Consider the following 52,355-nt stretch of genomic DNA (forward strand, 5'->3'; position numbering starts at 1 on the left):
TAGAAATTTAAAACTAGTTGACCAACCTGCGCCGCTGCTACAGGGTTAATCCAAAGAACTTCGGTTCTTGTTCGCCCGCCTTCTGCCTGTGCTGTGCGTGTCTCTCGCTTCCAGTGCTTCAGTCGTTCGTTATACATTGGATGGTCATATCCGCTTAACAACACAGAGCCGGTATGAGCATCTAAAACTTCTAGCAGCTCGAGGTGATCGTCTTCGTTCATCTCATGCCGATACATTCTATTGTTGCGAGTTGATAGAATGTACGGTGGATCTGCGTATATCAATACATCATCCCTGTTGTGTCGTTCTATTAATTTCACTGCTGGTTGTTGCTCGAGCTGAACACCTTTCAACCTGTCGGTGACCGCCAAGATTTTCTCCGGCATTTCATTCCATTGACGCACTGGCCGTGGCCCATTATGGTCGATTATATGGCGCCAACCTGTCCGATCTGATGTCTTAGCGCCTCGAGCCATCCAACATCTAATCAAGAAGCGCCTAGCACGCTCCAATTCATCTTCTACCGTCTCGTAAGATGTGTAATACTCTTCGCGGCTGTATGGTGTCCAGTGAATGAGTCGTGATAATTCCTCTGGCCGGTCACGTATGACTCTGAATAAGTTCACTACATCCCCATCCAGGTCGTTTATTGTTTCCAGTGGTGACGGTGGTTTGTTGAAAAATATCGCTCCGGATCCGAGGAACGGTTCCAAGTATGTTGCATGCCGTGGCATGTTATTTACGATCCAATCCGTCATACTCCACTTCGAACCTGGATAATGCAATATCCGTGGTATGCTCATGCTCTCCCCTCCCTGCCCATATAGTCATCTATTGCTTTAATTCCGTACATCATAGGTAATATCTGTACAGGATCGACCGCGTTTCCTAGTGCCTTCAACCGACCTTCCTTGCTATTGATTCCTTTCACTACACGAGGTGGTTCCCAATCATTTTGAGGATGTCCCATAAATGCAGGCTGTAGATACTCTTCCATCCATTTCGCTATGGAATCTAATGGGTTGGCTCCACATCCGTCCAACCAATCGGAAAATTCATAAGACATTCCACCCAATCTGGATTCAGTTGTCCACCTACCTGCTCCGGATGTTGATGCCCTACGGCACCTACCAACATTGTCCCGTGTGTACCATTCGCTTCGGATGGAGCTAGAGGCCTGATCGGTTTCCAGTCTTGGCTTGCAGTTGGTGTTGGCCGAAGCCTCGCCTCTCTCAATATCGCCCCTGGCAACGTGTCTCTTTTTATCTGACTTGGAGGTAGTGTTGCATTCTTGCTGTCTTGAGCTGTTGGTGTAGCCCAATATGAACACTCTGTCTCTTCGGTGCGAGGCGCCAATAGCCGCAGCCGGTATAATAAACGGTTGGACTTCGTATCCAATGTCTTCAAGGTCTTTACAGATACGACCGAATAACAATTCTTCTTGTTGTGTATATAGCGCTTCGTATATGTCTTCTTCCTCATCGTGGAGTATGGTTCTGCCTTCCACTTGAGGCTTCCCATCTGTGTTTGCCATACTGATGATTCCAGGCACATTTTCACCAATAAACCAAGTGGGCTTGATTTCTTGCAGAATTCGGACAACTTCCGGCCAGAGGTAACGCTCATCTTCTGTTCCGTCTCTCTTCCCTGCAAGGCTGAATGGCTGACATGGGAAGCCAGCGGAAACAATGTCAATTGTTCGATCATTTGTGATGATTCCATCCCGTTCTAGTACCTCCCTAGTTAGTTCACATACATCGTCATATATGGGCGTGTCTGGCCAATGTTTTCGCAGTACCTTTTGCGGGAATGGCTCCCTTTCGCAGAAAGCAACTGTGTTCATGCCAGCCCATTCCGCAGCCAAGTCAATCCCACCAATTCCACTGAATAGGCTCAGCTTCCTCATTCGCATAACCCGTACACACTCGAACATTGCGGAACGTCCTCCCATTCCAGTGCTTTTATAAGGTCGTATTGCTTGCCCCCATATGCGGTCTTCGACCATTCAACCAGGTCATATATGCCGTCACCTCGACCGTCCGCAGTTGGAAAGAACGTCGATGCTTGACGCTTGCTCGCTATTTTGACGAGCCGTTCCCACACAGCAATCCGTTCAACCACTTCTGGGAAGCGTCGAGCAATCTCAAAAAGTTCTGCTTTGTTGCAGTTTATGCAAGGCATGCACCCGACACGGGACATCCCAAGCTTGTACAGCGGATTAGGTTCTATATCGTGTTTGCTATGCATTGCGAATACATCGTCAGCCGTCCAGTGTAGGAGTGGTCTCCATACGTGAAAGCCTTCCGGTGTATCTTCGTGTTCTGGCATAGCCGCACGTGCCGGACTTTCCTGTGCTCGAATACCTTGCAAGCTGACAACCTTATGACCTGATTCCAAAAGTGGCAATGTGACCTGTTCAAGCATTGGAATGATCTTCAACTCTTGAGTACAAAACCGTGCTTTTGTAGAGGGAAACCGACCTTTCCAAATGCATAGATCCAGAAATGGGTTACCAGTAGGATGCAGCACCTCAAGCGCTTTTTGAATGATGTCTTCTGATACGCCTTCATCTCGCCATTTGGTCTGTACCGTGATCCGTTTATGTTCGATCTGATCCTTGAAGTCTGCTTTCACTCGTCTGATCTGCCCCAGCTTTTCTTCTAAATAGTCAACGTATTCGTATGTGAGCTGGTGTTCGTTGCCTGTATCTGCGAATACCGGCATCACTTCCATACCAAGCTCTTTAGTTACATAAATCCACATTGCTGCACTATCTTTACCGCCAGATATCGAGATGACGTTAACTGTGTTGTTCACTCTATTCCCTCCCTAACTCAATCATCAAAATAACCGTATCCGAATGGTTTTTCTTGCAGAGCCGAAGCGTTCACAATATCTCTCATGAGCGCGTCGAAAGTTTTGGCGTCTTTTTCTGACAGTGATGTTATGAGGCGCTTTTCCTTGGCTTTCAAGCCTCTGCCTGTTGCCACAGTCATCATTTCCAAGATCGGATTCACCCGCTCCAACTTCAATCGTTCTTCTGTCTCCGCTTTCTTCAATTCGGCCTGTCTTCGATTGTGTTCTTCCCAATCTTGTTCATCGAACCAAAAATAGTTCCCGTGCCTTGTGCGATAGATTAAGATCCATTTCTCTAACTCTTCTTCGTTATCTTGGATGCGTATGTGACAAATTCGATTGACACGCATCCCGTTTGTTTTCACGCCTCTGCCGCCTCTCCCGCGTGGCATAACGTGGTGTGTATCATCATCCGGTCTTCCGCAGCCACATTGACAAAGTCCGTCCGCTTCCTCGATTAGCTCTTTAACAACCTTTTCGGGGAACTCTGCCCGATCTGCTCGGGTGGGCGTGTGGTTGTGGTGGGCAAGTATGTCTTTCCTCCATGGCAGCGGCTCTTTCTTTTTCTTTTTCTTTTTCATGAATGCCATATGTCCCGCCCCCTATGAATCTTCCAGCACTTCATCTATTTCAATCTCGATGCGAGGATTGATCCCATCCACTTCAAAGCGGTGGGTTACATCCCCAATCTGCCTCCAGCCATCGTTGCCGATTACTCCCGCTTCCTTCAATCCATCAAATATAAACTTCTGCCCTGCCATGATGTTGTCTTTGTCCCTTCGCTGATCCTTACACCACCAAGTGATGATGTAATTGGCTCTATCGACGGAAGGAAGCTTTTTCGCTGTCCATGCTACGAGACTTGTGTTCACTTCTTTCATTTCCTTGTACTTTGACCAATGGGATTTTGCAGCATCTATGATTTCGTTCATCGAAGGCAACTCGCCCTCAATCTCTATTTTCATGCCTTTACCCTCTTTTCGAATGTGTATAGTTGGCATTGAAATATGATCATTCCCTTGCCCTTCGGAACTTTAGGTAAATTGCCCACCCTGTTATGTCGTTGTACACTGCTTTGGCCTCTGTCACATCCCACTTCGGGTATATTTTTTTCCAGTAGCGTTGGTTGTCTATTTCATCTCTGACAATCCGTTCTACTTGCCGTCTTGAATATTTGTGATCATTGGTTCTGTATTCTGGCTTCTCCAAATTCTGAGAGCAGCTCCAGCGCTTCTTGCCTTTTGGATCTTTCATGAGGTATCCCGACAAGTCTTCTAATCCGTTGTCATTTGGCTGCAGCCTTTTCGTGTTGGCATATCCAATCCAGTCACCCTTTTGCTGCCCTTTCTTCTTCGGTCTTCTCCACAGATTCTCCACCACATCCCGTTCCAACCCGCCATTCATGATGATATGATGATGGAACCTCTTCTTCTTTCCCCTCGTCTCTTCTCCACCCTCTGTGATGAGAACGTACTTTAACGGTGGCAATCCTTCTTTCTTCCTTCTGTGCGCCACTCTCCGTAAGTAGTTCGCCACTTCCTTCATAGCCTCTTCTAACGTCTCTGGTTCTATGGCATAGGTAAGGATTACGTGCAGATCCTCTTCCCCAAAGTTCGTTTTCACTATCAGTTTGCAATATCTCTTTGCGTTTTTATCATTAAGGTTCTTCTGCTTGGGAAGGCTCTCTTTCTTCTTCTTCGCCCTTCCTCTTTTTAAAGGAGTGAGGATGGTGTGATTATAAATGTCCACCTCCATATACTCCTCGCCACAATATATCTTCTTCTCTCGCATGACATTCTTCACGGCTATATTCCCCCAGCTGTGTTTTGCCCGTATATCTATTCCTGTGTATAGGGTTGTACTACCCCATCGTTGGAATGATAATACCCATTACAAGCTCGTAAACGCTACAAGCGCGTTGCTTTGTCGCCGCGAAGTTTGCTATACTTAATAGGAGTTTATTAATAGCATTCCGCTTTGACTTCGCCCCGTGGTCGCTTCTGCAAAAGCGTCCATCGGGGCGATTTAATTTCTATATTCATTTCTCATTCACTCTCTTAACTTCGTTCGGGCGTGCTATCACTACGCTGTTCCCTGTTTTGTCAAACAACTCCACTTGCATAAACATGCCCGTTTCGCTTTTTCTATAAATGATTGCTGAGATGTGGTTATATGTAATTCCTCGATGCTCTATAGGCTCACCATTGGTCATGGCTTCCTTCAGATCCTCGTTTGTCACTGTCCAGCTCCCTTCTATATTGGTATAATCAGCCTAGAAAGAGAGGTGAGCCGAATTGATTAATATTTCCAATATTATTGACGATGCAACTGATTTTGATAGAGGGGTGTTTATTGCTGCCCTCGATAATCATCTCTTGAACCTTCCCCGATTCGTTGAGGACGTTTCGAGAAGGGTTAAACAAAGAGAATTGGTTATGTCCCTCAAAAAAGGATTAAACGCTGATGTTCAAGAATATAGTCTTGAAGAGGTTGATTTATTTCATGATGTTCTTTGCTTCTATAAAAATAGCGCCGAAACTTATGTTGATTTAGAACAATCCGCTGAAGAAGCATTACAGTTATCACTAAGGAAATATACTAGGCGTCTTGAAGATTTTCTGTATGATCTCCGAAAATAGCTACATGCATCGTTTCATAGATTTCTTTTTTCATCACTTCTTGTTGCTGTAGTATCAACTCAACTTTTTCGTTGTACTCTTGCTCGCTCATCTCGCCCGATGAACGAGCTTTTCTATATTTCCAGAAGAGATCCACTCTCTTTTTATATTCATGCATTACTTCATCATGTTTTTTCCTAGCCTCTTGTTTGTTCACGGCGCTGCAGCCTCCTTTTCAGTTGTTCGTACTGCCAGCGGAACATATTACGGGCACTTGGCGATTGTGTGGTATCTGCCATCTGTAAAAGATTACAGCATACACGGAGCCATTGCTTTCTTGACATTCTCCCTCACCTCCTTGTTAGAATTTGAAGGATAACCACCTTTCTTTGTCGAATGTTGGGAATTGTCCAAATTACCATTGAAAGGAGGAATCTTTATTCTGAATCACGATATATTTGAAATAATTAATAGAATCGATAGATTAACTCAAGGTTACACGTCTAATTTGACAAGAGTTATAGACCAACTAAACAGAATCAATGAAGCTTATAGCCCTATCGCTTCGGCCTTGGCTACTGCTATGGAAGCAAATTATTTGGCATTATCTAAAGTCTCAGATGCTCTTCTTCCTGTAGCAAAGGAATGGGAAGCTGTTACCGACTTCATTCGTGAACAAGATTATAGTCATCTTTTTATAAGTGACTCATTATCTTCAAAACTAATGGAATTAATTGAATCAGTTGAAACAGAAGTTCCGGATATCAAAGAGGAGATTCAACATACAACCGGAATCACTGTAAGTTCGCCAGCTCAAGTTAAGAAACTAACTATCGCAGACATGGCTGCAATAATAGCCTTAATTATCTCTGTCATCACTTTCTATCAGGCTCAATACAATGCTGAACAAAGCAGCATTCAATCTGAAAGGCAACATCGAGAACTTATGGAACAGAGTGAAAAACATAATCAATCTCTGCTTGAACAAGCTGATAGACATCACAGAGAACGCATGAAGCAGGATGAGGAGCAGCATCAAGACTCGATCGCTAACCAAGATGAAAAAAGCAAGCTTATAAACTCCCTCATCACTGAGTTGCATTCTTCTTTAACTTCAGAAGATACAACTCATCACGTAAATCAATAAGACTATTAAGCACATCTTGTGTCCGTTTGTTAATGATGTCCCTATCGTTGTTGATTTTGTTCCCTCGTTTAATTTCTTCGTCATACAATTTGTTCAATTTCCGATATAGCTGGAATGATTCTTCTATTTCCTCAATCTGCTCGCTTCTTTGCTCAATCAGCTGTGCATACTGCTGGTTGAGCTTAGTTTTTTCGATACTGTCCCAAACATTAAAAGCTAGGGATAGTGTCAGACCAGCAATCACTACGTAAAACACTCGGCGCGATCGTTTCCCGAGAGCATCCATGTCCACACCTCATTTCCTGTAATTGGATTATTTTTTCCTGTTCTGATTATTGAGATTGAAAGATAATCCGCTCGTATCTTTTGATTTCACATAAAACATTGGCTTCCTTTTGAACTTCTGTCAGAGATTCATCTGCAACAATCTCAGAGATTCGCTTTCTCAAATGAGTAAGCGGATCTCTTTGTTCTTCTCGCTTTGGCAACTCACTACGAGCGAGCCAAATCCAATCTTGAAAAACGTCGAGACTCATTTCATCAATCTGCTTTGCACTTGGTAAGTACGTTTTAAGTTCCATGTTCATATCCCCTTTTCAATGCGGTGCGCGTTCATCGGGAAATCTAATTTCGAGCCGCACTTCCCGCAAAAGCAGTCATTTGCCTCAATTGGTTTAAAGTCGCATCCCATTGGGCACACTTTTGAAACTTCTGTTGTTACAGGGGTTTCTTTTTATTTTGATTGCTCTTGCTCTTCATAAGCTCTACGGAAGCATAAAGCCCGGCGTATAGCGGCCACCCTGCCGAATCAACCTTTTCGAGAATCTGTAAATACGGTGCCGGTTCAAATTTCCCGTCGTTGAATACTTCAATGCGATCCGACTTGCTTAATTTGATCATGCTGCCGTCTTCACGCTGGATGGATACTATTCCATCCTCAACTACAAGTTGCCCAGTGATTACTTCAACTTTTCTCATTCCGTTTGTCCTTTCTTATGGGCTTGTCCAACGCATCGGCTCCCATATCACACTTAACACTTCCTATTAGTGTCCAAAATCGTGATTTTAAGTCACATTAAATTCAAAAAAAGCTTGTCTACCTATAAGGCCGCCGCTTTATGCGGTTGCCTCTTTTTGACTCGCCTTTTGCCGTCGAATTATTTCAACAGCTTCCGGCACAACGATTTTTAGTAACCGTTGCATCTTTTCTGGCGTGAGAGTGATCTTCATGCCAACCACCTCATTTCATAGTTGCCATATAATATTCAATTGGAGGCAAGTCCTATTACAAAAAACACGACACCGACAATAACTTCTTGCGTCACTAATAGTGACGGTGCTATAATGTGTTTAGTTGAGTCGTTCTTAGTCTATCAAGTCTGCAAAAAGTTCCTCGGATGGCCGCCCAAGAACTTTTGCAAATTTCAACATCACCTTAGCTTTTGGATGACGTCTTGCGTTTTCAATTTGTCTAACGTAGTTTTCTGTAACACCAACAATTTCAGCCAATTCTCTTTGGGTTAAATCAAGATCTTTTCGGGCAGACTGAAAGTTTAAACGAACCAATGTTGTTCACCACTCCTTTCCGTGACTATTAGTGACTGATAATGTGACTTACCGTGACGTCACTATCATAGCACACTCTTTTGTGGTGTTCAACTTTTTATCAAAAAAATATGGAGTGTGTACTAAAATGTCAAATGAATGCAAAGATATGTTGACTGACAGGTTAAAAGAAATGCGAGCTAAATATGGATTTAGCCAAGATTATGTAGCGGAGCGTGTTGGTCTAAAAAGGACGAATATTGCAAATTATGAATCAGGGAGAAACGTCCCTCCTGTTGATAAACTTAGAGACCTTGCCGATACTTACCACACATCAATAGATTATCTTGTTGGGCGGACAAAAGCTCCAGAACCACAAATACACCGAGATGACATCATATCTGTAAAAGATATCAAGCATTTGAAATTGGAGTATAACGGAACAGAACTCACGGACGAAGATAAGCAGTTAATTGTTAGTATGATAGAAAACATGCTTGCATTCAAAAATACAAAGTAGGTGGACATTCATGAGAGTCGGGAAGTATAGACGCGTCTCCACTGACATGCAACGTGAAGAAGGAATATCATTGCATACTCAGGATGAACGTCTAAATAGTTTTGTTCATTCACAGGGATGGACCGTTGTCGCAGATTATTCCGATGAAGGGTTTTCTGCTAAGGACATGAATAGACCAGCTCTCCAGAAATTGATTAGCGATATGCAACAAAAAAATAGATGTGCTTCTTGTATATCGTTTAGACAGATTGGTACGATCCGTGTCGGATTTACACGCATTGCTAAAGATCATGGATCAAAATGATGTCAAGTTTAGGTCCTGCACTGAGGTATTTGATACCACTAATGCTACCGGCAGACTTTTTATCACTATCATCGCCACGCTAGCGCAATGGGAAAGAGAAACAATAGCAGAAAGGGTTTATGACAATCTGCTGGAGCGTTCCGAACTGGGATTACGGAATGGTGGTCCGGCCCCATATGGTTATGAATACAACGAAAATAAAGAGTTGGTGCAAGTACCCGATGAGGTTAAATGGGTCGAATTGATATTCAGTAAGTATAAGACGACTGGTTCACAAAATATTGCTAAGATACTCAATAAACGTGGAAGCAGGACAAGGAAGGGTGAGCTGTGGAGCGATTTTTCTGTACGTTATATCCTAAGAAACCCGATTTATGCTGGCTATGTTAGATGGAATAGAAGAAGTTTTGCAAAAAAGAAATTTACAGGGAAAGATATTATCAAAAAGTTCAAACAAGATAATTTCCATCCCATCATAACGAAAAGAGAATGGGATGAAATTCAGGAACTACTAAAACAACGAAGTCAAGTGGCATTTAGATCTGACAATTACTATCCTTTTAGTGGCATTGCTAAATGTTCTAAGTGTGGCCAGAGTTATACCGGAGCCTTTAAACATCGAAAAAAGGGTGGAGTTCTTCGTTTCTATAAATGTGCAGGTAGGTTTAAATTGGGGATATGTGATGCACCAGTTATCGCAGAAGAATCTATCGAAAAAGCATTACTCGAGTGCCTAGAACTCCCCGAATTTGATTTAGAGTATCAGGACGAAAAAAAATCGACAAAGAGCAACTTGAAAAAGAAATAACATTGATCGAAGGACGAATTAATAGACTTAAGGAACTTTACATTGATGGTGATATAGATAAAAAGAAGTACAAGGACTCTTTGGATAAAATGCATGAAGAAAAAGCCATTATTTTATCTGCCTTAGAAGCTGAGGAGGAAGAGGTTTCAAAGGAAGAATTAACACTATTCATAAAAACTTAAAACAACCTGGTACGATCTTTCGTACGAGACCAAAAAACTATGATACGCTCACTATTCGCATCTCTGACCATAGATATTTTGGAGCCTGCAAAAACTGGAAGATATCCAAAACCAGCAGTGGTTGAAATAACGAATTTCGAATTCAATTAATTGGTTACTTATGGTATGCATGGGTCTTCATGCATAGGGCAGCCCTTAATTGCATAAATAGCTCCCCGCTCGGTTCGGGAGAACTGCTCCATGCCTCGCTTCAGCATCGTGACCAACGTTGATTTCCCTCCGCTAACAGGCCCCATCAAGAGCAATATCCGCTTCCGCACATCAAGCCGCTTGGCAGCTGAGTGGAAATATTCTTCCACCAGTTTCTCAATGGCACGGTCGAGACCGAAAATCTCTTTATCGAAAAACTTATATCTCTTCTGCCCGTTAACCTCTTCCACACCATACGACGCAATCATTTCATACACGCGCGCATGTGCCGTCATCGCCGGAGCGGGGTCACGACGCAGCATCTCGACATATTGTTTGAATGTTCCGGTCCAGGCCAATTGTTCACTTTCGGCGCGATGTTCTGAAATCCGTTTGAATATGTCCATCCCTTTAAACCTCCATTGCTCCCGATTTGCAACTCAGCCATTATCGCCGCTTTGCGTCTGTCTCACTTTAGAGAAAAAATTAGTGTACTACATAACTATGCGGAACAAGCCTATGAATATCACGAAAATTTACTGCATATACTTCCGAACCTCAGGTAGATCTCGAGCGTGATATAATGGAGCAATGAGCAGTAGGAAATTAGGGGGAGGAGGAGTCATAATGATGTTTAGCTCCCCTTTTTTTCATCGGGAAAGGAGTATATCTTGGGTATGGGCAAATCAACAGCATCAACTACCCGAATCGGTAGAGCAAAAAAATCTGAGAATCTGCAGACCGAAGCGTCAAGTGCAGAGCTAATCATCAATCAACCATTGTCGTCTGGGCGGCTTGAGCAACAGGAGCAGCAAGCAGAGCTTTCGAGGGCAATCCGCAAGGAATCAGAGCTGTATGCCCCTATAAAGGCATACTTCGAAACGATTGGATATCAAGTTCGCGGCGAGGTTCGCCATTGCGATATGGTTGCCATCCGCCCAGGTGCACCAGAAGCAGAGCCCATTATTATAGAACTGAAATCTTCCTTTAATGTTACACTGCTGCTGCAGGCCTTAGATCGAATGAAATTGTCCTCGACAGTATACGTTGCTGTTGCCAAAAAAGCAACCCGAAGCAGCCACTCTATTCATGGACTTCGTCAGTTGTGCGAACGCCTTGGGATAGGCTTCCTTCTCGTCACCTTCTACAAACGCAAGGCGCCATTTGTAGAGGCTATATGCCATCCTCCTGGCTGGACAAGCACAGAGCAAGGGAGCTTATATAAGCCTAAACCAGTTAAAACGGTCAAGGCCAGAACATCCCGGCTCGTTCGTGAATTCCATGCGCGGAGCGGTGACTATAATGTTGGCGGTACGACGAAGCAGCCACTCGTCACGGCCTATCGCGAGAAGGCACTGCGCGTGGCGAATGTTTTGCAGGAGGGCCCTCTTCGAGCTGCTGTTGTGCGCAGCAGAGCGGGAGTTGGTGATGCGGCGAGCATACTGCAACGAAACTATTACGGTTGGTTCGAGCGCCAAAGCCGTGGTATTTACACACTTACACCTGAAGGGACAACGGCCGTCACGCAGTATGCGAACATTATCGCGAAGCTGCCCGGACTATCTCAGTAATAAGATAAATGGATGATTTCAGCACGTATGTAGTCCTTTCCTCCCTTTGTTCCACTATCCCCTTGGGTCAGTTGACTTGTGGTACGACGATTGCGGGACAACGATTCGCAGTACAACAATTCGAAGTACGGCGATTACAGAACAGCAATTCACAGTAAATCAATTCGAACAACAACGATTCGCAGAACAGTGATTACAGAACAACGATTCGTAATACATCAATTCGCAAAACATCAATTCGAACAACAACGATTCGCAGAACAGCAATTCACAGTAAATCAATTCGCAGAACAACGATTCGGAATCGCAGCAACGATCCACAGTAACTGAGCGAAGGGGAGAGTGTACCAAAGCAGCGGAAGAGAGAAAAGGGGCGAGGACAGGAGCAGAAATAGAAACAGAATCAAAAACAGTTGCAAATTCTGATGACAGTATCCTATTCCACTTACTTTCTGTATCAAATAGCCGCTATCCTGACTCCATAAAAAACAAGCACCTCAAAAGGGATGCTTGTTTTTATCTATTCCATTGCTTCCACCTGCACTTCTGTGCAACTGCGAAAGATTCAATTTTCAGTATACTGACTTATACACCAGAATAGCGGCCAAGGAATTCGGATGCAGCATCTGTCAGGCGCTCCATACCGGTACGAATTACGCTAGGCTCCGCAAATGAATAGTTGAGACGCATCGTATTGCGATTTGGCTCCCCAGCGTAGAAGGAAGTTCCCGGAACAAACGCAACACCCTTCTCTACTGCAACCTTCAACAATGCTTGCGCGTCCAAACCTTCTGGAAGCTCTACCCAGAAGAACATGCCACCTTGCGGAGTATTCCATTTCGCGTCTTTCCACATTTCTTGCTGCAGCTCGGACGCCATTGTTTCCATGCGTTCCTTATATACTCCAGACAGCTTGCGAATATGTCCATCCAGATCAAACACTTCAGGAAGAAGCATCTCGCCTAGGATCAGCTGATCCAGGACACTGGAGTGAAGATCCGCAGATTGCTTCGCTCTTGCCATCATGCGAATCACCTGCTTGTCAGCAACGATCCATCCTGTACGCAGACCTGGGGCAACCGTTTTACTGAATGTGCTCGTATATGCAACGATTCGCTCCTCCGGTTTGCCTTCTAAGGAAGCAATATTCGGTACGTTATTGTCTGTAAACTTCAAGTCGCCATACGGATCATCTTCCAATACGAGAACCTCGTGCTCAAGGCACAGATTCAACAGCGCTTGTCTGCGTTCCAAGCTCCATACCCGCCCTGTTGGGTTGCTGAACGTTGGTACGATATAGACAAACTTCGGATTGTGCTCTTTCAGCTTAGCAGCCAAATCTTCTGGCACCATGCCGTTGCTATCGCTTTCCACCGGAATGATGCGGGCATTATAGGAACCAAGCACCTGCAGGCATGCAAGATATGTTGGGTTCTCCACCAGAACAACATCACCTGGATCCAACAACGCTCTTGCGAATAAATCTATCGCTTGCTGAGAGCCTGATGTAACTAGAATCTCATCCACTTCTGCTTGAATGCCACGATTCGCCTTCATACGAGCTGCCAGTCTCTCGCGCAGCACAACGGCCCCTTCAGTCAATCCGTACTGCAAGGCTTGGGGACCTTGGCTAAATACACGCCCAGAAGCTTCACGAATCGCATCGATCGGGAACAATTCGTCTGCAGGCAATCCACCAGCAAATGAGATTATCGACTTGCCTTGTGTCAGTTTAAGTATATCGCGTACTACCGAACTCTCTACAGAGCGCACACGAGCAGAAAAATTATATTGCATAACGTATCATCCCTTCCTATTTCCAAAAATGATACACCCAACGCATTATTAATGCAACGGTCAGTATGATTTGCAGTCATCACAATCTTGTCACCTGTGTAAGCGTATCCGGCATCATAATTACATTATATAGTGATCGTTCTCATTGTGTAAGCACCCGTACAGGCTGTTTCACTACTTCAATTATATGTTTAAGCGAAAGCGAAATCTATGCCCCAATACATGTTAGTTAGCTATCGATTAAGGAACAGCAAACTTTCGTGCATTATCTCCTTCCATGCTTGTATTCTTGTATGCCTTTATGCTTGCTACTGTAACATTTAACTTGCCATCATACGTATGTGTATAACTCATTTCGAACAATAAGGAGTACCCTACCACTATAAATAAGATGATTAGGCACTCCTTATGCGATCAACACGAATATGTTTTTTTCTGGTATATCCACCCATTCTAAACAGTCGGCTCTCCACTGTGAAGCAAACCATTTATCGTTCGGAATGGAATCGAAATAATAATGCAGACACCCTCTCCAGGGGAAGCCTTCCATGTCATACTGCCATTTACCAGCAATACACGTGCACGGAGAAGCTTCAGCCCCCGCACCTTGGCACGCTCATTGAACACAGTTGCCGCTTCAAAGCCGACTCCATCATCTTCATACAAAATAACAATTTGCCCATCTACCTTGTACAATTGAAGCTCAATCGAGCGTGCATAAGCATGGTAAAAAGAATTATACAGCAGCTCCTGCACCATCCGGAATACATGGAGCTTCATAACGGGGTACAGTGCGTCTATCCCTGCTTCAGGATCAACCTGGAACTGCACCCGTTCCGCCCACTCTGAACATTCTCCTTCGATAAATTGCCGTACCGCATTGGCGAATCCCGCCGTGTGCATAAGCTGAGGATCGAGTGCCAAGCAGGTATGCCGCAGCTTCATATTTACATCGGTCAGCTGCTTTTCAATTTCGACTGCCTGCTGCCGTGCATCATCCGCTTCCGTGCTCATTCGGATCGCATCAAGCTGAATCCCAATATCATGCAAACGTCGCATAACGGTATGCTGCAGCATGTTAGACAGCTTCCCTTTATCCTTCTCTATGGAACCAAACATTTTCTCGATTACCCATGGTCCTGTTGTTAAGGACTGGAGGGTCACAGGCTGCCGCTCGGTTTCCTGCTTTAATTGTTCGATTTGCGTATTCAGCATATGAATCATCATTACTTTTTTCATGCCGATATTCATATAGCGGATCAATTGGCGAATCCACTCTTGCTCTTCCATGTTCAGCTCTGACCCATCTTCACGATGTGCGACTACCAAATAAGCAATATACACATCATGCCGCTCAACCTCGAACCAATAAGCCGATTCCGAAGAAAATTGACCCGAGCGAACCCGACGCTCCACTTCCGTTGCATCCAGTGCACCATCAATATAGAGTTCCACATCATTGTGAGGGTTCTTGATGACGAGCGCCGCTCCTCGAACGTTCAAATTTTGAATAATGGAATAAAGGATAGCCTTCCCCCATTCCTGCATCGTATCAAGTGCCGTTAATTGACCCGTAATCAATTGCAGAGACTCCTTCAGCCGCTCATCGCTAGGAAAAATCGCTGTCGTGAGCTTCCGATTGAAGTAAGGGAAGCTGTACAACACTACAGACAGTAAAATAACAATAAAACCAAAGCTGAACACATGCTGTACAATCGTATGCGATTCAACGAAAATGATCGCATTTAGTCCAACCACGAGCGCTCCAGGAACCATCGCAATAAGGACAAGCGCCACTACACGTTTGATTACGATCTCGAGGTCGGATAATTTATGGAACTGATTCAAGTACACAAAGCTTAACGGCATCAGCAGCGTGAACCACCCCGTCAGCAGCGGCGATACAAGCGGATCCTGCCGGAACAGCATTGGAACATAGGTCAATAAAAGAATTGGTGCAAACGCAATCCCCATCCATATCCATACATAACGAATGACCGCTGCAATATGAGGGGAACCTTGACGATTGCGATAATAGGTCGACGCAACCCAATAGAAGTTGTAAGCGACACCGCTCAAAAAGAGCCAATCTGCAACAAAATTATCGATTTGATATACATCATACACATAATCGGTCAACAAGAATGTTGATTTCAATACGAAATACATGCCGACGATTCCATAGAACAAATAAATGCCTCGACGCGAGTATGTAATCCCAGCCTTCTCATAGAAAAATTGTGCAATGAAGTGCAGTAGTACGATCGGCATTAAGGCAACAGCAGACCAAATAATGATTTGCCCAATCAGATCTCCACGGAAGGTAGCCCCCATACTCATATAAATGATGATCATAATGAGCAGCAAGCAGCACAGCATCCTCATGGATAAAGCAGAACGTTTCTTCCACCATATGTATCCTGCAAGCACAATAAAAATGAATTCACTTGCGAAAGGCAGCACACCGGAAAATGGATGGCGCGGTTCATTCGCCATATCGATTAACCTGCTATGCCCGAGATGATCGATAACGATATATTCAGCTTGTTCAACGGTGTGCCATCGACGTACGGTCGGATGCTCTTGCGGCGGCTTGCCGTTAATGCTTACAATGCGATCTCCAACCTCTAGTTGCTGACGCTTCGCAAATTGGCCATTGGAAAATTCAGCAATTTTCCATTCTCCCTGCTCAATCTCTACGCGAAGCCCTAGGTACGGATATCGAACCGTAATAAAAACAAACCAGCATTGTAATAGAAGCAATACAATTAATCCTATTTTTGTAAACGTTTTCAAGTATTTTGATATGATATCTATTTTTTCCATCCCTTTTCTTTACCCCTGACGGAAGTATCATTTATCGACATTTTTCATCATAAACCTTCCTTTATTCTATCGAACCCCTCCTGTAACTTCAATGCAGGATTTGTATGAATTTTGCATTTTCACCACCAAAAATGATAGAATTCATGCTAGAATGAGTATTGTTTTTATCTTACCATTCGACTTCTTTCGAGGTGATTCAATGCAACCAACAGCACAGACAGAACGCGACAGTGCACGTCGCTCCCGAACGAAGACGAGCGGAGCTAGCGCCAAATGGTTTCTCCTTTTCTGGGTCATTATGATCGGCATTGGAGTAACTGCTACCTACTTCTACAGCACCCATATGAAGAAATCGATGCTTCAGGAACTCCAAGTGCAAACCCAAGCCCAGCTACAGCAAGTCAAATTAGACTATGAAAAGCAGCTTGGCGAGTTAAATAAGAAGATGGACGCCATGCAAAGCAAAGTTCAATCGTTCAATGAACTACTTACGTTTACGAAAGATAATACTTCGAACAAAACAGACAACAGCAACAAGCTGTATACTCAATTGAACGAAGTGAAAAAGCAGCTGGCAGCGCTGCAGAAGAAGATGGATTTGTTGAAATAACAAGCGAGGCGGTTTTTATGAAGTTGCAAGTTAAAGTAGTCAACCGAATGTTCATGATGATTACCGCACCCTTTCTTGGCATGATGATATGGATGCTGATTTCTTCGCAAAGTGTGTCGCTTCAATTAGAGACTGCGCCGCTTGCTGAGCCGGCATCATTCAATGAAAAGCAGTCCCGAGTATCCTCACAATTAGATAAGGCTAAGGAGATAGCTGTCCACACCGTTGAATCCGTGCGTCATATTTCTACCTTGTATAAGCAAACGACGACCACGATGAATGACATCGTCCTAACGGCAAGCCAACAGGCTAAGCGTCCGGAGCGAATCTATGATCAACGGATTACAGCTCGGCTGGGCACTCCTCAGGAACGCATCGACAGTGAGAAGCTTCGTGCGGAGCTATATATCATTAATCAGCCAACCTATCGCGGATATGCAATGAAGGTCAAGTTGAAGGATCCTAAAGCGATGCGAATGACACTTGGCCATGATGAATATGGCGGCTCGGAGACAACCATGCAGGCCGTGAAGCGCTATAACGCGGTTGCTGGCATTAATGCTGGCGGTTATGCAGAAAGCAGAGGCAAGCGTTATCCGCTCGGAACCACCGTCATGAATGGCAAGTATATCTCTTCCTTTGAGCCGAGCTTCAAAAATTTGTCCTTCGTTGGGATGGATGTTAACTCTCGATTGATCGGGGGAAAATTTTATCAGAAGGAAGAATTGGACAAGCTCCAGCCAAAGTATGGGGCAACGTTCGTTCCTGCCTTGCTCAAAAATGGTGCAAGTCTCACGATCCCTGATAAGTGGAAGACATCTCCTGCACGGGCCCCGCGCACGGTTATCGGCAATTACAAGGATGATCAACTGCTCATTTTAGTTGTCGACGGATATAATGAAAGTGGAAGTTCAGGAGCAACCTTGGAAGAATTACAGCGGAAGCTGGCCAATCTTGGTATCAGGGATGCATACAACCTGGATGGCGGCGGATCATCGACACTTGTGTTCAATGGCCGGGTTGTGAATACGCCATCTGATGGTGAGATGCGCTCTCTTCCTACTCATTTCTTATTCTTTAAGTGACAACTTGCGCAACAACCTGCTTTTCATATTTTCATTTTGGTATGTTTTGGGTATAATAAAAGCATCCATTGGGGGTGTGCATATCATGTCCGTAACATTTTGGATTATTATGCTCGTATTCGCCATGTTCATTACGGCTATGCTGACTGCTGGCTACAATGAGGATAAGACGAGCGGCTTGTAAGAAGAAGAGGCTTTCCGAATCCGGAAGGCTTCTTTTTTATGCTTTATTCTTGGAATGCTTTATGTAAGATGAGACTTTATGTACGATTTCTAAATCTGGATACATCAGGTTCGATTGACACCCGTTACCTATCTTGATACAGTAGGAATAACGAGGCATTTCGCCCCCGATGGGGCGAGGTGCCTTCGTGCATATGTAAGGTTTTTTACATTTAATGGTCTGCAGAAGAAAGGAATGATGCAATGATCCAGGTTAAAGAGTTTGTGGATGTAAGTGCTGCAACAGCAGAAGAGAAGGCTAATGATTTTTTGGCCACGCTGCTGGAAGAGCAGGTGATTGAGATTAAATACTCGGCTGGGTATCGCTTGAATCGCGATATCTCCGAGCAAAGAAGCTGTATATTGGTTGTTTATCGGACAGCTAGCGTTCCTGCTGGGAAGCACGAACCATAGCTGCCCTCACAAATTGCGATAAGGGAGAGTATAAAAGATGATGCAGCAGTTTCAAGCAGTGACACGGAATATTGAAAAACGAAGCGAAGTCCGGCAGCTTCGCTCTGAAGGGAGAATTCCATGCGTTCTCCTTCAACAACAAGCCAGTGTGAACCTTCACATGGATGCCAAAGCGTTCGCCCTATGGGTTAGAGATGCGGCTCACAACCAGTTGGAGTTGAGTATTGATGGGGCAAATCCAATTACGGCACAGGTTCAAGAGATACAACGTCACCCTGTAACGAATGATATTCTGCATGTTGATCTGCTAGCATGCCAATCTACTGCACTTGCATAGAACAAGGCTCAGAACGGAAGCCATAATGTCAAGGATAGGGAATTCCCTATCCTTGGCTTTTTCATCATATGCTCTACTCCTGCGGACAAGCTTCCGACATGTGAACGCATGAGCATCTTTGTACAATAGAAATAACCCATAAAAAAGAAGCACCACCGAATGTGATGCTTCGCTTCCATGTTTCTCTCTATCTTGCCAAGTGGGTCATTTCGTGCATGCATTGCGTGCATATGTAACGATCCTTAAAATCCGCTACCCCGTCCATTGAACCGCAGAATACGCACTTCGGACGATAGCGCTCGAGAATAATATGATCTCCTTGAACTAAAATTTCAACAGGATCCCCCTCGTTCATCTGGTAACGCTTCCTAAGCGACTTAGGCAGTACAATGCGTCCCAATTGATCGACTTTACGGACAACACCGGCAGGTTTCATCAGTTCCACCTCTCTTGTATATACTCTTCTCTCTTGTTTACCCTCGAAACTACTGCCCCTACTACTTCGATGCTCCGATCCAAAATCCTGCTGAAATTTGTCAATTCAATTCGTTTTTATTCAATTCTTGTAATTAGGTGCTAATTACCTCAAATTCATGAAGTCTGCCTGACGCAGTGCTTCATACACGACAATTGCCGCCGCATTAGACAAGTTGAGCGATCGAACCTTGTCTGTCATTGGCATGCGCATGCATGTCTCTGGATTCGCATCAATTATTTCCTGAGGAAGTCCTTTCGTTTCTTTGCCGAACACGAAAAAGTCCCCATCCTGGAAGGAAAAGTCACTGTAGCAGTTATCTGCTTTTTTCGTCGCGTAGAAGAAACGTCCATCCTTATATTTCTCCTGCAGCTCCTGGAACGAATCATAGTAATGAATCGTAACTGCATACCAATAATCGAGCCCCGCACGCTTCAAGGTTGCATCATCCGTTCGGAACCCGAGTGGACGAACCAAGTGCAGATGGGTGCCCGTTGCAGCGCAAGTACGCGCAATATTTCCTGTGTTTGCTGGTATTTCTGGTTCAACTAATACGATGTTGAATGCCATCTGATGTTCACCTCACATTTCATTGTTTTATTATACACCAAGAAGGCAAGCCTATTGCTTTGCTTCCTCTTCCATCGCATCAGGATCGAAGTTATCTTTACACAATATTTACATCGATCGAATTGACACTGAATTTAGCATGAATTATTATAGTTCTACAATCGAATGGTTCGACTCTCGAACCATAATAAATGACAAGGGAGTTATTTTCATGAATCGAGATGCCAAAACCATTATTGAACGGTATATTGCTGCAGAATTTACTGTAATAAAGCATTTATTTAATGAGATTGGAGAGGCGATTCCAGATCATCTAACGATCGACCAATATCAGATCATGTGTGTACTCCATCAGCGAGGCCAATGCACCTCCACCGATCTGGCTGAAGTATTCAAGGTCGTAAAGAGCTCTATTACTGCCATTATTAATCGACTTGTCGATCGCGGATACGTTGAACGGACGCCTGCTGAGGAGGATCGGCGTGTAATCGTACTGTCCTTAACGGAGGAAGGACGAACTGTATTAGAGCATGCGGACAAAAAGGTGCAGGATATTGTCGCCTCTTATCTGATTCATTTCAGCGAAACGGAAGTTGAAGCCTTCATCGGAGCGTACGAGAAGCTCGCCCGCTTGATGAAAGAAGGGAAGAATCAAAAATGAGAATGATACTGAGAGCAAAATGGGCTGTATTGGCAGCCTGGATTGCGGTTGCTGTTATTCTTGCAATAGCAGCACCGTCGCTTAGTGAGCTCGTGAAGGAGCATGGTACGATTGGCGTACCTGACGGCTACTCCTCTGCAGAAGCGATCCGCATCATGGATGAAGTGTCCAATGCGAAAGGCAATGTGCATGAAACGAGTATGGCACTGGTCTTCCATAATCCAAATGGAATGACTGATAAGGACACCAAAGACATTCAGCAAGCTATTCAACAGCTCAATCAAAACAAAAACAGCCTTCATATCGTCTCCATGCTCGAACCATACGGACAGTCGGAATTAAAGGCTAAATTAATTTCCAAAGACAACAAAACTGTACTCACCTCCCTATTAGTCAGCACCGAGACAGCGAATCCCGTAGAGATTCGTGATCAAATCAATAAAGAACTCGCTTCTACTTCTGTTGAGCACTACATTACAGGTCAAAAGCTGATTGAAAATGACCAACTCGTCAGCTCACAAGAGGGCTTGAAGAAGTCGGAACTGATTACCGTTGTATTCATTCTAGCCATCCTATTTTTCGTCTTCCGCTCAATCGTCGCAGCCTTCATTCCGCTGCTAACAGTCGGTCTGAGCTATATCATTTCACAATCCATTGTCGCATTTCTTGTCGAAAGCACCCAATTCCCGTTATCGACGTTCACGCAAATCTTTATGGTGGCTGTCTTATTCGGAATTGGAACGGATTACTGCATCCTGCTCCTCAGTCGGTATAAGGAAGAGCTCGCTAAGCACGACGATCTATGGGATGCGATTGCCGCCACGTACCGTACTGCCGGCAAAACAGTCCTCTTCTCCGGAATCGCCGTACTTGTCGGTTTTTCCGTGATTGGATTTTCCGAATTCAATTTGTATCGTTCTGCCGTTGCAGTTGCCATTGGAATTGCGATCATGCTGCTCGCGTTAGTAACGGTCGTACCGTTCTTCATGGCCGTGCTCGGCAAGAAGCTGTTCTGGCCAGCGAAGAAATCGATTGAGCATAAAGAAAGCCGTTCGTGGGGTGCCATTGGCTCATTCTCACTGCGCCGACCGCTGGCAGCGATGCTCGTGGTTGCAGCCGTCACTGTTCCGTTCCTAATATCCTATAAAGGTGAAGTATCGTTTAACAGCTTGGAGGAAATCGGAGATAAATACGATTCCGTCAAAGCCTTTAATATTATTGCAGACAGCTTCGAGCCTGGCGAATCCATGCCGACCCAAGTCGTCATCAAGAGCTATTCCCCGCTTCAGGTGGGCGAATATATGGCCGTAGCCGAGAAAATGAGCCGAGAGCTAATTAAGGTAGATGGTGTATCGGGCGTTCGCAGCCTTAGCCGACCTGCAGGCGATGAAATCAAGGACTTCCAAATTACCGAACAGGTCAAGACACTTGACAGCGGCCTGTCCAAGGGAAATGACGGATTATCCAAAATTAAAGATGGATTGTCCGAAGCAAGCAACGAATTAAGCAAAAACGAGCCTAAGCTCAAAGAGGCAGCTAGCGGAGCAGCACAGCTTACCGTGGGAACACAAGAACTGAAATCCGGAATCAAGCAGTTGAATGACGGACTTGGTCGCATTGAATCCGGCATTCGCGATGGTTCTGCCGGTGCCGGCCAACTGCAGCAAGGTCTGAAGCAGGCCAAGGAGAGTGCGCAAAAGCTGGCCCAAGCGCATCAGAAGCTGCTCGATACCTATAAGCAGATTGGGCAAGGTCTTACTGAAATAACAAGCGGCGTTGGCCAAATGAATACACAGTTCAGCGAATTGACCAAGTCGCTGCAATCGTTAACGGGCCGATTCGCAAGCTTGGAGGAACGCTTCCCGGATTTGTTGAAAGACGCTGATTATATGACAATTCGCGGTACCGTAACCGCTGCTGGGCAAGGGGCAGCCCAATTATCCGGCGCTCTTGGACAGATGCAATCTACATTAGCGAAAGTAAACGGAGGCATGGCTCAGGCGAACCAAGGCTACGAGCAAGCCACTACCGGCCAGAAGGCGCTGGCATCAGGGTTCGATCAGCTCATTGCAGGCATCTCGCAGCTAGAGTCAGGTCTGAAGCAGGCAGCCAATGGCCAAGGCCAAATCATTAGCAAAGTACCTGGCATCATAACAGGACTTGATAAACTTCAAGCTGGCCAAAAACAGATCGGAGACGGCTTCTCGCAATTATCGGATCAGATTGGCAAGCTGACGACCGGCTTGAAGGATGGAGCCGATGGATTGACGCAAGTATCGGATGGGCTTAACTCTGCTCAGGGATATTTGCAAAATGTAAGTACAGCGCCCGATAAAGAGCTTGGCGGCTGGTTCGTCCCTGATGAGGTATTATCGAATGACGCCTTCCGCAAGGCGCTCGAGATGTACTTATCCGAGGATCACAGTGTAATGACCTTAGACGTCATCTTTGCTGATAATCCATATGGAACCCCGGCTATTGATCGAATCGACGCTGTGAAAGCAGCTGTAGATCGCAGCGTGAAGGGAACTTCCTTGGAAAAGGCGACGATCGCAGTTGGCGGTGTATCGAGCACGTTTGCCGACTTGAAGCAAATGTCTGGTGAAGATTATATGAGAACCGTAACGTACATGATCATCGGTATATTACTCATCCTGATTGTCCTGTTCCGATCCATCATTATGCCGCTGTATATCGTAGCATCCTTGCTGCTTACCTTCTTCACTTCGATGGGAATTACGGAAGTGATCTTTACGAAGATGCTGGATTACTCCGGGGTTACATGGGCAGCTCCATTCTTCGGCTTTGTTATGCTGATGGCACTTGGCGTCGATTACAGCATCTTCTTGATGGAACGCTTCAATGAGAATAAGCATCTGGATGTGAAGGATGCAATCCTATACGCGATGAAAAATATGGGGACGGTTATTATTTCTGCCGTAATCATCTTAGGAGGAACATTTGCTTCCTTCTATCCATCAGGCGTACTGTCCATGATGCAAATTGCAACCGTCGTATTATCCGGACTTACACTGTATACGTTCCTCATCCTGCCGTTCTTCGTACCCGTCATGGTCAAGACGTTCGGTTCTGCCAACTGGTGGCCGTTCTTCCATAAGCAGCAGGACGAGAAAGCGAAACAGCAAGTAAGTGCCTAAGCTGCTTTTCTACGTCACGTGAGTATTAATCCATTGAAACTCCATTGATCGCATGAAATACATCCGCAATGTTGAAGAGGAACCGAGCATCGGTTCCTCTATTTTTTACACCCAGTTTACGTTTGCTTAATATGCCGCTGACGAATATCCTTCATAATGTTGGTATATGACATTCGATCGGTAAACAATTTGGCGTACGATATCGAATGCAGGAATTCGTTCAACCGATTACTTACTAAATGAATTGTGGGAGGGACTATTTTGAAATCCAAAATTTTAGTTGTCGATGACGAACCTTCAATCTCTACCCTCATTGAATATAATTTGAAGCTGGCTGGCTATGACGTTCTGTGTGTCTATGATGGGGAAGCTGTATTTGATGTTCTATCCACTTTCCGTCCAGATTTGATTATCCTTGACCGCATGCTGCCGAAGAGCGATGGATTGGAAGTATGCCGCAAGCTGCGCGTGGCGAACAATATGGTGCCTGTTATTATGCTGACAGCGATGCAGGAAATAGGTGACAAAATTGATGGATTAGATAATGGCGCTGACGATTATATGACGAAGCCGTTCTCCCCGCAGGAGCTCATCTCCCGCATTCAGGCTGTCATGCGCCGCATCCGTTCCCTCCCTCTTGTAGATGAAGGACAGGTGTACCAAATCGGCAGTCTGCACGTCATGGCGGATCAGCGTGAAGTGAAGCTGGAAGGCCGGGATGTGGAGTTAACTCCGAAGGAGTTCGAACTGCTCGTCTTCCTATGCCGTCATCGCGGCAAGGTATTGAGCCGCCAACAGCTGCTACACGGCGTATGGGACTATCACTTCCTCGGCGATACACGCATCGTCGATGTGCATATTAGCCACCTGCGCGATAAGCTGGAGAAAAACGCACGCAGCCCTGAATATATCATGACGATTCGTAATGTAGGCTACAAGCTTACAGAACCGACAAAGCGTCACTTAGCCTAACTTATTCCTCATTTCCGATATAACCCCGCCTGTTTCCCCGAGCAGGCGGGGTTTTTATTTTTCCTTATAAATAACCGCAAAGGGCGTATAAGACCCCTTCATTACAAATTTCCCTCCAACCACTGCGTTAATTAACTTTGTTAATTTACTATTCGCATTTGCACTCGATCTAAGCTGTTCATTACAATTTAACGCTTTCAATCGCATTCAGTATCTTCAATTTCAATATTCCTGCATAGTCAATCCATTACGCTATTATGAATGAACGAATACAATTCCATGATCCTGGAGGTTACTATGGCTAATATTGTTAAAATCAGAGCAAGTGTATTTATTCCAATGTCTTGGACGGAGCCGAAGCAAGAGTCGGATACGGGAAATATCATTCAATACGAAGGCGACACCCGCGAATTTACACCTTATGCCGTAAATACAATGCGTTCCAGGGTTGAGCAAGAAGTTGTTGTTGATTTGTATAAAAAGGAAGTATTCTCCTATTCGAATACCGGCATAACAACAGAAAAAGTGACTCGGCCAGATGGTTCTGTGAATAAAAGAACCGGCAAAGCCAGTACAGAGGGGATTTTGTGTAGCCATATTCGTTGGGGCTCTAATGAAGTCATGTTTCAAATGCGTGCAAGTGCCAGTAATCCATTACTAGCACTTGCGCCTCCTGTTGATTATTTATTACGCATACGAGTTACAGAAAATGGTGCCGTTGAAGTTGAGGGCAGCCATGATGGATTCCCGTGTTTTGAATTTTATAAGCAAGTAGACTTTGGATCATTTGAACAAATCTATATTCATGATTTCAGAGAAACCGGAGATACCGCTCAAGCTCTGGCCGGGGAAATGGAGTACCATTTCAAAAAAGTGTTATAACTACAATTTGCGCTCTATATAGGCATACAAAAAAACGAGTTAGCAGGAGCAACTTCCCACTAACTCGTTGTTACTTATAAGAACAATGATTTCACTTTTCCCTTTAGCCGTTGCGTTGTTGGAAGTGCTTCATGAACTGCGCAAGCGCCTCACAACTCTCGTATGGCACCGCATTATAGATGGAAGCGCGAAGCCCGCCAACGCTGCGGTGTCCTTTCAGACCTACGAATCCTGCTTCGCCAGCTTGCTTAATGAATGCCTTCTCGAGCTCTTCGTCCGCCAAGCGGAAAGTCACGTTCATGAGGGAGCGGCTTCCGCGCTCCGCGCAGCCGCGATAGAAATCTCCGCTAGCATCAATCGTGCTGTACAAGAGCTCTGCCTTAGCAAGGTTATCGCGTTCAACCTGTTCAAGGCCGCCGCGCTCCTTCAGCCATTGCAGCACCAAATTGACCATGTAGATGGAGAAGGAAGGTGGTGTATTGTACAAGGAATTATTTTTATAATGCGTGCTGTATCGAAGCATGGATGGAATCGTCTTCGGGCTGCTCGCGATCAGGTCTTCTTTCGCAATGACAACGGTAACACCGGACGGCCCCAGATTCTTCTGAGCGCCTGCGTAGATCATACCGAACTTGGATACATCTACTGGACGGCACAGAATATCACTGGACATATCCGCAATAAGCGGTACAGACCCGCTGTCTGGATAGGCTGAATACTGCGTTCCGCCAATCGTTTCATTCGAAGTAATATGCACGTAGGCCGCATCCTCCGGTACAACAACCTCTTCAGGCGCCGGAACGCGCATAAAGCGATCCGCTTCTGTCGAAGCAATAACGCGAGTTGCACCAATCAGCTCGGCTTCTTTAATTGCTTTTTCCGCCCAGCTTCCGGTATGTACATATGCGCCTACTTTACCTTCAGAGAGCAAATTCATCGGCACCATCGCGAATTGCGTGCTTGCTCCGCCCTGCAGGAACAATACATCGTACCCAGAAGGAATGCCCAGCAGCTCTTTCAGCAATTGTTTCGCTTCATTGTGAACCTGTTCATATACCGCTCCGCGGTGCGACATTTCCATAATGGACATGCCTTGCTCTTGAAAATCCACGAATTCGGCTTGTGCCCGCTCCAATACAGCCAGCGGCAGCGCAGCCGGCCCTGCATTAAAATTGTACGCGCGATGTTGTCCCATCGGTTTCTCCCACCTTTGTCTCCATGACTAGCATGTTCATAGGCGCCCATGAAATGATCCGAACGTCTTCTGCTAGCGATATTTTATCGATAATGATAGCAGTATTTGAGTTCGCCATCAAGGAGCAATCCAAACGTTTTGCAGTTGATTGACATGGATGTCGAACGATTCTCATAGACAGAGAGGCATAATAGGGCTCATTCTTTTATGCTTTGCCTACGGATTCCCCCTTAACAAGGGTAACGTAGACGCGTTCATGCTCGACCTTCTCATCAGCAATCATTTTTAGCAGTTGTTCACATGCGAGCGCGCCCCACTTATGTTTAGAATAATCGATGGTTGCGAGGCGCGGCTGCATATAACGAGTCAGCTCAATATTGTCGAACCCGACGACATGAATATGCTCGCCGATACGAAGTTCTGTATCCGAAATACGATTGCACAGCCCCACCGCCATTTCATCGTTTAAGCAGAATACAGCAGCCGGCCTGTTGTACTCCTGCAAGATTTGCTCAGCAGCCCTCTCACCGCCGCTTTTGTTGAAATCGCCGACGATTTCAATCCACTCCACATTCGCTGCTCGATCCGACACGAGCTTCACGGCCTTCATCCGCTGCTCGGAATCAAACGATCCGGGCGGGCCTGTCACAATATAAATCTTCTGGTGCCCCTGCTCCACCAAATATTCCGTCGCCAAGGAGGCGCCCGCCTTGTTGTCCAACAGCACCTGATTAATGTTCGGATGATCCAATTCCCGATCCAGTACCACGATCTTATGGTTGCGATCAGCGTACATAAGCAATTCCTCGCTCGTGAACGTCTGATCGAGAATGACGGCCCCGTCTATCATTCGTTCCGGCAGCATGCGGTGTGACTGCTTCCCGCTGCATACGATCAGATCATAGCCTTGCGCATTGCATACCTTCTTCATGCCGTCCAGCAATTCGCCATATACTTCGCCCTTGAAGTCCGTTAAAAAGGCTCCGATGATCTTTGTTTCTCTCTTTTTCAAATTGCGGGCAGCAGCATTTGGTACATAGTTCAATTCTCTGGCAATAGCCAATATTCTTGAGCTTGTCTCATCCGTCACCTTGCTGCTGCCGTTCAGGGCATAAGATACCGTAGAAATCGACACTCCTGCTTTTTTGGCGATATCCTTAATACTGACCACTTGTCCTCAATCCTCCGTTTGGTAACCAATCCTTCTTCCTTATGATGTTGCATCCGTTCGGATGCCGCTTTGTCTTACTGAGATGTGCCGATGTCCGTTCACGCTCTTCAGATGTCCTTTCCCTATTGTAGCATTATAGAGAAAAGGACGATCCGGAAAAGATCGCCTTTGCCTTCCTTACATCCATATTTCAATCCGATTTGCACTGCTTTTCAATTCGCGCTCCACATCCGCACTGGCAATCTGTATGCCACCTCGCCGATACGGGTTATTCAACCTCTCCGCATTCACCTGCATCCCATTTATCGCTACGCGGCTCACGCCACCGCCTGCAATATGATAAATGAAGGTAACCTGTCTTCCGTCAAAATGGTAGTCAAAATGCAGCCCGTTCATCGTGTTCGGAAGTACAGGATCAATGACCAAATCGCCTTCAGCCTGCCGAATGCCAAGCACATTCGCAATCAGTTGATTCATATAGATTCCTGGACCGCTGGAATAGATTCTCCATCCGCCCTTCACCTGCACCGCTCCGCTGCGAAGCGCGTCCATATTCTCCTGCGCCTCATATCGGGTATTGAACTTCCCGTCTGAACTGCTGAAGTAGGCATTGCTTTGACGCAGCCCCGCATTAGGGACGACCTCACAAATGCCAACGGGATTAATCGTCTCCAATCCGCGCCAAGCATCGTCCGCACACCCAAGCTTCGCCATCGCTTCAACATAGCGAATATGCGCATGCACATACTGCAGTCCTACCTCGCGTCCGAAGTTCGAAGCCTGCTCAGCCCGCTTGAAATGCGTGCTGACGCCGCCTGCATATTGAGCCGGTCGATTCATTAGCCGTACACCATCCGGGAACGACAGATGATCCTGAATCAAACGATAATTAATGCGTGCCTGCTTCTCATCTACCAGTTCGGCAATAATACTGCGCGTCATTGGCAGAAGCCGGTATTGAATACCTGTCTCCGTATCCGTCGGATGCAGCATCAGCTTGGCATGCGCTGGATCTTCCATATAGATGAAGCCGGGAATGACCTCCGTGTGCAGCATGTAGCGTTTGTAGTCCTGTTCAATGCCAGATGCGATCTCTTGCAATTCCTCAGCCAGCTTCTCGTTTGCTGCAAGCAGCACATCAGCAAATTTCTTCATTGCTTGATACGTAAGCGCTACGGTCCAACTACTAATCATATATTTCTTCAACTGCGCATTCGCCGGCTGCAGCGTATCATCCCAATCTCCATCGCCATAAGACGATAAATGCGTATCGTGAAGGAAATGCTTACGAATATAAGAGATTTCCTTGATGGCGTGCTCCAGTATGGTCGCCTTATCCGACGTGAAGTTAAAACGCTGCTTCATGGTATAAGGAACCTTTTCCTTCAAAATACTGTAATCCCCGGTTGCCGTCAAATAATCGCCCAGCACTTTGAGCGGCCATACGATAATATCTCCGTGGCTCTCCTCCTGCTGCACCGTAACATACTCATCGAACATAAACCATTGCGGCCAGTTTCCATCGTCCTCATATTGATGGGAATAGACCATTTTCACAATATCCCGCACTTGCTCGTACTTGTGAGTAGCCATGAAATATTCAACCGGCCCCTGGCATACGTCCCGCGTTCCCCAAGCCGCTCCGCCATACTGTTCTAGTCCGTGCGGTACTGCATAATGAACGAGCATGTTGTGGGTGTACCACCACGCCAAGGCATTCATCTTGAACAGTTCATCGGACTGTCCCACTCCGTACGAAAGATGGAATTCGTTCATCAAGCTTTTCAAAAAGGCACGGTATTCATCCATTTCAGTTTGGATATCACGTATCGTCGGGGAGTGCTCCAAATTCGCTGCACGCTCTCGTCTATCCAGCAATCCGTGGATCGTTAACGTCCATTCCTGAGTCGCATCAAGCTGCATGACAACAAGCGAAGCGTCACCGGATTGGATCCCGCTTGCCAGCATCGTCTCATCACCGATCGTCACTGGCGCCCCTTCCACCCACATGCGATATTCAAGATTCGGGCACACCTTAGCGCTAAGCGATTCCTTATTGGCATGGAAAATCAGCGTACCGCCCTCCTGCTTCATGTGAACTGGAAGCTCGTACTCGTTGACATTCATCGTCACTTGATTGGTTACCACATACTTGTAGGCCGTTCCACTCACAGAGCGGACGTCCAAGTGGATCTCAGGCGCATCCGTTGCCGTGTAGTTCGTCACAATCAGCATGTCGTCGTCTGTCTTGTAATACCAGCGTGCGTAGTTGAAGCCCATCTCGAACATGGATGGCATTGCGAGCAGCCGATACTCTCCGTTCATGTGCACGTAGACGCGTTGTCCCGCCGTCTTTGGCACGTTCAGCGGGTTGCGAGCATTGCTCATCATTTTATTGAAATTGGTGTTGCCAACCACCACATGCGAGTTGAATATGCCGTACATATAAGCAGTCGTCGTCATGACCTGCGCGCCCAATTTCACGCTGTTTCCGCTCATTACGATATGTCCATGCGGACGTTCGACGAGAAGCTCCTTTTCCTTTAGCACGACATGCTCGTAGGTGTCTGTGAAAAAGGACAACAGCTTGCCATCCATGCGCTCTTCCTGATATCGTTCCGGGAAAAGTGCCTCTACTTCTGCTTCTGTCATCGAAAGCGTCCGCAGGGGTTCAGCCATATCGGCATTGAATTGGACAGGATTTAACGGATTCGATGCTGCATTTTTTTCGTTCGCAGCTATATGACTTGACTCGGACAAGTAAGCTTCCCATGCCTGCCCCACCTCGTCCCGATACTCCAGTTCCGTTATTGCGGCTGCATGGTCTGCTCTGTACAGACCATAAAATACAAATCGCTCTTCCCCATGAAGCGTAACTCGCTCCGATTGCAGCGCAGTATAGGCAAATTCATACTGATACACTTCATTGGAAAGACAAGGTTTGCTCACACTCGCCGGTATGTTGGTTTCCTTATAGGACAATCCAAAAAATTGAAATCCGTCGGTCGAGTAGCCAATTGCGCGGCTGAGCGCTCCCTGCTGCATATATGGGAATGCTCCGCCTTGCGGTTGATTCTGGCGTGAGCAGACAACACAGCCGATCTCTTCATCCTCGAAGACAGCATGATCAATATATTGCGACAGATACGCCTCGTTGCTTCGTACCGCACCTATTGAAGCAATGCCAAGATCTTGACCATACAGGATATCGACGGTTATCCCCTCCCCACGTACAGCAACATCCCAGAACCAAATGCCCTCTCTCATAAGTGCAAAGGTTACCTTATACGCCGCTCCCTCAACGGCTCCTTCCCATACTACCTGATTTCCTTCCGTCCGAACGGCACTTCGCGAGCGAATCCCGAGCAGCGGATAGAAACGGATACCCGAATCGTCGTGAATCCGTAAATATAAATTGTTGAGCGAGCCATCAAGCGGACTCGTTACCAACTGATTGAGCATGATCTGCCCGCTAACTGCTTGATGCAAATCACCGCTCGACCAAAACGAAAAGTACAATTCGCCGGCTTGAATCGTAAACTTCGACTGCGTTGATCTCTCTATTGTCGTCATGTCTGCCCTTCCTCCTATCCCAGTCATAGCAAGTCTTCTTTTGTTTCTATAAATCTAGTTCTAGTAGTTATTCTAGTAAGGCTATACCTTTTTGGTCGTTCATCTTTTTATTCCTAAATCAGCATCAGCGAACGAGTCGGAAAGAGTCCTGCAATGTATCACGGCTGTTCGATCCAACATGTACCTGGAACATTCCTTCATCGCTTGCCAAGCGAAGATCGGAATGGTGATATCTTAGCTGCTCCTCGGTTAAGTGGAAGCGGATTTCCTTGCTTTCTCCTGATTCCAACTCAATCTGCACATAGTCCTTCAGCTCGCGCAGCGGACGAACAACCTCGCCGGATATGTCGCGGATATACAGCTGCACCGTTTCCACACCTGCTATCGCTCCTGTGTTCGTAACGGTTAGGCGGATTTCAAGCTTCTCCTCATCTGTTATCTCGCTGCTGGAAAGCTCCAGATTGCTGTAGGCGAACGATGTATAGGACAATCCGTAGCCGAACGGAAGCAGCGGATCATTCGAGCAGTCGATATATTTCGAGACATAGCGTTCATCCGTCTTGCTTGGATTCAGCGGCCGTCCTGTATTGAAATGATTGTAATAAACCGGCACCTGCCCAACCGATTGCGGGAATGACATCGTAAGCCGGCCTGACGGATTCACCTTGCCAAGCAAGATGTCCGCAACAGCTGCTCCGCCCTCACTGCCAGGGAACCATGCCTCCAATACAGCATCCGCTGATTCGATGACACCATGCAGATCAAGCGGGCGTCCGTTGAACAAGACAGCAGCCATCGGCTTGCCAAGCGTCTTCAGCTGTTTCACTAGATCCAGCTGCACTTCCGGCAGACGAAGATCCGTACGGGAGGCGCCTTCACCGCTCATCGCGGATTCCTCGCCCAGCGCAAGCACAATGACATCCGCGGCAGCAGCCGTATTGAGCGCTTCCTTCAACTGAGCCGTTGTCATACACTCGATGCCGCATCCAGCCGCGATGCTCAGATGACCGCTTGGCAGCCGCTCCAACAAGGCATCACCCAGCTTCACTGCATCCTCCTTCGCACCGACACAGGACCACCAGCCTAACACGTCCTCACTCTGAGCGAATGGTCCAATGAGTGCAACCTTGGTATTAGGCTGCAGTGGCAGCATGCCGTTATTTTTCAACAGTACGCAGGATTTGGCTGCCAGTTCGTAGGATGCCTTGCGATGCTCCGCGCAAAAAAGAATCTCGCGCTCCCGTTCCGGATTCGCGCCGCGCAGCGGATTCTCAAATAGGCCCAGCTTGTCCTTAAGGCGCAGAATACGCAGCACCGCTTCATCGACAAGCGCCTCATCTACCTTGCCTTCGCGGATAAGCCCCGGCAAATGATGTACATAGCACGGCGTCATCATCTCGATGTCCACGCCCGCTCTTATAGCACGGAGAGCTGCCTCGCGATCATCCTCAGCCGCACCGTGAGCAATCATTTCCCGTATGGAAGCCCAGTCCGAAATCACAACTCCGCCGAAGCCCCATTCCTCGCGCAGAATGCCGCGCAGCAGCTTCTCATTGCCTGTCGCCGGTATACCGTCGACGGTATTGAAGGAAGACATGACCATCTCGCAGCCTTCCTCCAGCGCTGCCTTGTACGCAGGCAAGTAATATTCGCGCAGAGCCCTTTCCGACATATCAACCGTGTTGTACTCGCGGCCTCCTTCCGGTGCCCCATAAGCGGCAAAATGCTTCACGCATGCAGCCAGCCGCTCCGAATCTCCCTTTATATCGCTGCCTTGATAGCCGCGCACAAACGCCCGCGCGAATAAACTGTTCAGATGCGGATCCTCGCCCGTCGTTTCCATCACTCTTCCCCAGCGCGGATCACGCACCAGATCGACCATTGGTGCGAACGTCACATGAATGCCTGAAACTGCCGACTCTCGCGCTGCGATTGCCGCGCTCTGTTCTGCGAGCTCCGTATTCCACGAGCAGCCGATCGCGAGCGGGATCGGGAAAATGGTCTTGAAGCCGTGAACGACATCGGCCATGAACAGAAGCGGAATGCCAAGACGGCTTTTCTTCATATAATTCTGCTGCACATCGATTACAGCCTGCGCCCCGGACAAGCCAAGCACAGAGCCGCTCGCTGCAACCATCTGCTCGGTTATGCCCATTTCTTCCATCGGCCCCGTTACCTGTCCTTCGCTGTCTGAGCCTTCATGGAAATGTCCCGTAAGCTGCAGCAGTTGGGCAATCTTCTCTTCCAATGTCATCTGTTGTACAAGCGCTTTAAGTTGTTGATTATCCATAGTAGTTCCTCCACGGTTCGAATTTCTCGTATGAAAGATCATTGACTGGTCATCATTCGAAGGGATGTTCATTTTTCATTTCCTTAAATAGTGCTTCTCCTTCCTCAGGGACTTGCGCAATACTTGACTCCGTTGTGCGTGCGCCAAAGAGCAGCAATCATCGATTGTGCAAATTCCTCATTGAGAAGAACAATATTGTGGAAAAGGAACCCGGCAGCAGCAATCCCTGTCCTCAATTGGCATACCGGGTTCATTCAAACAAATCGTACCTATTTCAAATTGTTCAACTCATCCAGAGCCGGCTGTACGAGTGACATTTTGCTCTCCACCCACTTTTTCCAGTTCGATTCCAGATCACCACTCTGCAAAATAAGATTCGTGTACTCCGTCTCGTAAGTGAAAGTTGCCTGGTTCTTTACCTTGGAATCGTGCAATTGAACCGTCCAGTCATAGGCGGCCAGCTTACCGCCCTCTTTGCCCAGCTTCGCCTTGTTCTGATAATGCAGAACGGAGCGGTCGCGATATTCCTTCTTAATCGCCGGGTTAATGATGCTGAAGTCGTCTCCTAATAAATACAGCCCTTCAAAGCGGCTTGGATATTTGTCCTCAAGCGATGTTCCTTCCGGCAGCAGGCTTACAAGCTCCTTGTTGTCGCCGTATTTCCAATCCTTGCCCTCGAAGCCCATGTTCAATATCATTTGCCCTTCTGTGCTAGTCGAATAATCCAATAAGTCCATAACTCGTTCAAACTTCTCTTTACTGATGTTCGGCGAGAAAATGAGTGCCGACCAGAAATTTGCCTGCTCCAGATTTCGATATTTGCCGTCGTCGCCAAGCACGATCGCAGTATGAACAAGATCGTCGCTGCTCACGCCCAGGTTTTTCTGCATATCCTTATCCACGTCTTGTCTAAAGGAAGCCAGACCGCCAAGGCCGGCTACTGCCGCTGCGCCTTTCACGCGGAAGTTGTCGCCTCCCTCGCTGTTTTTCCATGTATAGAACTCAGGATTCAACAGTCCTTCCTTGTACGCCTGCTGCATCAGCTTCAAGCCGACAAGCGTTTCTGGATCCGCTGGCCCCCAGTGATATTTTCCATCCTCTCCTTTATAGAAGGCAGACTCCACACGGGAATGCTCACTGTTCGGCATAATGATGTTCACCAATGCATCTCCTGCATTGAAGGAAAGAGGGACCAGATTCGCGCCGACCTTGCCCGGATCCTTCTCCTTCACCAGCTTGGCAAACGTCATTAATTCACTTGTCGTATAGGCATCCTTTAATTCAAAGCCGACAGCCTTTGCCCAGTCCTTGCGCAGGACAATAACGCCGTTTTGGTTGACAAGCGGATCAGCAGGCTTGTTCTCGTAGTACACGGGACGCGGCAGCAGATAAGTGCCGCCCTTCAGCTCTTCCAGCTTCTCGCCAAGCCCAGTCAGCTTGTAGGCAGTAGCCACGTTCGGCCAGCGCTCCTTCCAATCGTCCGGGAACTTGTACAGAAGCCCTTGGTCGATATAGTTCACCGCGTCGCCGTGAATATAGTTCCATGTAGCCACGTCAGGAAGATCGCCGGAGCTGACCCACAGCCGCAGCTTTTCCGCCCATGAATCCCATTCAATGAAGTTGTAGTCCCACTCCAGATTGAATTTATCCATCCAGAATTTGTGGAACTCATTGTTCAATTGTCCGTCCTTCAGATTAATGGTGCTTGCCACGGAAATTTTGAGCTTATCCTTGTAATTTCCGTTTTCATCTTTCTCGTTGCCCCCTTGCGCCCCCTCCTTCGAGCATGCTGTAGCCAGCAGCACTACCAGACATAGCGAGAGGAGAAGAATGGATCTTACCGACAGCTTTTTGTCTGCTTTCATGTTTTGTCGCCCCTTTTTAAGATCGAGTTCAATAGGTCACTTTTCAGCACCGAGAAGGTTGCAAGAACTCGAAGCTTATGCTTCCGAAGTGAGCTTTGCTGCGCAAAGCTTGTAAGGAGCAGCGGAATGTAGGCAAGACTACATGAGCAGCTAAAATGTTTCTGAAAGAAACATACTTCGAAAGCATACGCTCTTCGAGTGAATGCAAGATTCGACGCCGATTCACTTCCTGTACATTATTTTCTTCGTGATCAAAAGCGACCTATTTAAACTACCCCTTTAGATTTTTGATGCATATTGCCGTCATACCATCATGCAAAATAACAAAAATCTATGTGTATCATCAGGTCTTAATTGCCCCTGTTAACACCCCTTTAGCGAAATGCTTCTGAAGCAGAGGGAAGAAGCACATGATAGGCACCATCGTGACGAACACTGCAGCCATCTTCATCCCCGTTGAAAAAGCTTGCTTGCCGACAGCACTTACGCTTGAAGCATTAGATGCGTTCGTCGTCGATTCCACAATAATGGTGCGAAGCACGTTCTGCAGCGGAAGCTGCTCTGCCTTGCGCAGGAAGATCATCGCATCATACCAACTGTTCCAATATGCGACGCCATAGAACAGCGTAATGGTTGCCATAATGGGAGCGGCCAGCGGAAGCACGACTGAGAACATAATTCTCCATTCGCCCGCTCCGTCCAAGCGCGCGGATTCCATCAGCGATTCTGGAAGACTGTAGAAATAGTTCATCATCAGGATCATATTGAAGGCGCTGAAGCTGCCGGCAAAAATGACAGACCATAATGTCCCGGTCAGATGCAGGGATTTCATGATCAGGTACAGCGGGACGATGCCACCGTTAAAGATCATCGTGAACAGCACGAGAAAGAAGATAATCCGTTTGCCCGGAAACTTGCTTCTGCTAAGTCCATAAGCCATGCTGCTCGTCAGGAACAGGCTTAACGGCAAACCGACAATAAGCAGCTTGAAGGTGTTCCAGTATCCCATAAGAATACTTCCGTCCATGAAAAGCGCCTTGTAGGAGGCCAGCGTCGGATTTTTCGGGAACAGCATGAACGGATTGTCGGCGTACTCCTTCGGTGTCGAGAATGAAATCATAATGACATTCCAGAATGGAATGAGAATCAACAGTGCAATACCAAGTAAAATGAGAAATAAGATGTAGTCGAGGGCAGTCATCTTCTCCCTGCGGAACGCTGACCGCCTTGCCGTTTTCTTGCTCATTGTTGCATTCCCTCCTTATCGGAATAGCCCGTCTCCGCCCAGCATTTTCGCTACTCGATCGGCAGCAAGCAGCAGGATCATATTCACCAGAGATCGGAACAAGCTGACCGCCGTTGAGAACGAAAAGTCGGTTGAAGATTGGAAGGTGATCCGGTAAATGTACACATCCAGCACCTCGGACACATTTTTCGTAGCTGCATTTGCCAAGTTGAAAATTTGATCAAAGCCCGAGGACATCAGTCCGCCCACGGACAGAATGAACATGACCGTGACGGTAGGCATAATGTTGGGCAATGTAATGCGGAACACCTGCTGCATCCGTGACGCCCCGTCAATCTGGGCAGATTCGAATTGATCCTGATCGATTCCCGAGATGGCAGCCAAATAGATAATGGCTCCCCATCCGGTCGACTTCCAAATGTCCGTAAGCAGCAGCATCGGAACAAACGTGCTCTCTGACCCAAGGAAATTTATCGTTGGCAATCCAAGCAGCGCTAGCGCGCTGTTCACAAGTCCATCATAGGCCAGTACATTAATGACAACCCCTGACACGATTATCCATGACAAGAAATGGGGAAACGTCAGCACGGTTTGAAATACTTTTTTCGCGCGCTTCATTCGGAGCTCGTTAAGCATGAGTGCCAGCAGGATCGGGAATGGGAATTGAATAACCAGCTTAATGATGTTGATGTACAACGTCCGCCAGAGCGCATCGAGAAAGGCGGGATCACGGAACACGTACTTGAAATTTTCGAATCCGACCCATGGACTGCCCCAAATGCCCAGGTTCGCCTTATAATCCTTGAAGGCGAGCGATAAGCCGCCCATCGGCAAATACGCAAATAGTAGAAGCCAGATCAGCCCAGGAAGGAGCAGCGTATATACCATTCGATGCTTCCATATATCACTGAATAGCGCTCCCAGCTTCGATCGACTCTTCAGCTTGCCGTCAGGCCCTTGCAAGGCTGCAGATTTCACATTGCATTTCCCCTCTCAATTCGCTTCTTGTTGTCAAAAAGAAAGTCAAAGACTGTCCTCAAATGCTTCTCCCAAAATACCCAGTCATGGGTGCCTGAATCTTCTACATAGCGAAAGTGGAACCCGGATGAGGAAGCGGCATTCATGTGCGCAGCAAACGCTCGATTCATTTCAATGAAGGGGTCTTCCGAGCCGCAGCAGCACAAAATGTGCGGCATCAAGCTTCCCGCATCCATCCTCTTGGCAGCCAGCGCATATAGATCCTGCTCGGGCTTCACAAGTAAATCCACGCCAAACACCGCCTGCATTTCTTTTACCATTCCTTGGGGCATATCGGGATCGCGGAGGCGTCGCTGTAGATCTGTTACCCCAGACAACGATACTGCCTTGGCGTAGCGCTCGGGATAGGTAAGTGCGCATTTCAAAGCGCCATATCCTCCCATCGACAAGCCCGCAACGTATGTATGCTCTGGCTCGACATTCAACTGGAGCAGCTTGCTGCACAAGTCGGGAAGCTCTTCGGTGATAAATGTAAAATAGTCGAGTCCGTACGCCATGTCTGTGTAATAGCTGCGATTCGCCTCTGGCATAATTACCGTACAATTGTGCCGCTGCGCATATTGCTCAATCGTCGTCAGCCGCTGCCATGTGCTCGCATTGTCACCAGCACCATGCAGCAAATAGAGCGTACTGCTTGGAGGAATGTGCGATTCCAAGGGATAAATGACGTGAACGCTCGTGTTCATTCGTAAAATGTTCGACCCAGTTTCTATCGTGACATGCGCCATATGTAATCCCTTTCATTTTAGGATTTTTGAAATTATAGTTCTGTCCTACGTAATGTAAGCGATTTATTCGAATCGTTTCGACACAATCATAGATCTCTGATCTTTAATCTGTCAATCCTTTTTTGATGAAATTGATCAACAGGGAAATTATGACTACATTTTATTGATAATTACCCAGTTTTTGATACATAAAATAAAAAGAAAGCGATTACTATAGACTCATTGACAACGTACTAGAATCAATGACATACTTGCATTATAGATTTCATCACCATTTACCGAAACGTTTCTATTCAATGATGACGCGTGATTTCACGATTTTCATGAAGTGATTTGGATACGTTTCTACCGAGTCCATCTATGATATATACGGCAATATTTATATTCGAAATAGAATGTACACGAAATGGACTGGGGGAATATAGAACATACCGCTCATCGGGAAAGGAGAAATAGAGATGATGAGACCCTCACGCCTAACCGAATTCGTGAATCGGATTACGGCTGAACAATTGCAGGTCGCCTCTGTGCGGGTTCGTCAAGGCGGGGAGTTGATTGGAAAATGGGATCAGAAAGGAGACAGCCGGCGCCTGCAGCACTCAATCAGCAAATCGTTCACGTGCATGGCCGTCGGTCTCGCCATCGAGGAAGGCAAGCTGGCCTTGGACACGACGCTGGGAGATTTTTTCCCGCAGTACGCTCATATGCATACGGAGCCCAATCCCCTGCTTCGCCCCGCAGGCATCAAACTGAGCGAGCTGCTCCGCATGTCTTCCGGGCATGACTCTCCCCCGCTCTGGGCAGAGGAACGAGCTTCCCTGCAGGAAAAGGACTGGGTTCGCTACTACATGTCGCTGCCTCTAGATAGAGTGCCAGGTGAGCGATTCACATACAGCAGTGGTGATACCTTCATGATATCGGCAATGGTGCAAGCAGCTGTCGGACTGACGGTGCACGACTACTTGCGCCCAAGGCTGTTCGAGCCACTTGGGATTACGAAAGAGACGTGGGATACCTCGCCGCTCGGCGTAACGCTTGGCTGTGCCGGGCTTGCACTTACGAACGAAGAACTGAGCCGCTTTGGTCAGTTGCTTCTGCAGCAGGGAATGTGGAACGGGTCACAGCTTGTCCCTGCCGATTGGATTCGGCTTGCAACGAGTAAGCAGATCGACAATGAAGGCAGCTTTGACTGGTGCCAGGGCTACGGCTATCAATTCTGGATGTGCTCCCATAATGCCTATCGCGCTGATGGCGCATATGGACAGTTCTGTATTATCATGCCCGATAAGGGTGCCGTGATCGCTATCAACAGTCAGGAAGATCGGCTGCAGGACATTTTGGATGCGGTGTGGGCAAAGATTTGGCCGTTATTATAGCAAAATTGCCTCTCCATAAAAAAGCTCCCACAAACGACTATATTCGTTCGCGGGAGCTTGTCTTTATACCAACATTTCTTTGATATTGGAAATTGGCATCATGAATGGGATACCGTTGCTTCGCTCACGTTCTCCACTTTCGTTTTGCGTGTGAACAAGCGCTTCATCCAGTTCGAGAAATCATCCATATACGTGTACATGACTGGCACCAGCAGCAGCGTGAAGATGGTTGAGCAGGAAAGTCCGAATATAACGACTACCGCCAACGGTGCCTGCATTTCCGCCCCTTCCCCGATGCCGAGTGCAAGCGGCAGCAAGCCGAGCACCGTTGTTAACGTCGTCATGAAGATCGGGCGAATCCGGCTCGGCGCACCTTGCATGATTGCCTCATGACGATCTAATCCGCTACGGCGTTGGATGTTAATGTAATCCACCAATATGATCGCGTTGTTTACGACGATTCCGGCGAGCATAATGACACCGATTATCGCCGTTACGCTCAGCGGTGTGCCCGTAATGAACAATCCACCAATAACCCCAATGAACGTCGTAGGCATCGCAAACATAATTATGAACGGATACAGAAGCGATTCGAATTGAACCGCCATGACGATATAGACGAGGAAGATGGAGAATACGAGTGCAATTCCAAGATCCCCGAACGCTTCCACCATATCTTCACTCGCTCCGCCCATGGAGTACGAATACCCTTCTGGGAAGTTCATTTTCTTCAACGATTGTTCAATATCCTTCGATATGCTGCCCAGATCTCTGCCCGCAATATCAGCCATAACATTAATTTGACGCTGTTGATTCTCGCGCTGAATCATGACAGGCCCTTGGAGCTGATTGAATTTCGCAACAGCAGATAGCGGAATTAACTGGCCATTCTGAGATTGAATCGTTAAGGCATTCAATGCAGCGATACTGTTGCGCTCCTCCTCTGGCATAATGACTTTCACATTATACTCATTGCCGTCTTCTCGATATTGCGTAGCCGTCTGCCCATTCATGGCAAGCGAAATCTCGCTCAATATTTGTTGATACGAGATGCCATAGGAAGCCGCCAAGCTGCGATCGACGATAATGTTCAACTCCGCATTACCTTCCGCGGCGGATGACTCTGCATTGTATACCCCTTGCACGTCAGAGATCATCCACACCACTTGATTCGCCACTTCCTCCAATATCTGTTGATCTTGGCCGTTCAACTTGATCTGGATCGGAGCGCCTGCACTAAGGCCTGACTCCTGTGCAGACACGGTAATGTCTGCCCCTGCAATATTGCCTGTCGCATCCGTTAATTTCTGCATCAGTTCCTTGGTCTTCATATCCCGCTCCGAAGCCCGAACCAATTGAATGGTGAACGTAGCGGAATTTGTTCCGCCTCCGCCGAATCCTCCACCGCCGCCAATCGATTGGGAAGCCGTCTCGATGATGCCCTCATAAGGCCTGAGCAGTGCTGCCACTTCGTCAGCGGTCTTCTTCGTCTCCTCCAGACTTGTGCCGCTAGGCGTCTGAACCCTGATCTGAATTTGCCCTTGATCCCCGCCAGGCATAAATTCCATGCCGATGAACGGTACGAGGAAGAAACTCCCTACTAGTAAAGCAATCGTGGCAAACACCGTCGTTTTGCGATGTCCGAGCGCCCATTTCAATATCTTTTTATATCCTGCAACAAACCCGCCGAAGAAGCGCAAATACCAGCCCTTCTTCTCCTGCTGCATGATCTTCTTCTCGGATACGATTTTCGATGCCAGCATCGGAATGAGTGTAATCGCCACGACGAGCGATGCAATAAGCGAGAAGCACACCGTCAGTGCGAGTGGCCGGAAGATATCGGCAGTCAAGCCTTGAATGAACACGATCGGCAGGAACACGACGAGTGTTGTCATTGTTGAGGCGATAACCGCAGAAGCGAGCTCAGATGCCCCCTTCACGGCAGCCTCCTTCATGGACATGCCCTGCTGCCTGTAGGTAAAGATATTTTCCAATATAACGATAGAGTTATCGACCATCATCCCGATGCCGAGCGCAAGCCCGCCCATCGAAATGATATTGAGCGTCTGCCCCGTAAAATACATGAGCGTAAACGTCGAAATAATCGCAATCGGCATGGACAGCGCAATAACGAAGGTCGAGCGTACACTGCGCAAGAAGAGCAACAGGATCACGACGGCCAATGCGCCGCCGCTCAACATATTGCCGATGACGCTATCAATGGATTGACGAATGAAGGTCGATGTATCTGACACTTTTTTTAATTCAATGCTTTGCGGCAATACGTCCTTCATCTTGCTAAGTCCCTTGTCGATGTTATCCGCAACCGCAACGGTATTCGCATCCGATTGCTTCTGCACCGACAGGACAAGAGCAGGGCTGCCATCTACTAGCGTCAGCGAGGTTTGCTTCTTGAACGTATCCTTGACAACAGCTACGTCACTGACCTGTATTTGTCCTCCACGCGGCAAATGAATGATAGTCTGCTTGATTTCATCTACGGAGCTGTATTCGCCCTTCACGCGGATTTGCAGCTCCTGCACGCCTTTCGGCACAGAGCCCGCTGCCTGAGATTTATTCTCTGCATTGATCGCCTGTACGACTTGAGCTGGCGTAATACCGTATCGCGACAAGCTTGCACGATTGAGCTCAACGAGAATTTCTCGCGTTTTGCCCCCAGCAACAGATACAGATGCAACCCCACGTTCTCGTTCCAAGGTTGGAATTATGGTCTTGTCTGCATATTCTTGAAGCTTCTCTGGAGCTGCGCCAGTTAAGCCAAGCGTAATGATCGGCATCTGGTTCGGGTCGAAACGAAGCACGGTCGGATCATTGGCATCGTCGGGAAGCATCCCCTTCACTTGATCGACCTTCTCCCGGACATCGATCAGGGCGTTATCCATATTCGTGCCGGTCTTGAATTGCAACATGACCAGCGAGGAATTCGCCTGTGATTGAGACGACAGCGTGTTAATCCCTTGAATCGTGCTGAGAGAAGACTCCAACGGTCTGGAGATCAGCTTCTCAATTTCTTCTGGAGCAGCCCCTTGATAGGAGGTTGCGACCACTGCAATCGGCACATCGATTTTCGGGAAAAGGTCGATAGCAAGACTCCGCAGACTGAATAAACCCAGTGCCAGAATCGCCAGCACGAGCATCATTACGCCGATAGGACGCTTAACGGAGACATCGATTACTTTCACGTTAGCGTGCCCCCTCGACAATTTTGACTTTATTGCCGTTTGTCAGTGTCAGTTGTCCTTTGACAACAACCTGATCGTTCGGCTGAAGCTTGCCCTTCACCGCCGTCAGCTTGGACTGCGCCTCAAGCACTTCTACCGCTTCCTCGACAGCTTGTCCATCGCGAATGACGAATACGTGCGAAGCGCCATTTTTCTCGACGATTGCTTCTGTCGGCACGAGCAAAGCATCCTTTAGCACTTGCTGATCAACCAAGAATTTGGCCGTCATACCTGGCTTAATCTCGTCCTTCTTGTTCTCTGCCTGTGTTTCCAGTGCGTAAAATCCTGATTCGTTCGCAACAGGCGATAAAAAGGTAATGCGCGCATTGATGGTTTTGCCTAGATCCGGCAGCTCCACCTTGACTTCCTTCCGATTTTGCAGAAGCAGCATCTGGTTCGCACTCACATTCGCCGTGAACTTGATCGGATTGGTTGACACGATCGTGAACAACGGCGAAGTGCCTGCCGCAAGCTCCCCTTGCTCCGCCGCTACACGCACCACCTGACCACTGATCGGCGCCTTGATGGATGCGTCTGCTTTACGGTTGTTCGCTTGCTGAATACGGAGCTCTGCCTGTTCGATACTGCGCTTCGCCTGATCCAATTCAAGCTCGGACGCCTGAGCATTGTGCAGCGTTTTATATTGATCCTGCGCTTGTTCCAAGCCTAGCTGCTCCAAGCGGAGCTGAATGTCGAGATCGTCCGCCTTTACGCTTGCCAAAGTGGCGCCTTTGCTGACAGTATCACCCTTCTTCACATGCACACTTTTCAGTTCTCCACTCAGCTTCGGAATCACCTCGACAGACCGGCTTGCACTCGCCGATCCAATCATTTCATTGGTCTGATTCAGTGCCCCCTTCTGCACGGCTGCCACCTGAACAGGCGTCTCCTTCTCCTGTGCCCCCTGCATTGGCTGTTCTTCCTCTAGGCTTCCACATCCCGTCGCGGCTCCGAGCATAAGCAAAATACTGCCCGTAATCAGCCAACGTCTTCTCACTGCCATTACTGTCCCACTCCCCTTTTGTCTATATTTATGAAATAATCCCTTTAGCATTTCAACGCAGCCTTTTTACTAAAGTTCTGCTTAATAGGTTTAGACGTAAAATATCAGCTGCTCCCCTTAATGATAACACGAAAATGAATAACGGGTCATTCAGTAGAATGGATAAACATGTGAAGATTACGTGATGTTGATTTGTCATACGATATCTCTATGACTCCATTATCAGAATCGTTTTCTCGATAACATAGGAAACTTTCACTAGCTCCCTTACCATGAGCCGTAAACAAGAAATTGAATAGATCACACAAAAACCTCGCCTCCGGCAAGGAAGCGAGGCCTGACCTTCCTATTTCTGCTGAAGCTGCGAGGCGAGCGTCTTTATCGGATCAATTGGTCGGTTCGCATCATATGGATAGCGATTCAATACTTGCAGCATCAGTTGGCGCAGCTTCTCATTGCCGTTTACCTTCGGCAGAAGGTTTTCCACCATTTCAATTAAACGCTTGTACTCCGGAATTTGCCCTGGCGAGTATACCTCGAACTCGAAGAACGAGTTGCCGAAGACGGTTGCCCGCTTTACACCTTGGAACTTCACATATCTAGCTTGCGTTGTATCAAATTCAAGAATGTCTAATGTACCCTTGGAATCAAGGACTCCGCCTTCTCCGGAAATGTTGCGCCAGTTTGCTTTGTCATTTGAAACCAAAATTTGATATTTTTCTGCATATGCACCTTGCCACTTAATCACAATCTTATTGATGTCCTTGTCCTCTCCCAAATCAACGAGGAACCAGGCATCATCCACATACTTGCTTGACCAGCGTGTGGACTCATTTCCATCCACGGCCTTATCAGAAGAATAATACGGGAACTCTGGCTCAGAAGATTCTGTCGCCTTATTTAGCGCCAAATTTTCCGTGCTGAGCAGTTCGATCGCTTTGTTGTAGATGACCACATTATCCAAGGTGCCCTTGAATGCGTTGGTCTCGCTGCCGATGCGAAGCGACGGCAAGACGAGCGTGTGCATTTTCGGATACTGCATTTCCAGACGTTCGACATACTCATCAATATTGACGAACAGCGATACACCCTTGTCATCGCCCTTCAACAAAATATGTGTCCACTTGTCCTCTGGAACGACATAATTGAACGTACTGTTATAATGTTCTTTACTAAACCCAAGCTTGCCTGTCTTGCCTTGCTTCAATTTCAGCGCACCAACAGGCGATTCCATCAACACAGCATCTTCTGGATTGTCCTTGTCAGGCTTGATCCACATCGATGCAGTCCAACCGAACCCAATCGCATCGACCGGTGTCTCGATGTAGCTCTTTCCTCCGTTGAAGCGCGCCCCCTGCTCATACTTGCCTTCCGCAATATCCACATTAACTGCCTTGCCATCAAAGCCATTGCCAGAACTATCTTTGAATTCTTGCTCAAACAGGTATTCCATAACAAGATTATCTGGATTCCCCACGGTAATTTTGTGAGAACGATCGGCATTCGGTGCATCGCCGATCACCTTCGTACGATTGTTAAATTGCGCGAAAGACTTATCATCACGCGTTCCCGTCCACATCTTCTCTGCCACTACCTGTATGCCTGGCAGCAATCGAATATGCGCATCGTCCATCGACAAGCCATTCGCTTCCGATACGTCATTCCACATGGAGAACATGCCGCCCTTTACACGCGGATGTCCAAGCGGCAGCGTCGTATTCTCCCATTTGTTCGGCTCCCATTCATCATACAGAAATTGTGAATTCAAATAGTTGCCGTAAAGGGTAGGCACGATGTACATGTATACATTCTGAGAGTTGATGACATCATAGCCGAGATCCACCGCCTGCTGCGGCGCGCCGTATGGCTCATACCAGATGCCCATCGTTGCCTCGTTGCTGATTGGCGTCGTTCCGTTATATTGCGTCAAGCCACCCCACATGTGCGGATGCTTCCCCTTGCTGTTAATATGCTTCACGAGCGTATCCATGTACCATCGGAACCGCTCAATATCCGATCCCCAATATTCGTCCGTACCGATATGCACTTCCGGCCCAACGAAGGTCGGATCACTTCCATCCAAGTACTCATTGAATAAGTTCTTGATGAATTCAACTGTTTCCGGCTTAGAGATATCCAAGTGGGAGTCATCTCCAAGCGCCGAATTGTAGGTCGTGAATGCGCGAGAATGTCCTGGCGTGTCGATTTCCGGTACAATATTGATGCCGTAGTCCATGCCCATGAGCTGCAAATCCTTGAATTCCTGCTTCGTATAATAGCCGCTGCCGCTTGCAAGCCCCGGATACGTCGCGCTTTCCAAGCGATAGGCTGCACGCGTGCCATCTGCGAACGGTTCACCAACATCATCATTCAAATGAATTTGGAACATATTCATCTTGTACCAGGACAACAGTTTCACATAATCCTGAAGGAAATCAATCGTGAAAAATTTGCGTGCTACGTCAATCATGAGTCCGCGCTTCTCATACTTTGGATAATCCCTTGCTTCCCCGCGCGGAATCGTGTGATCCTCATGCTGCTTCATAATTTGCAGCGCCGTTCGTGTGCCGTAAAATGCCCCTGTTGCCGATGAAGAGGTAATCGATACGTACTCGGCTACCTTGAACACATTGCCCTCATTTCCGAGCAAAGACAAGGATGGGTCAATAGCCAAATAAATGTCGCCTGCTTGCGGCTGTCCTACTGCCACTTCTAGCGTATAGCCTATCATATCCAGCAGGTCATCGCGAGTAATCTCCGCCGCTTTGCGCAACTGTGATTCATCCTTCGGATTAACGACAATCCGCGAAGATGCAGTTAATGTATAATTTCCTGAATCCCCATACCATTCGCGCAGAGAAGGAATCACTTCCGGCTCAGCATTGCGATCCGGCGTCTGCTTATGCAAGCCCGGAACGATTACAGGTACACTACCTGACAGCAGCTTCCGATCTGGATTGTTCTGCTCCTCCACTTGGATAATCAAATTCACCTTGGCATCTACAAGCGGTGTATGGATGTTGCCATCGCGATCAATGACCGGAAGTCTGTCGCTGCCAAATACGCTCACATTGTATCCTTCGGGCACTCCTGCAGCGGTCCAGTCAAGCTTCGTCTGTCCGGCCCGTACGGTTAGCGCAGCCGTCACCTTATCAATGACCGATTGCAGATCAGACAATTGATACACCTCAAATTCATAGAAAGAATAGCCGTACAGTATACCTTCAACAGGCGCGCGCTTGACGCCCTGGAACTTCACATAACGTGCTTCGCGGACAGGAAAATCAACGATTTCCACACCGCCCTTGCATGGAATAATGCCGTCATTTTCTTTCACATTCGTCCATGTCTTGGCATCATCCGATACAAAAATCTTGTATGTATCAGCCGGAGTTTGCCAACGGATAACCACTCGATCGAACGATTTCTTCTCACCTAAATCTACATAAAACCATTGTTCATCTTCTTTTGCTGAAGACCATCTTGTATTCCCTTTACCGTCTACAGCCAGCTCAGATCCTAAATAATCCACTTCATTGCCAGAGGAAAACGCCGGCTTATGCAGCGCTAGATTCGTTCCGCTAAATGTAGCAGCTGCGAGAAGGCGGGCGGCTTCCTCATTTGCATCCCCATTTGGATCTGGAATGATATTGCCATCCTTATCATAAACGACATCAGTTACACTGGGTGGAGTACCATCCGCCTTATCTGGTACGGATATAACAGGGCCATCCGTTTTATATTCCACTTTCACGCCATCCTGCTCATTTGATTGAGCAAGCGCCTTGGCAGGCTGAACTACTGTAAGTGCAGAAGTCAAGACAACCATCAAACTGAGCAGCATAGAAATCGCTTTCAAATAAATGGATCGTTTCATTATTTCCCTCCATCTCTTCTCGTTATCAAAAATGTATGTTCGCTTTTTCCTCATCCCTCCACTCAACTGCGCTCTGCTTCGTAAACGCTTACTTTAATCTTGCCTCTCCATCATATTACAAAAAAATGCAATCAGAAAGGGGAAAAATTCCAAATGCATCTCTTTTTTGAATTTTTTCTCCAACATGTATCATTTCATACGCTGCCGGGATGCTTTTAACGCTTGGGCAAATCGCGCTATCCCTAAGTCAATTTCATCCTCATGCGGTCTTGCATACGTAAACCGGACATACCCGGCTTTTGAGCCGTAAACCGTTCCGGGATAATATAATACCCCTTGCTTTACGCTTTCTTCTAGCAATAATGTATCATGGAATGGGGGGTTCACTTTACACCATAAGTGCAGCCCTCCTTGCGGAAGCGAATACGCCACCTCCCCCGGAAGTTCGCGCTGCAAAGCATCGATAAGCAAATTCCGCTTCTTGAGAAGCTCCTGCCGCAGCCGCACCAAGTGCTGGTCAAAATAAGCTTCTGACAGCAAGCGTGCAGCGATTCGCTGTGGCAGCACACTCATCCCGAAGTCGATTTGCTGACGTTCAGCAGCAAGCCGAGTGATGACTGACTGCGGGGCAACCATCCAACCAATCCGCAGGCCAGAGGCTACAATTTTGGATAATGAACCAATGTAAATGACGGTATTATTCGTATCTAGCGATTTAAGTGTCGGCGGCGGATTACCTGTAAAGGAGGTCAGGCTGAACGGATCATCCTCCACTATCGGAATGCCTAAGCTGCCGCAAATCTCAAGCAACTGTTCCCGTCTAGAAGGATCAAGCACACGGCCCGTTGGATTATGATAATTCGGATTCACAAATATCATCCGTATGTTGTTCTCCCGATACAAGGACAATATCCCATCCGGACATATCCCCTTCTCATCTACAGGCAGCCGAAACAAGCGCAAGCCAGCCGCGTGGAACATAGGCAGAGAATTATAGTAGGAAGGATCCTCAATCGCAATCGCATCCCCTGGCTGAAGCAAACGGTGGGTGATTAAATACAGCGATTGATGAGATCCTGACGTAACCAAAATCGATGATTCCGTCGTTCGAATCCCGCGGTAATGATGCAAAAAGGAGGACAAAACCTCCCGCAGCGGCATATAGCCCTGCGAATGGTCATAACTCATATCCTCGTGCAGCGGATGCTCGCTCAAAAGCATCCGCATTTCTTCATTTGGCGACAAATCGGGGGACAGTTCCCCGCTGGCAAAGTCAATGCAGCTGCTGCCCGAATCCAATGCGGAACGAATAATTTGTGAGTACAGCGGATCAGGCTGGACCACCTTGCATCCATCTAAATACTGATGCCAATCTGGCGTTTGCTGAGAACCCGTTCCCCACATCGACTTACTTACTCGGGTACCGCTGCCGACCATGCTTTCGATAATGCCTGCAGCACGCAGCTCCTCATAGGCTTGAACGACAGTGCTTCGGTTCACATGTATTTGCTCGGCAAATATATGTACGTTGTACATCGGTGGACAACAATACTCACAATGCTGTAACAGCACGGTTTTTGGGGCTTTTGCTATAGACAAGGTTGGACAACGTGATCCGATGTTTGACATCATTTTTGTGGGTAGTTTGTGGGTAATGTGGGCAAAGAGAAAGCCCCGGAGCATTTTCCGGGGCTTTTAATCGTCAGGGACGTGCCTCATTAAATCGGCAGGTTGACACTCAAGAGCATCACAAATCTTATCAAGTACATCAACGGGTATGTGCTTGATTGTTCCGACTGCAAATGCTGAAATGGTGGGCGGTCTTATGCCTGTTTTCTCTGCAAGTTCTTTTTGGGTCATCTCGCGCTTGGCAAGCATAACCTTAAGGTCGAACTTAATCATGATATCACCTCTCACCACATTATATACGATAAACGTATCGCATTAATACTATTATCGTAAATATTTTTATATTAAATACGTTTTTCGTATTGTTTTATTACGTTATTCGTAGTATAATAAGAGTATAGAAAGGAGGTGAACACAGACATGAGTAAGAAAAAGAAAAAGACTCCGGCACCACCGCCAGAGTCAGAAAAGAAAGGCGACCGAATTCAGGTTCGCGAATGGGTCTTGCTTCTCACGGCCTTAGCCCAACTCGTGACCGCGGTCATCTCCCTCTTAAAGTAAGAGGAAGCTACTCGCCCCTACGGGGGCGGGTGGTGATTCGGTCGCCTTACTCAAGTATAACACAATCAAACACAATAAATGAAAGGACAGATGTGCGATGAGAAAAGTCGATAAAATGGATGTAGCGATCGGGATTATGATGCTATCTCTCGCTATCAATATCATCACCCTGTTCAAATGAGCCGCACGTGGGGGCTGCTGCCCCCTTTCTCGAAACTCGAAAGTGTCCGGGACTTCGTTAATCTTTTCCATGCTAAACGTCTTGAACCGGCTTATTCTGGCTGGGACGTTGATGTCATTTTCGTCCTGACTGTATCTTGGGCTAAATGTATCCTTGATGACAGATACATTGACGACAGTCAGAAGGTCCAACGATTGAAGAATCTTTTGGCTGCATCGTCGCAAGTAATCGAATAGAAATAATTGTAGGAGGGGCTTTTGCCCCTCTATATTTGTGTAGGAATATTTGATGAAGACTTATGGGGAATTACTGCTAATTAACAAAGAGCTGCAGGGATGCTTTCCCATACAGCTCTTTGTGTGCACTATTGCACATTTCCATTATACACCAGAATGAATTACTTTTGAATAGTCACCTTTCGTAGTATCCCATCCCATCCAGTTACGCGGTAACCCATTGCCTCTGCTACCTCACGGACAGGCGCTATGGCTCGTTCATTTACTACCTGTGTCCCAACAATCTTCTTTCCGTTTACTGTCGCTATTTTCTTGATGTTGTCCCATACAAGTTTAGCACCTAATGCTTCGGCCATGTCTCGTATCGGCACTGTGACAAGCCCGTTCAGAAATGTACCCTCGGCAATTTTCTTGCCGTTAAGCTCTACTGTAGCTTTTTCAACCTTGCCCATTTGATCGTATTTATCTAGCTTGTGCTGCTCTATTAGATCAATAAGCAATTTGGGATACTCAGGTGAAGTTGCGTATTCTGCTTTCCATACCTCAACGCATGCAGTTTTGTAATCCGCATTGAGAACCTTATGGTATCTCTTTGGGTCGTCCGTTGTTCCGTTTACAAGTAACTTGGAATGATCCTCAATGCTCTCAGCCCAGTTGTGATACACCCTGAAATTAGCAAGTATTTGATACGATGTTCCGTCCGGACGGTATTCGGTTGTCGGCATCTTTACGCTTCCAGCCGGTCCACTTCCCTTTACACCGAATAGGTTGTTTGCTTTTACCGTCAGTCCACTACCTCCCCACCCGCTTTCGAGTGCAGCTTGCGCAATCGTCAAGGAGGCCGGTACGCCTGTTTTCTTCATATCCTCCACGGCCGCAGGTGCGATCTTTGCAATGAAATCTGTTGGCTTCATCTTGCTTGTCCCCTTTCCCTGTTCTAAGTATTTGGATAGATAAGTATCTGGATCGGTATGGCTACCGAATCCATATGATGGCGTGGCCTTTGTCCGTACTTCATAGTGAAGGTGTGATCCCTTTCCATTAGAAGCGCCATTACCGTTTGTTCTGCCTGTGTTTCCTTGCTTACCTATCTCCTGCCCAGCCTTCACGCGTTGCCCTACGGATACGCTACAACTATTTAAATGGGCATAGCAGTGTAACGCGCCGTGCTCGTCCTTTATGGCTACCACAACACCAAAACCGCCGAACCCCGTACCTGATTGACCTTCTCGGGCATGGACAACCTCGCCGGCCATAAACGCAAAAATAGGCGCTTTATGCGCCTTTACAAGATCGATACCGGTATGTTCTGCTGTTTTGCCATTAATGGGATCTCGTCGACTCCCGAATGGACTTGTTACGGTGAAACCATAATCGCTCCATTTAACCATTCTT

General features: G+C 47.0%; 50 protein-coding genes and 1 pseudogene. 18 read left to right on the forward strand and 33 right to left on the reverse strand.

What is annotated here, in order from left to right:
• The 7 genes from PAV_RS29825 to PAV_RS29855 form a co-directional block, all read right to left on the reverse strand.
• Positions 1–803, reverse strand: an 803-nt coding sequence (locus tag PAV_RS29825; RefSeq protein ID WP_005551386.1) for a DNA adenine methylase, incomplete at its 3' end; no start/stop codon positions are given.
• Positions 800–1,933 carry a DNA cytosine methyltransferase gene (locus PAV_RS32910; RefSeq protein ID WP_005552174.1) on the reverse strand — a complete coding sequence of 378 codons (1,134 nt, stop codon included), beginning with the start codon at positions 1,931–1,933 and terminating at the stop codon, positions 800–802. The genes PAV_RS29825 and PAV_RS32910, both read right to left, overlap by 4 nt.
• A complete protein-coding gene (locus PAV_RS29835; RefSeq protein ID WP_005552175.1) occupies positions 1,903–2,817 on the reverse strand; it encodes a phosphoadenosine phosphosulfate reductase domain-containing protein in 915 nt (304 codons plus the stop codon). The genes PAV_RS32910 and PAV_RS29835 overlap by 31 nt, the downstream gene beginning before the upstream one ends.
• Before the next feature lie 17 nt (positions 2,818–2,834).
• Positions 2,835–3,446: an HNH endonuclease gene (locus PAV_RS29840; protein ID WP_005552176.1), complete on the reverse strand. Its 612-nt coding sequence runs from the start codon at positions 3,444–3,446 to the stop codon at positions 2,835–2,837.
• Between the two features lie 12 nt (positions 3,447–3,458).
• Positions 3,459–3,821, reverse strand: a complete 363-nt coding sequence (locus tag PAV_RS29845; protein ID WP_005552177.1) for a RusA family crossover junction endodeoxyribonuclease — start codon at positions 3,819–3,821, stop codon at positions 3,459–3,461.
• A 46-nt stretch (positions 3,822–3,867) separates the two neighbouring features.
• Positions 3,868–4,659, reverse strand: a complete 792-nt coding sequence (locus PAV_RS29850) for a rolling circle replication-associated protein (protein WP_005552178.1) — start codon at positions 4,657–4,659, stop codon at positions 3,868–3,870.
• A 235-nt stretch (positions 4,660–4,894) separates the two neighbouring features.
• Positions 4,895–5,095 (reverse strand): hypothetical protein, encoded by a 201-nt coding sequence (locus tag PAV_RS29855; RefSeq protein ID WP_005552179.1) that lies wholly within the window; start codon positions 5,093–5,095, stop codon positions 4,895–4,897.
• 55 nt (positions 5,096–5,150) lie between these two features.
• Between PAV_RS29855 and PAV_RS34010 the strand changes: the two genes are divergently transcribed.
• The gene (locus PAV_RS34010; protein WP_005551947.1) at positions 5,151–5,495 is read left to right on the forward strand and encodes a hypothetical protein; all 345 of its coding nucleotides are present in this window, start codon (positions 5,151–5,153) and stop codon (positions 5,493–5,495) included.
• Here PAV_RS34010 and PAV_RS29860 read toward each other — a convergent pair.
• Together PAV_RS29860 and PAV_RS35470 are read right to left on the reverse strand one after the other, a co-directional pair.
• Positions 5,455–5,691: a hypothetical protein gene (locus tag PAV_RS29860; RefSeq protein ID WP_005551946.1), complete on the reverse strand. Its 237-nt coding sequence runs from the start codon at positions 5,689–5,691 to the stop codon at positions 5,455–5,457. The two genes, PAV_RS34010 and PAV_RS29860, sit on opposite strands and share 41 nt — an antisense overlap.
• Complete coding sequence (locus tag PAV_RS35470) at positions 5,672–5,818, reverse strand: hypothetical protein (RefSeq protein WP_005551945.1); 147 nt, start codon at positions 5,816–5,818, stop codon at positions 5,672–5,674. The genes PAV_RS29860 and PAV_RS35470 overlap by 20 nt, the downstream gene beginning before the upstream one ends.
• A gap of 77 nt (positions 5,819–5,895) precedes the next feature.
• On the opposite strand from PAV_RS35470, the gene PAV_RS29865 reads away from it, so the two are divergent.
• Entirely contained in the window at positions 5,896–6,621 is a 726-nt protein-coding gene (locus PAV_RS29865; RefSeq protein WP_005552180.1) for a hypothetical protein, read from the forward strand.
• Here PAV_RS29865 and PAV_RS29870 read toward each other — a convergent pair.
• From PAV_RS29870 to PAV_RS29885, 4 genes are all read right to left on the reverse strand, one after another.
• Positions 6,563–6,907 (reverse strand): hypothetical protein, encoded by a 345-nt coding sequence (locus tag PAV_RS29870; protein WP_005552181.1) that lies wholly within the window; start codon positions 6,905–6,907, stop codon positions 6,563–6,565. The genes PAV_RS29865 and PAV_RS29870 overlap by 59 nt on opposite strands.
• Positions 6,908–6,953: 46 nt before the next feature.
• Positions 6,954–7,202, reverse strand: a complete 249-nt coding sequence (locus PAV_RS29875; protein ID WP_005552182.1) for a hypothetical protein — start codon at positions 7,200–7,202, stop codon at positions 6,954–6,956.
• Between the two features lie 136 nt (positions 7,203–7,338).
• Positions 7,339–7,599, reverse strand: a complete 261-nt coding sequence (locus PAV_RS29880; protein ID WP_005552184.1) for a hypothetical protein — start codon at positions 7,597–7,599, stop codon at positions 7,339–7,341.
• 387 nt (positions 7,600–7,986) lie between these two features.
• The gene (locus tag PAV_RS29885; protein ID WP_005552188.1) at positions 7,987–8,187 is read right to left on the reverse strand and encodes a helix-turn-helix transcriptional regulator; all 201 of its coding nucleotides are present in this window, start codon (positions 8,185–8,187) and stop codon (positions 7,987–7,989) included.
• A 127-nt stretch (positions 8,188–8,314) separates the two neighbouring features.
• On the opposite strand from PAV_RS29885, the gene PAV_RS29890 reads away from it, so the two are divergent.
• The 4 genes from PAV_RS29890 to PAV_RS36685 are packed head-to-tail and all read left to right on the forward strand — an operon-like array spanning position 8,315 to position 9,980.
• The gene (locus PAV_RS29890; RefSeq protein ID WP_005552190.1) at positions 8,315–8,686 is read left to right on the forward strand and encodes a helix-turn-helix domain-containing protein; all 372 of its coding nucleotides are present in this window, start codon (positions 8,315–8,317) and stop codon (positions 8,684–8,686) included.
• A 10-nt stretch (positions 8,687–8,696) separates the two neighbouring features.
• Entirely contained in the window at positions 8,697–8,990 is a 294-nt protein-coding gene (locus PAV_RS37820; RefSeq protein WP_005552191.1) for a recombinase family protein, read from the forward strand.
• Complete coding sequence (locus tag PAV_RS37825; RefSeq protein ID WP_420798675.1) at positions 8,947–9,798, forward strand: recombinase family protein; 852 nt, start codon at positions 8,947–8,949, stop codon at positions 9,796–9,798. The genes PAV_RS37820 and PAV_RS37825 overlap by 44 nt, the downstream gene beginning before the upstream one ends.
• Positions 9,799–9,800: 2 nt before the next feature.
• Complete coding sequence (locus PAV_RS36685) at positions 9,801–9,980, forward strand: hypothetical protein (RefSeq protein WP_040737327.1); 180 nt, start codon at positions 9,801–9,803, stop codon at positions 9,978–9,980.
• Between the two features lie 170 nt (positions 9,981–10,150).
• Here PAV_RS36685 and PAV_RS29905 read toward each other — a convergent pair.
• Positions 10,151–10,576 (reverse strand): annotated as a pseudogene (locus PAV_RS29905) (protein prkA); the annotation flags it as partial.
• A 270-nt stretch (positions 10,577–10,846) separates the two neighbouring features.
• Between PAV_RS29905 and PAV_RS29910 the strand changes: the two are divergent.
• Together PAV_RS29910 and PAV_RS29915 are read left to right on the forward strand one after the other, a co-directional pair.
• Positions 10,847–11,740, forward strand: a complete 894-nt coding sequence (locus tag PAV_RS29910) for a DUF2161 family putative PD-(D/E)XK-type phosphodiesterase (RefSeq protein ID WP_005552194.1) — start codon at positions 10,847–10,849, stop codon at positions 11,738–11,740.
• Between the two features lie 78 nt (positions 11,741–11,818).
• Positions 11,819–12,070, forward strand: a complete 252-nt coding sequence (locus tag PAV_RS29915) for a hypothetical protein (protein WP_157267401.1) — start codon at positions 11,819–11,821, stop codon at positions 12,068–12,070.
• A gap of 255 nt (positions 12,071–12,325) precedes the next feature.
• Here PAV_RS29915 and PAV_RS29920 read toward each other — a convergent pair whose 3' ends face one another.
• The gene (locus PAV_RS29920) at positions 12,326–13,537 is read right to left on the reverse strand and encodes an aminotransferase-like domain-containing protein (RefSeq protein ID WP_005552195.1); all 1,212 of its coding nucleotides are present in this window, start codon (positions 13,535–13,537) and stop codon (positions 12,326–12,328) included.
• A gap of 453 nt (positions 13,538–13,990) precedes the next feature.
• Positions 13,991–16,363 (reverse strand): sensor histidine kinase, encoded by a 2,373-nt coding sequence (locus PAV_RS29925; RefSeq protein ID WP_005552196.1) that lies wholly within the window; start codon positions 16,361–16,363, stop codon positions 13,991–13,993.
• Between the two features lie 199 nt (positions 16,364–16,562).
• Here PAV_RS29925 and PAV_RS29930 point away from each other — a divergent pair, with 199 nt between their 5' ends.
• The 4 genes from PAV_RS29930 to PAV_RS29945 all read left to right on the forward strand — a co-directional run bounded on the left by PAV_RS29930 (position 16,563) and on the right by PAV_RS29945 (position 19,031).
• Positions 16,563–16,973 (forward strand): hypothetical protein, encoded by a 411-nt coding sequence (locus PAV_RS29930; RefSeq protein WP_005552197.1) that lies wholly within the window; start codon positions 16,563–16,565, stop codon positions 16,971–16,973.
• A gap of 17 nt (positions 16,974–16,990) precedes the next feature.
• On the forward strand, positions 16,991–18,058 hold the full coding sequence (locus PAV_RS29935; RefSeq protein WP_005552199.1) for a phosphodiester glycosidase family protein: 1,068 nt from the start codon (positions 16,991–16,993) through the stop codon (positions 18,056–18,058).
• Positions 18,059–18,484: 426 nt separating this feature from the next.
• Positions 18,485–18,694, forward strand: coding sequence for a sporulation protein Cse60 (locus tag PAV_RS29940; protein ID WP_005552201.1), 210 nt, complete (start codon positions 18,485–18,487; stop codon positions 18,692–18,694).
• Positions 18,695–18,731: 37 nt separating this feature from the next.
• On the forward strand, positions 18,732–19,031 hold the full coding sequence (locus PAV_RS29945) for a 50S ribosomal protein L25 (protein ID WP_005552202.1): 300 nt from the start codon (positions 18,732–18,734) through the stop codon (positions 19,029–19,031).
• A gap of 187 nt (positions 19,032–19,218) precedes the next feature.
• Here the strand turns inward: PAV_RS29945 and PAV_RS29950 are convergent, their stop codons facing one another.
• Positions 19,219–19,467, reverse strand: a complete 249-nt coding sequence (locus tag PAV_RS29950) for an AbrB/MazE/SpoVT family DNA-binding domain-containing protein (RefSeq protein WP_005552205.1) — start codon at positions 19,465–19,467, stop codon at positions 19,219–19,221.
• A gap of 144 nt (positions 19,468–19,611) precedes the next feature.
• Positions 19,612–20,076, reverse strand: coding sequence for a tRNA (uridine(34)/cytosine(34)/5-carboxymethylaminomethyluridine(34)-2'-O)-methyltransferase TrmL (trmL, locus tag PAV_RS29955; protein ID WP_005552209.1), 465 nt, complete (start codon positions 20,074–20,076; stop codon positions 19,612–19,614).
• Positions 20,077–20,287: 211 nt separating this feature from the next.
• Between trmL and PAV_RS29960 the strand changes: the two genes are divergently transcribed.
• From PAV_RS29960 to PAV_RS29975, 4 genes are all read left to right on the forward strand, one after another.
• Positions 20,288–20,737, forward strand: a complete 450-nt coding sequence (locus tag PAV_RS29960; RefSeq protein ID WP_005552210.1) for a MarR family winged helix-turn-helix transcriptional regulator — start codon at positions 20,288–20,290, stop codon at positions 20,735–20,737.
• On the forward strand, positions 20,734–23,895 hold the full coding sequence (locus PAV_RS29965; RefSeq protein ID WP_005552211.1) for an MMPL/RND family transporter: 3,162 nt from the start codon (positions 20,734–20,736) through the stop codon (positions 23,893–23,895). The genes PAV_RS29960 and PAV_RS29965 overlap by 4 nt, the downstream gene beginning before the upstream one ends.
• Positions 23,896–24,156: 261 nt before the next feature.
• Positions 24,157–24,867, forward strand: coding sequence for a response regulator transcription factor (locus tag PAV_RS29970; RefSeq protein WP_005552212.1), 711 nt, complete (start codon positions 24,157–24,159; stop codon positions 24,865–24,867).
• 297 nt (positions 24,868–25,164) lie between these two features.
• A complete protein-coding gene (locus PAV_RS29975) occupies positions 25,165–25,749 on the forward strand; it encodes a DUF3238 domain-containing protein (protein ID WP_005552213.1) in 585 nt (194 codons plus the stop codon).
• A gap of 103 nt (positions 25,750–25,852) precedes the next feature.
• Here the strand turns inward: PAV_RS29975 and serC are convergent, their stop codons facing one another.
• From serC to PAV_RS30015, 9 genes are all read right to left on the reverse strand, one after another.
• Entirely contained in the window at positions 25,853–26,944 is a 1,092-nt protein-coding gene (gene serC, locus PAV_RS29980; protein ID WP_005552214.1) for a 3-phosphoserine/phosphohydroxythreonine transaminase, read from the reverse strand.
• Complete coding sequence (locus tag PAV_RS35475; RefSeq protein WP_163979111.1) at positions 26,916–27,062, reverse strand: hypothetical protein; 147 nt, start codon at positions 27,060–27,062, stop codon at positions 26,916–26,918. The genes serC and PAV_RS35475 overlap by 29 nt, the downstream gene beginning before the upstream one ends.
• 87 nt (positions 27,063–27,149) lie before the next feature.
• Positions 27,150–28,115, reverse strand: coding sequence for a LacI family DNA-binding transcriptional regulator (locus tag PAV_RS29985; RefSeq protein WP_005552215.1), 966 nt, complete (start codon positions 28,113–28,115; stop codon positions 27,150–27,152).
• Between the two features lie 177 nt (positions 28,116–28,292).
• Positions 28,293–31,688, reverse strand: a complete 3,396-nt coding sequence (locus PAV_RS29990; protein WP_005552216.1) for a GH36-type glycosyl hydrolase domain-containing protein — start codon at positions 31,686–31,688, stop codon at positions 28,293–28,295.
• A gap of 124 nt (positions 31,689–31,812) precedes the next feature.
• On the reverse strand, positions 31,813–33,978 hold the full coding sequence (locus tag PAV_RS29995) for a glycoside hydrolase family 3 N-terminal domain-containing protein (protein WP_005552218.1): 2,166 nt from the start codon (positions 33,976–33,978) through the stop codon (positions 31,813–31,815).
• 269 nt (positions 33,979–34,247) lie between these two features.
• Positions 34,248–35,843: a type 2 periplasmic-binding domain-containing protein gene (locus PAV_RS30000; protein WP_005552220.1), complete on the reverse strand. Its 1,596-nt coding sequence runs from the start codon at positions 35,841–35,843 to the stop codon at positions 34,248–34,250.
• A 343-nt stretch (positions 35,844–36,186) separates the two neighbouring features.
• Positions 36,187–37,089 (reverse strand): carbohydrate ABC transporter permease, encoded by a 903-nt coding sequence (locus PAV_RS30005; RefSeq protein WP_005552221.1) that lies wholly within the window; start codon positions 37,087–37,089, stop codon positions 36,187–36,189.
• A gap of 15 nt (positions 37,090–37,104) precedes the next feature.
• A complete protein-coding gene (locus tag PAV_RS30010) occupies positions 37,105–38,067 on the reverse strand; it encodes an ABC transporter permease (RefSeq protein WP_005552222.1) in 963 nt (320 codons plus the stop codon).
• Positions 38,064–38,855, reverse strand: coding sequence for an alpha/beta hydrolase (locus PAV_RS30015; RefSeq protein ID WP_005552223.1), 792 nt, complete (start codon positions 38,853–38,855; stop codon positions 38,064–38,066). The genes PAV_RS30010 and PAV_RS30015 overlap by 4 nt, the downstream gene beginning before the upstream one ends.
• Before the next feature lie 458 nt (positions 38,856–39,313).
• Between PAV_RS30015 and PAV_RS30020 the strand changes: the two genes are divergently transcribed.
• Complete coding sequence (locus PAV_RS30020; protein WP_005552224.1) at positions 39,314–40,231, forward strand: serine hydrolase domain-containing protein; 918 nt, start codon at positions 39,314–39,316, stop codon at positions 40,229–40,231.
• Positions 40,232–40,329: 98 nt separating this feature from the next.
• Here PAV_RS30020 and PAV_RS30025 read toward each other — a convergent pair whose 3' ends face one another.
• The 5 genes from PAV_RS30025 to PAV_RS30045 all read right to left on the reverse strand — a co-directional run bounded on the left by PAV_RS30025 (position 40,330) and on the right by PAV_RS30045 (position 50,255).
• Positions 40,330–43,434, reverse strand: a complete 3,105-nt coding sequence (locus PAV_RS30025) for an efflux RND transporter permease subunit (protein WP_005552226.1) — start codon at positions 43,432–43,434, stop codon at positions 40,330–40,332.
• Between the two features lies 1 nt (position 43,435).
• Positions 43,436–44,476 (reverse strand): efflux RND transporter periplasmic adaptor subunit, encoded by a 1,041-nt coding sequence (locus PAV_RS30030; protein ID WP_005552228.1) that lies wholly within the window; start codon positions 44,474–44,476, stop codon positions 43,436–43,438.
• Positions 44,477–44,822: 346 nt separating this feature from the next.
• Positions 44,823–48,353 (reverse strand): discoidin domain-containing protein, encoded by a 3,531-nt coding sequence (locus tag PAV_RS30035; RefSeq protein ID WP_005552229.1) that lies wholly within the window; start codon positions 48,351–48,353, stop codon positions 44,823–44,825.
• Positions 48,354–48,542: 189 nt separating this feature from the next.
• Positions 48,543–49,853: an aminotransferase-like domain-containing protein gene (locus PAV_RS30040; protein ID WP_338010923.1), complete on the reverse strand. Its 1,311-nt coding sequence runs from the start codon at positions 49,851–49,853 to the stop codon at positions 48,543–48,545.
• Positions 49,854–50,048: 195 nt separating this feature from the next.
• Positions 50,049–50,255, reverse strand: coding sequence for a helix-turn-helix domain-containing protein (locus tag PAV_RS30045; protein WP_005552231.1), 207 nt, complete (start codon positions 50,253–50,255; stop codon positions 50,049–50,051).
• Between the two features lie 147 nt (positions 50,256–50,402).
• Between PAV_RS30045 and PAV_RS35480 the strand changes: the two genes are divergently transcribed.
• Positions 50,403–50,543, forward strand: coding sequence for a hypothetical protein (locus PAV_RS35480; RefSeq protein WP_005552232.1), 141 nt, complete (start codon positions 50,403–50,405; stop codon positions 50,541–50,543).
• 578 nt (positions 50,544–51,121) lie between these two features.
• On the opposite strand, the gene PAV_RS37445 is transcribed toward PAV_RS35480, so the two are convergent.
• Positions 51,122–52,355: glucosaminidase domain-containing protein (locus tag PAV_RS37445; RefSeq protein WP_338010924.1), on the reverse strand; the 1,234-nt coding region annotated here is incomplete at its 5' end.

The organism is Paenibacillus alvei DSM 29, assembly GCF_000293805.1.
In the GTDB taxonomy this organism is placed as follows: Bacteria; Bacillota; Bacilli; order Paenibacillales; family Paenibacillaceae; genus Paenibacillus_B; species Paenibacillus_B alvei.

Coding starts and splice junctions, on each gene's coding strand:
- PAV_RS32910 (WP_005552174.1), bottom strand. CDS start 1,933: ATGTTCGAGTGTGTACGGGTTATGCGAATGAGGAAGCTGAGCCTATTC.
- PAV_RS29840 (WP_005552176.1), bottom strand. CDS start 3,446: ATGGCATTCATGAAAAAGAAAAAGAAAAAGAAAGAGCCGCTGCCATGG.
- PAV_RS29845 (WP_005552177.1), bottom strand. CDS start 3,821: ATGAAAATAGAGATTGAGGGCGAGTTGCCTTCGATGAACGAAATCATA.
- PAV_RS35470 (WP_005551945.1), bottom strand. CDS start 5,818: ATGTCAAGAAAGCAATGGCTCCGTGTATGCTGTAATCTTTTACAGATG.
- PAV_RS29870 (WP_005552181.1), bottom strand. CDS start 6,907: ATGGATGCTCTCGGGAAACGATCGCGCCGAGTGTTTTACGTAGTGATT.
- PAV_RS29875 (WP_005552182.1), bottom strand. CDS start 7,202: ATGGAACTTAAAACGTACTTACCAAGTGCAAAGCAGATTGATGAAATG.
- PAV_RS29880 (WP_005552184.1), bottom strand. CDS start 7,599: ATGAGAAAAGTTGAAGTAATCACTGGGCAACTTGTAGTTGAGGATGGA.
- PAV_RS29890 (WP_005552190.1), top strand. CDS start 8,315: ATGTCAAATGAATGCAAAGATATGTTGACTGACAGGTTAAAAGAAATG.
- PAV_RS37820 (WP_005552191.1), top strand. CDS start 8,697: ATGAGAGTCGGGAAGTATAGACGCGTCTCCACTGACATGCAACGTGAA.
- PAV_RS29910 (WP_005552194.1), top strand. CDS start 10,847: ATGGGCAAATCAACAGCATCAACTACCCGAATCGGTAGAGCAAAAAAA.
- PAV_RS29920 (WP_005552195.1), bottom strand. CDS start 13,537: ATGCAATATAATTTTTCTGCTCGTGTGCGCTCTGTAGAGAGTTCGGTA.
- PAV_RS29925 (WP_005552196.1), bottom strand. CDS start 16,363: ATGGAAAAAATAGATATCATATCAAAATACTTGAAAACGTTTACAAAA.
- PAV_RS29930 (WP_005552197.1), top strand. CDS start 16,563: ATGCAACCAACAGCACAGACAGAACGCGACAGTGCACGTCGCTCCCGA.
- PAV_RS29935 (WP_005552199.1), top strand. CDS start 16,991: ATGAAGTTGCAAGTTAAAGTAGTCAACCGAATGTTCATGATGATTACC.
- PAV_RS29940 (WP_005552201.1), top strand. CDS start 18,485: ATGATCCAGGTTAAAGAGTTTGTGGATGTAAGTGCTGCAACAGCAGAA.
- PAV_RS29945 (WP_005552202.1), top strand. CDS start 18,732: ATGATGCAGCAGTTTCAAGCAGTGACACGGAATATTGAAAAACGAAGC.
- PAV_RS29950 (WP_005552205.1), bottom strand. CDS start 19,467: ATGAAACCTGCCGGTGTTGTCCGTAAAGTCGATCAATTGGGACGCATT.
- trmL (WP_005552209.1), bottom strand. CDS start 20,076: ATGGCATTCAACATCGTATTAGTTGAACCAGAAATACCAGCAAACACA.
- PAV_RS29960 (WP_005552210.1), top strand. CDS start 20,288: ATGAATCGAGATGCCAAAACCATTATTGAACGGTATATTGCTGCAGAA.
- PAV_RS29965 (WP_005552211.1), top strand. CDS start 20,734: ATGAGAATGATACTGAGAGCAAAATGGGCTGTATTGGCAGCCTGGATT.
- PAV_RS29975 (WP_005552213.1), top strand. CDS start 25,165: ATGGCTAATATTGTTAAAATCAGAGCAAGTGTATTTATTCCAATGTCT.
- serC (WP_005552214.1), bottom strand. CDS start 26,944: ATGGGACAACATCGCGCGTACAATTTTAATGCAGGGCCGGCTGCGCTG.
- PAV_RS35475 (WP_163979111.1), bottom strand. CDS start 27,062: ATGGCGAACTCAAATACTGCTATCATTATCGATAAAATATCGCTAGCA.
- PAV_RS29990 (WP_005552216.1), bottom strand. CDS start 31,688: ATGACGACAATAGAGAGATCAACGCAGTCGAAGTTTACGATTCAAGCC.
- PAV_RS29995 (WP_005552218.1), bottom strand. CDS start 33,978: ATGGATAATCAACAACTTAAAGCGCTTGTACAACAGATGACATTGGAA.
- PAV_RS30000 (WP_005552220.1), bottom strand. CDS start 35,843: ATGAAAGCAGACAAAAAGCTGTCGGTAAGATCCATTCTTCTCCTCTCG.
- PAV_RS30005 (WP_005552221.1), bottom strand. CDS start 37,089: ATGAGCAAGAAAACGGCAAGGCGGTCAGCGTTCCGCAGGGAGAAGATG.
- PAV_RS30015 (WP_005552223.1), bottom strand. CDS start 38,855: ATGGCGCATGTCACGATAGAAACTGGGTCGAACATTTTACGAATGAAC.
- PAV_RS30020 (WP_005552224.1), top strand. CDS start 39,314: ATGATGAGACCCTCACGCCTAACCGAATTCGTGAATCGGATTACGGCT.
- PAV_RS30030 (WP_005552228.1), bottom strand. CDS start 44,476: ATGGCAGTGAGAAGACGTTGGCTGATTACGGGCAGTATTTTGCTTATG.
- PAV_RS30035 (WP_005552229.1), bottom strand. CDS start 48,353: ATGAAACGATCCATTTATTTGAAAGCGATTTCTATGCTGCTCAGTTTG.
- PAV_RS30045 (WP_005552231.1), bottom strand. CDS start 50,255: ATGATTAAGTTCGACCTTAAGGTTATGCTTGCCAAGCGCGAGATGACC.
- PAV_RS35480 (WP_005552232.1), top strand. CDS start 50,403: ATGAGTAAGAAAAAGAAAAAGACTCCGGCACCACCGCCAGAGTCAGAA.